Annotated in this window: 50 protein-coding genes and 1 riboswitch (1 of these 51 only partly in view); of the genes, 31 read left to right on the top strand and 19 right to left on the bottom strand. The window is 67.7% G+C overall.

The window, feature by feature from the left end; genetic code table 11:
- The 9 genes from ACFQ50_RS01265 to ACFQ50_RS01225 all read right to left on the bottom strand — a co-directional run.
- A protein-coding gene (locus ACFQ50_RS01265) for an FdhF/YdeP family oxidoreductase (RefSeq protein WP_377993712.1) crosses the window boundary here: on the bottom strand, positions 1-2,292 show its 5' portion. It extends 69 nt beyond the left edge of the window; only the first 2,292 of its 2,361 coding nucleotides appear in the window; it begins with the start codon at positions 2,290-2,292; its stop codon lies beyond the left edge, outside the window.
- 104 nt (positions 2,293-2,396) lie between these two features.
- Positions 2,397-3,017, bottom strand: a complete 621-nt coding sequence (locus ACFQ50_RS01260) for an MBL fold metallo-hydrolase (RefSeq protein WP_377993711.1) — start codon at positions 3,015-3,017, stop codon at positions 2,397-2,399.
- Positions 3,014-4,147 carry an S-(hydroxymethyl)mycothiol dehydrogenase gene (locus ACFQ50_RS01255; RefSeq protein WP_377993710.1) on the bottom strand — a complete coding sequence of 378 codons (1,134 nt, stop codon included), beginning with the start codon at positions 4,145-4,147 and terminating at the stop codon, positions 3,014-3,016. Before ACFQ50_RS01255 ends, ACFQ50_RS01260 begins: the two co-directional genes overlap by 4 nt.
- Before the next feature lie 58 nt (positions 4,148-4,205).
- A complete protein-coding gene (locus ACFQ50_RS01250; protein ID WP_377993709.1) occupies positions 4,206-5,846 on the bottom strand; it encodes an APC family permease in 1,641 nt (546 codons plus the stop codon).
- A gap of 164 nt (positions 5,847-6,010) precedes the next feature.
- Complete coding sequence (locus ACFQ50_RS01245; RefSeq protein WP_377993708.1) at positions 6,011-7,558, bottom strand: aldehyde dehydrogenase family protein; 1,548 nt, start codon at positions 7,556-7,558, stop codon at positions 6,011-6,013.
- 4 nt (positions 7,559-7,562) lie between these two features.
- Entirely contained in the window at positions 7,563-9,278 is a 1,716-nt protein-coding gene (betA, locus tag ACFQ50_RS01240; RefSeq protein ID WP_377993707.1) for a choline dehydrogenase, read from the bottom strand.
- Between the two features lie 314 nt (positions 9,279-9,592).
- A complete protein-coding gene (locus tag ACFQ50_RS01235; protein ID WP_377993706.1) occupies positions 9,593-10,177 on the bottom strand; it encodes a TetR/AcrR family transcriptional regulator in 585 nt (194 codons plus the stop codon).
- Between the two features lie 76 nt (positions 10,178-10,253).
- Positions 10,254-11,648, bottom strand: a complete 1,395-nt coding sequence (locus ACFQ50_RS01230) for an ATP-binding protein (protein ID WP_377993705.1) — start codon at positions 11,646-11,648, stop codon at positions 10,254-10,256.
- On the bottom strand, positions 11,645-12,328 hold the full coding sequence (locus ACFQ50_RS01225) for a response regulator transcription factor (protein WP_377993704.1): 684 nt from the start codon (positions 12,326-12,328) through the stop codon (positions 11,645-11,647). Before ACFQ50_RS01225 ends, ACFQ50_RS01230 begins: the two co-directional genes overlap by 4 nt.
- 366 nt (positions 12,329-12,694) lie before the next feature.
- Between ACFQ50_RS01225 and ACFQ50_RS01220 the strand changes: the two genes are divergently transcribed.
- Genes ACFQ50_RS01220 through ACFQ50_RS01205 form a run of 4 tightly spaced genes read left to right on the top strand, consistent with a single transcriptional unit; the run spans position 12,695 to position 16,521 of the window.
- Positions 12,695-13,834, top strand: a complete 1,140-nt coding sequence (locus ACFQ50_RS01220) for a PP2C family protein-serine/threonine phosphatase (protein WP_377993703.1) — start codon at positions 12,695-12,697, stop codon at positions 13,832-13,834.
- Positions 13,831-15,828: a glycosyltransferase family 2 protein gene (locus ACFQ50_RS01215; protein ID WP_377993702.1), complete on the top strand. Its 1,998-nt coding sequence runs from the start codon at positions 13,831-13,833 to the stop codon at positions 15,826-15,828. The genes ACFQ50_RS01220 and ACFQ50_RS01215 overlap by 4 nt, the downstream gene beginning before the upstream one ends.
- Positions 15,768-16,100, top strand: coding sequence for an STAS domain-containing protein (locus tag ACFQ50_RS01210; RefSeq protein ID WP_377993701.1), 333 nt, complete (start codon positions 15,768-15,770; stop codon positions 16,098-16,100). Before ACFQ50_RS01215 ends, ACFQ50_RS01210 begins: the two co-directional genes overlap by 61 nt.
- A complete protein-coding gene (locus ACFQ50_RS01205; RefSeq protein ID WP_377993700.1) occupies positions 16,093-16,521 on the top strand; it encodes an ATP-binding protein in 429 nt (142 codons plus the stop codon). Before ACFQ50_RS01210 ends, ACFQ50_RS01205 begins: the two co-directional genes overlap by 8 nt.
- Before the next feature lie 13 nt (positions 16,522-16,534).
- Here ACFQ50_RS01205 and opgC read toward each other — a convergent pair whose 3' ends face one another.
- Together opgC and ACFQ50_RS01195 are read right to left on the bottom strand one after the other, a co-directional pair.
- Positions 16,535-18,982 carry an OpgC domain-containing protein gene (gene opgC, locus ACFQ50_RS01200; RefSeq protein ID WP_377993790.1) on the bottom strand — a complete coding sequence of 816 codons (2,448 nt, stop codon included), beginning with the start codon at positions 18,980-18,982 and terminating at the stop codon, positions 16,535-16,537.
- Positions 18,983-19,017: 35 nt separating this feature from the next.
- The gene (locus tag ACFQ50_RS01195) at positions 19,018-20,289 is read right to left on the bottom strand and encodes an ATP-binding protein (protein WP_377993699.1); all 1,272 of its coding nucleotides are present in this window, start codon (positions 20,287-20,289) and stop codon (positions 19,018-19,020) included.
- A gap of 256 nt (positions 20,290-20,545) precedes the next feature.
- On the opposite strand from ACFQ50_RS01195, the gene uraD reads away from it, so the two are divergent.
- From uraD to purM, 6 genes are all read left to right on the top strand, one after another.
- Positions 20,546-21,043 carry a 2-oxo-4-hydroxy-4-carboxy-5-ureidoimidazoline decarboxylase gene (gene uraD / locus ACFQ50_RS01190; RefSeq protein ID WP_377993698.1) on the top strand — a complete coding sequence of 166 codons (498 nt, stop codon included), beginning with the start codon at positions 20,546-20,548 and terminating at the stop codon, positions 21,041-21,043.
- Complete coding sequence (gene uraH / locus ACFQ50_RS01185; RefSeq protein WP_377993697.1) at positions 21,040-21,378, top strand: hydroxyisourate hydrolase; 339 nt, start codon at positions 21,040-21,042, stop codon at positions 21,376-21,378. Before uraD ends, uraH begins: the two co-directional genes overlap by 4 nt.
- Positions 21,379-21,389: 11 nt before the next feature.
- Positions 21,390-22,247 (top strand): fumarylacetoacetate hydrolase family protein, encoded by an 858-nt coding sequence (locus tag ACFQ50_RS01180; RefSeq protein ID WP_377993696.1) that lies wholly within the window; start codon positions 21,390-21,392, stop codon positions 22,245-22,247.
- 62 nt (positions 22,248-22,309) lie between these two features.
- Positions 22,310-22,720, top strand: a complete 411-nt coding sequence (locus ACFQ50_RS01175) for a hypothetical protein (protein WP_377993695.1) — start codon at positions 22,310-22,312, stop codon at positions 22,718-22,720.
- 47 nt (positions 22,721-22,767) lie between these two features.
- The gene (gene purF / locus ACFQ50_RS01170; RefSeq protein WP_377993694.1) at positions 22,768-24,501 is read left to right on the top strand and encodes an amidophosphoribosyltransferase; all 1,734 of its coding nucleotides are present in this window, start codon (positions 22,768-22,770) and stop codon (positions 24,499-24,501) included.
- The gene (gene purM / locus ACFQ50_RS01165) at positions 24,501-25,664 is read left to right on the top strand and encodes a phosphoribosylformylglycinamidine cyclo-ligase (RefSeq protein WP_377993693.1); all 1,164 of its coding nucleotides are present in this window, start codon (positions 24,501-24,503) and stop codon (positions 25,662-25,664) included. The genes purF and purM overlap by 1 nt, the downstream gene beginning before the upstream one ends.
- A gap of 84 nt (positions 25,665-25,748) precedes the next feature.
- Here the strand turns inward: purM and ACFQ50_RS01160 are convergent, their stop codons facing one another.
- Positions 25,749-26,543 (bottom strand): VOC family protein, encoded by a 795-nt coding sequence (locus ACFQ50_RS01160; protein WP_377993692.1) that lies wholly within the window; start codon positions 26,541-26,543, stop codon positions 25,749-25,751.
- Positions 26,544-26,769: 226 nt separating this feature from the next.
- Positions 26,770-27,003, bottom strand: coding sequence for a DUF3073 domain-containing protein (locus ACFQ50_RS01155; protein ID WP_003803040.1), 234 nt, complete (start codon positions 27,001-27,003; stop codon positions 26,770-26,772).
- Between the two features lie 328 nt (positions 27,004-27,331).
- Here ACFQ50_RS01155 and ACFQ50_RS01150 point away from each other — a divergent pair, with 328 nt between their 5' ends.
- Complete coding sequence (locus tag ACFQ50_RS01150; RefSeq protein WP_377993691.1) at positions 27,332-28,006, top strand: septum formation family protein; 675 nt, start codon at positions 27,332-27,334, stop codon at positions 28,004-28,006.
- Here the strand turns inward: ACFQ50_RS01150 and clpB are convergent.
- The gene (gene clpB, locus ACFQ50_RS01145; protein WP_377993690.1) at positions 28,003-30,660 is read right to left on the bottom strand and encodes an ATP-dependent chaperone ClpB; all 2,658 of its coding nucleotides are present in this window, start codon (positions 30,658-30,660) and stop codon (positions 28,003-28,005) included. The two genes, ACFQ50_RS01150 and clpB, sit on opposite strands and share 4 nt — an antisense overlap.
- Positions 30,661-30,875: 215 nt before the next feature.
- Between clpB and ACFQ50_RS01140 the strand changes: the two genes are divergently transcribed.
- Entirely contained in the window at positions 30,876-31,211 is a 336-nt protein-coding gene (locus ACFQ50_RS01140) for a hypothetical protein (protein ID WP_306926337.1), read from the top strand.
- A 4-nt stretch (positions 31,212-31,215) separates the two neighbouring features.
- Here the strand turns inward: ACFQ50_RS01140 and ACFQ50_RS01135 are convergent, their stop codons facing one another.
- Complete coding sequence (locus ACFQ50_RS01135) at positions 31,216-32,013, bottom strand: S1 family peptidase (RefSeq protein WP_377993689.1); 798 nt, start codon at positions 32,011-32,013, stop codon at positions 31,216-31,218.
- 215 nt (positions 32,014-32,228) lie between these two features.
- On the opposite strand from ACFQ50_RS01135, the gene ACFQ50_RS01130 reads away from it, so the two are divergent.
- Entirely contained in the window at positions 32,229-33,398 is a 1,170-nt protein-coding gene (locus ACFQ50_RS01130; RefSeq protein WP_377993688.1) for a metallophosphoesterase, read from the top strand.
- A gap of 36 nt (positions 33,399-33,434) precedes the next feature.
- Here the strand turns inward: ACFQ50_RS01130 and ACFQ50_RS01125 are convergent, their stop codons facing one another.
- Positions 33,435-34,568, bottom strand: coding sequence for a glycoside hydrolase family 16 protein (locus ACFQ50_RS01125; RefSeq protein WP_377993687.1), 1,134 nt, complete (start codon positions 34,566-34,568; stop codon positions 33,435-33,437).
- Between the two features lie 222 nt (positions 34,569-34,790).
- Here ACFQ50_RS01125 and ACFQ50_RS01120 point away from each other — a divergent pair, with 222 nt between their 5' ends.
- The 8 genes from ACFQ50_RS01120 (at position 34,791) to ACFQ50_RS01085 (ending at position 44,394) form a co-directional block, all read left to right on the top strand.
- A complete protein-coding gene (locus ACFQ50_RS01120; protein WP_377993686.1) occupies positions 34,791-35,654 on the top strand; it encodes a glycosyltransferase family 2 protein in 864 nt (287 codons plus the stop codon).
- A gap of 1 nt (position 35,655) precedes the next feature.
- Complete coding sequence (locus ACFQ50_RS01115) at positions 35,656-36,654, top strand: glycosyltransferase (RefSeq protein ID WP_377993685.1); 999 nt, start codon at positions 35,656-35,658, stop codon at positions 36,652-36,654.
- Positions 36,655-36,724: 70 nt separating this feature from the next.
- Positions 36,725-37,825, top strand: a complete 1,101-nt coding sequence (locus ACFQ50_RS01110) for a hypothetical protein (RefSeq protein WP_377993684.1) — start codon at positions 36,725-36,727, stop codon at positions 37,823-37,825.
- 1 nt (position 37,826) lies between these two features.
- Positions 37,827-39,947, top strand: a complete 2,121-nt coding sequence (locus tag ACFQ50_RS01105) for a glycosyltransferase (RefSeq protein WP_377993683.1) — start codon at positions 37,827-37,829, stop codon at positions 39,945-39,947.
- Positions 39,944-41,974, top strand: a complete 2,031-nt coding sequence (locus ACFQ50_RS01100) for a hypothetical protein (RefSeq protein WP_377993682.1) — start codon at positions 39,944-39,946, stop codon at positions 41,972-41,974. Before ACFQ50_RS01105 ends, ACFQ50_RS01100 begins: the two co-directional genes overlap by 4 nt.
- Positions 41,964-42,380, top strand: coding sequence for a hypothetical protein (locus tag ACFQ50_RS01095; protein ID WP_377993681.1), 417 nt, complete (start codon positions 41,964-41,966; stop codon positions 42,378-42,380). The genes ACFQ50_RS01100 and ACFQ50_RS01095 overlap by 11 nt, the downstream gene beginning before the upstream one ends.
- Before the next feature lie 265 nt (positions 42,381-42,645).
- Positions 42,646-43,383: a hypothetical protein gene (locus ACFQ50_RS01090; RefSeq protein ID WP_377993680.1), complete on the top strand. Its 738-nt coding sequence runs from the start codon at positions 42,646-42,648 to the stop codon at positions 43,381-43,383.
- 141 nt (positions 43,384-43,524) lie between these two features.
- Positions 43,525-44,394: a DUF4031 domain-containing protein gene (locus ACFQ50_RS01085; RefSeq protein WP_377993679.1), complete on the top strand. Its 870-nt coding sequence runs from the start codon at positions 43,525-43,527 to the stop codon at positions 44,392-44,394.
- 38 nt (positions 44,395-44,432) lie between these two features.
- Here the strand turns inward: ACFQ50_RS01085 and ACFQ50_RS01080 are convergent, their stop codons facing one another.
- Both ACFQ50_RS01080 and ACFQ50_RS01075 read right to left on the bottom strand, forming a co-directional pair.
- The gene (locus tag ACFQ50_RS01080) at positions 44,433-44,834 is read right to left on the bottom strand and encodes a YccF domain-containing protein (RefSeq protein WP_377993678.1); all 402 of its coding nucleotides are present in this window, start codon (positions 44,832-44,834) and stop codon (positions 44,433-44,435) included.
- 114 nt (positions 44,835-44,948) lie between these two features.
- Positions 44,949-45,545, bottom strand: coding sequence for a phosphoribosylanthranilate isomerase (locus tag ACFQ50_RS01075; protein ID WP_377993677.1), 597 nt, complete (start codon positions 45,543-45,545; stop codon positions 44,949-44,951).
- Between the two features lie 105 nt (positions 45,546-45,650).
- Between ACFQ50_RS01075 and ACFQ50_RS01070 the strand changes: the two genes are divergently transcribed.
- The 5 genes from ACFQ50_RS01070 to ACFQ50_RS01050 all read left to right on the top strand — a co-directional run bounded on the left by ACFQ50_RS01070 (position 45,651) and on the right by ACFQ50_RS01050 (position 48,377).
- Positions 45,651-46,253 carry a HutD family protein gene (locus ACFQ50_RS01070; RefSeq protein ID WP_377993676.1) on the top strand — a complete coding sequence of 201 codons (603 nt, stop codon included), beginning with the start codon at positions 45,651-45,653 and terminating at the stop codon, positions 46,251-46,253.
- A 43-nt stretch (positions 46,254-46,296) separates the two neighbouring features.
- On the top strand, positions 46,297-46,827 hold the full coding sequence (locus tag ACFQ50_RS01065; RefSeq protein WP_377993675.1) for a ferritin: 531 nt from the start codon (positions 46,297-46,299) through the stop codon (positions 46,825-46,827).
- Positions 46,828-46,927: 100 nt separating this feature from the next.
- A riboswitch (guanidine-III (ykkC-III) riboswitch) is annotated at positions 46,928-46,995 on the top strand.
- 9 nt (positions 46,996-47,004) lie between these two features.
- Positions 47,005-47,328, top strand: a complete 324-nt coding sequence (locus ACFQ50_RS01060) for a DMT family transporter (RefSeq protein ID WP_377993674.1) — start codon at positions 47,005-47,007, stop codon at positions 47,326-47,328.
- Positions 47,328-47,699, top strand: coding sequence for a DMT family transporter (locus ACFQ50_RS01055; RefSeq protein WP_377993789.1), 372 nt, complete (start codon positions 47,328-47,330; stop codon positions 47,697-47,699). The genes ACFQ50_RS01060 and ACFQ50_RS01055 overlap by 1 nt, the downstream gene beginning before the upstream one ends.
- A gap of 27 nt (positions 47,700-47,726) precedes the next feature.
- A complete protein-coding gene (locus tag ACFQ50_RS01050; protein ID WP_377993673.1) occupies positions 47,727-48,377 on the top strand; it encodes an MBL fold metallo-hydrolase in 651 nt (216 codons plus the stop codon).
- Between the two features lie 125 nt (positions 48,378-48,502).
- Here the strand turns inward: ACFQ50_RS01050 and ACFQ50_RS01045 are convergent, their stop codons facing one another.
- Positions 48,503-50,389, bottom strand: coding sequence for a DEAD/DEAH box helicase (locus ACFQ50_RS01045; RefSeq protein WP_377993672.1), 1,887 nt, complete (start codon positions 50,387-50,389; stop codon positions 48,503-48,505).
- A 780-nt stretch (positions 50,390-51,169) separates the two neighbouring features.
- On the opposite strand from ACFQ50_RS01045, the gene cycA reads away from it, so the two are divergent.
- The 5 genes from cycA (at position 51,170) to ACFQ50_RS01020 (ending at position 56,851) form a co-directional block, all read left to right on the top strand.
- Entirely contained in the window at positions 51,170-52,654 is a 1,485-nt protein-coding gene (cycA, locus tag ACFQ50_RS01040) for a D-serine/D-alanine/glycine transporter (protein WP_377993671.1), read from the top strand.
- A gap of 234 nt (positions 52,655-52,888) precedes the next feature.
- Positions 52,889-53,236, top strand: coding sequence for a molybdopterin oxidoreductase (locus ACFQ50_RS01035; RefSeq protein WP_377993670.1), 348 nt, complete (start codon positions 52,889-52,891; stop codon positions 53,234-53,236).
- A complete protein-coding gene (gene nirB, locus ACFQ50_RS01030; RefSeq protein WP_377993669.1) occupies positions 53,236-55,749 on the top strand; it encodes a nitrite reductase large subunit NirB in 2,514 nt (837 codons plus the stop codon). Before ACFQ50_RS01035 ends, nirB begins: the two co-directional genes overlap by 1 nt.
- On the top strand, positions 55,746-56,090 hold the full coding sequence (locus ACFQ50_RS01025; protein ID WP_377993668.1) for a Rieske (2Fe-2S) protein: 345 nt from the start codon (positions 55,746-55,748) through the stop codon (positions 56,088-56,090). Before nirB ends, ACFQ50_RS01025 begins: the two co-directional genes overlap by 4 nt.
- Before the next feature lie 41 nt (positions 56,091-56,131).
- The gene (locus tag ACFQ50_RS01020; protein ID WP_377993667.1) at positions 56,132-56,851 is read left to right on the top strand and encodes an SAM-dependent methyltransferase; all 720 of its coding nucleotides are present in this window, start codon (positions 56,132-56,134) and stop codon (positions 56,849-56,851) included.
- Positions 56,852-56,992 lie beyond the last annotated feature (141 nt).

Here is a 56,992-nt window from a genome sequence, read left to right as displayed (position 1 = left end):
CGGTTCGAAGCGGACGAACATGGCCTTGAAGCCGGGGGTGTTGGAAACCCGGGCCACGTTTTCCTTGTGGACCAGGGCGTTGGCCTCGGGAAAGTACGCCGCGGCGCAGCCCTTGGCCGTCGGGTAGGCCACCAGGCGGAACTTCTCGGCCCGCCGGTCTGTCCCCTGGAAGGTGCTCACCACGTCCACGAGGTCGCGGTCCCGGAAGCCCTGCTCGGCGAGGTCCTCCGGGTGCACCAGGATCACGCGGCGGCCGTCTGAGATCCCGCGGTAGCGGTCGTCCAGGCCGTAGAACGTGGTGTTGTACTGGTCGTGGCTGCGGATGGTCTGCAGCACCAGGTGGCCGGCCGGCGGCGTGAGGTACTCCAGCGGGCTGACCGTGAAGCGGCCGCGGCCGATGTCCGTCGCGAAGGACCGGGTATCGCGCGGCGGGTTGGGCAGCACGAAGCCGTTCCTGGTCCGGACCCTGGCGTTGAAGTCCTCGAACCCGGGCAGGACCCGGGCAATGTGGTCGCGGACCACGTCGTAGTCCTCGGCCATGGACTTCCAGTCCACCGGGTGCCCGGGGCCGAACGTGGCCTCGGCCATCCGTGCCACGATGACCGGCTCGGCGAGCAGGTGCTCGGACACCGGCTGCAGCCTGCCCTGGGTGGAGTGGACCACTGACATGGAGTCCTCCACGGACAGGAACTGGGCGCCCTTGGGGTGCTTGTCGTCCTTGTCCGTCCGCCCCAGCGTGGGCAGGATCAGCGAAGTGCGGCCGTGCACGATGTGCGAGCGGTTGGGCTTGGTGGAGATGTGCACGGTGAGGCCGATCCGCTGCATCCCGGCTTCCAGGGTCTCCGTGTCCGAGCACGCCAGCGAGAAGTTCCCGCCCATGGACACGAAGACGTCCACCTCGTCGCGTTCGAAGGCATCCATGGACTCCACCGCGTCATGGCCGTGGTGCCGCGGCGACTGGATGCTGAACTCCTTGTCGAGGGCCTCCAGCAGCCATTCCTTCGGCTTCTCCCAGATCCCCATGGTCCGGTCGCCCTGGACATTGGAATGTCCGCGGACCGGGCACGCACCGGCGCCGGGCTTGCCGAAGTTCCCCTGCAGCAGCAGGACGTTGACCATTTCCTTGATGGTGTCCACCGAGTGCGGCTGTTGGGTAACGCCGAGCGCCCAGCAGAAGATGCTGGCCTTGGACGCCACCAACATGGCGGCCACGTCCTCGATCTGCTTCCGGCCCAGGCCGGTGGCGCGCTCCGTCTCTTCCCAGTCCAGGTCCTGGCGGGCTTCCCGGTACGCGTCGAAGCCGTCGGTCTGCGCCTCAATGAAGGAACGGTCGACGACGGTCCCCGGGTTTTGCTCCTCGGCCTGCAGCAGCAGGTGGCCGAGGGCCTGGAACAGTGCGAGGTCGCCGCCCACCTTGATCTGCAGGTATTCGTCGGCCAGCGGCGTGCCGCCGCCCACCACGCCGGAAAGGGTCTGCGGATCACGGAAGTTGAACAGGCCGGCCTCCGGCAGCGGGTTCACCGCCACCACCTTGCCGCCCTTGTCCTTGCACTCCTTCAGCGCGGACAGCATGCGGGGATGGTTGGTGCCGGGGTTCTGCCCCACGACGAAGATCAGCTCGGAATCGTGGATGTCATCCAGCGATACCGTGCCCTTGCCGATGCCGATGGTCGGGTTCAGCGCCGACCCGGAGGACTCGTGGCACATGTTGGAGCAGTCCGGCAGGTTGTTGGTGCCCAGGGAGCGGGCAAACAGCTGGTACATGAACGCCGTCTCGTTGGCCGTGCGGCCCGAGGTGTAAAAGACGCAGCGGTCAGGAGTGCTGGCCCGGATGTGCTCCCCGATCAGCTCGAACGCGTCCGCCCAGGAGATCGGCGAGTAGTGCGTTTCCCCTTCCCGGATGACCACCGGTTCGCTGAGCCGGCCCTGGTTGCCCAGCCAGTACTCGGTCTTTTCCGACAGCTCCGCGATGGAGTGCTTGGCCCAGAACTCGGCCCCCACGGTGCGCAGCGTGTTTTCCTCGGCCACGGCCTTGGCGCCGTTCTCGCAGAACTCGGCGGCCTTGCGTTTCTTGTCCGACTCCGGCCAGGCACAGCCCGGGCAGTCAAAGCCGCCGCGCTGGTTGAGCCGCAGCAGCGACTGCGCCGTGCGGGTCACACCGGCCTGCGCCACGGCGCGTTCCAGCGCCACCATCACGGCCTTGACGCCGGCGGCTTCGGTCTTCGGCTTGTGGACTTCCAGCTCGTCCTCGTTGATGTCCGCGACGGGGGCGGGCTGCTTTCCGAACTTCATTGTTCCAACTTCCTAACCGGCTGCTTTCGTGCCTGTTTTGATCGCCACGAAGGCGCGCCAGGCATTCCTGGCGCGCCTTAGGCGTGGAGATCCTGTCTTTCTTCTTACTGGGCTGCTTTGGCGAGGGTTTCGCGTTCGGCGGCGATGGTGGTGTTGTCCCCGTGGCCGGTCCTGACGATGGTGTCCGCGGGGAGGGTGAGGAGGCGTTCGCGGATGGAGGCCAGGATGGTGGGGTAGTCGCTGTAGGAGCGGCCGGTCGCGCCGGGTCCGCCGTTGAACAGGGTGTCCCCGGTGAACACGGTGTTCTCGGTTTCGAGGTGGAAGCAGGTGGAGCCGGGTGAGTGGCCGGGGGTGTGGATCGCCTTCAGCACCGCCCCGGCGACCTGGAACTCGTCCCCGTCCGTGATCTGGTGGTCGGGGGTGGTGCCGGGGTAGACCTGTTCCCAGAGGACCTGGTCCTCCGGGTTCAGCCAGATGGGGGCGCCGACGGCGTCGGCGAGTTCGCGGGCGGCGCCGATGTGGTCGTTGTGCGCGTGCGTGAGCAGGATGCCCAGGACCTTCCGGCCGCGGACCTGGTTGATGATCGCGGCGGCGTCGTGCGGGGAATCGATGATCACGCACTCGGTGTCATTGCCGACGATCCAGACGTTGTTGTCCACATCCCAGGTCCCCCCGTCCAGGGAGAACGTGCCCGAGGTGACCAGATTCTCGACCGTGACACTCATGCCGAAGCTCCCTGGGTTGTGGCGGGCTGGGTTGTGGTGGCGGGCTGGATTTCGACGACGGAGCGGAGGACCTTGCCCTCGTGCATTTTGTCGAAGGCTTCCTCGACCTGGTCGATGGTGATCCGTTCGGACACGAACGCGTCCAGGTCCAGGTTTCCCTGCTTGTAGTGGGAGACGAGCATCGGGAAGTCCCGGGACGGCAGGCAGTCCCCGTACCAGGAGGACTTCAGCGACCCGCCCCGGCCAAACACATCCAGCAGCGGGAGCTCCAGCTGCATCTCCGGCGTCGGGACACCCACCAGGACTACACGGCCGGCGAGGTCGCGGGCGTAGAACGCCTGCTTGTACGTCTCGGGACGCCCGACGGCCTCGATCACGACGTCGGCGCCGTTCCCGCCGGTCAGTGCCCGGATCGCCTCGACCGGATCACCGGCGCGGGAGTTCACCCCGTGCGTCGCACCGAGGGACTTGGCCATCTCGATCTTGTTGTCGTCAATGTCGACGGCGATGATCGTCGTCGCCCCCGCCAGCTTGGCGCCTGCGATCGCGGCGATGCCCACGCCGCCGCAGCCGATCACGGCCACCGACTCGCCGCGCTTGACCTCACCGGTGTTGATCGCCGCCCCGATCCCGGCCATCACACCACAGCCCAGCAAACCGACGGCGGCCGGGTCCGCGTCCTCGTCAACCCTGGTGCACTGGCCCGCAGCCACCAGGGTCTTCTCCGCGAACGCTCCGATGCCCAGAGCGGGGGACAGCTCGGTGCCGTCCTCCAGGGTCATCTTCTGCGTTGCGTTGGCCGTGTTGAAACAGTACTGCGGCTGGCCCTTCGCACACGCCCGGCACTGCCCGCACACCGCACGCCAGTTCAGGATCACCCGGTCGCCGGGGGCAACCTCGGTGACACCCTCGCCCACCGCAGCAACCACACCCGTGGCCTCATGGCCCAGCAGATACGGGAACTCATCCCCAATCCCGCCCAGCTTGTAATGCAGGTCCGTATGGCACACCCCGCACGTCAGAACATCAACCAAAGCCTCGCCGGGACCCGGATCCGGCACCAGAATCGTCTCCACCGACACCGGAGCATCCTTCGCCCTGACAACAACTGCCTTCACTTTATGAACCATGAGGTCACATTCCTTTCCTGAGCCCGGGGGCCCTTTGGCTGCGGCACCTCAGCCAAATCTAACCGACTTGCTGTGGTTCCAAATCCCCGTCCCGCGGACCGGACATTCCGCCCGCCGTGCTGCCGGTGTCGACGCGGGCGGGCAACTCCTGCGCAGGCGCCGGAAGCGGGGCAGCGTGCACTGCGGCGTGCTCGGCGAGGACGCCCGTCTGGTGCCTGATCTTCAGGCGGTAGAGCAGCGCCCCGCCGCCGGCGACGGCAGCGACGAAGAGGACCCCGCCCCACTGCAGGTACCACTCAAACGGCGGTACCGAGTTGTAGATTTCGGGCCGCGGCCAGATCAGGTTCACCGTCATGGCGCCGCCCCACAGGACCGCCAGGATGTTCACGGGCAGTCCCCACTTGCCCATGCTGAAACCGGGTTCGGAACGGTCGCCGAAGACCGGCCACTTCTTCACCAGCCGCTTGCGCAGCATGGGAACGGTGACCAGCAGGTAGGACAGGTAGATCAGGACGATGCTGATGCTGGACAGGATCGTGAAAATCGCGGGCTGCATGACGTTGACCAGCAGCGGGATGACAGCCAGGATGCCGATCACGATGGCCGCGACGGTGGGGGTCTTGCGGGCCGGGTCCACTTTGCTGAGCTGCCGGCTGAACGGCAGGTTGTTGTCCCGGGCCATGGCGAACATCATGCGGATGGCGGCGGCGTGGACAGCCAGGGTGCAGACCACCACGGCCACCACGATGCATGCCAGGAACGCCTTGCCGAAAGGCCCGCCCAGGACGGAGAGCACGATGTGCTGCAGGCCGCCGTCGGCAGCCCCGATCTTGGGGTCGGTGAGGTCCGGCGCGGCCAGGATGCCGAAGAGCAGGATCAGCCCGCCCAGCAGGAACGAGGCCGTGACGGCGCGCAGGATGGCCTTGGGGGCGGTGCGCTTCGGGTCCTTCGTTTCCTCGCCAAGGGAGCTGGCGGTGTCGAAGCCGTACATGACGTAGCCGGAGGCCATGGCGCCGATGAGGAACACGCCGAAGAAGCCGAGGTCGTGGCCTTCGCCGAAACCGGCGGTGTCGAAGAAGACCTCGGGGCCGCGCACCACATGCCAGCCCAGCGCCAGGATCAGCAGCACGGCCGCGACCAGCTCCACGAAGACGCCGATGCTGTTGATCCGGGTCATGAGCTTCACGCCGAACGCGTTGATGAGCGTGGAGATGGTGATCATGATGGTGGCCAGCACCACGCCGTTCATGGCGAAGTCGTAGGGGCCGGTGCCGTCACCGACAAACTGGAAGCCGGACCAGAGCTGCGGCAGGGTGATCTGCAGGGCCAGCGCCACGGACCCCAGCGCCATGATGGAGGACAGCAGCAGCAGCCAGCCTGCGAGCCAGGCCGAGGTTCCGGAGGCGAGCCGCTTGGCCCAGTTGTAGACCGAGCCGGCCACGGGGTAGCGGCCTGCCAGTTCGGCAAAGCACAGTGCCACCATCAGCTGGCCGACGAAAACGATGGGCCAGGACCACGCGTATGCGGGGCCGGCCATGGAGAAACCAAAGTAGAACAGTTGAAAAACGCCGGTGAGGATGGAGATGTAGCTGACGCCTGCGGCGAAGCTGGCGAACTTGCCGATGCTCCGGTCCAGGGTCTGGGCATAGCCGAACTCGTCCATGCCGCTTGAATCAGTACTCTTGCTGGGTTCCAACATCTGAACTCCTAAGTCAGAAAAGCACGATGGTGATGACCCGCGGCCGCCTTTGGACGCGGGTAACACTACACGCACGTGAAACCGAATGCAGTTGGAATCACGCAGGTGTATCGACGGCCGGGCCCTGCGCTGCAGCGCCCGGCCGTCTCCCCCAAAGTTGATGCCTAGCCGGCCGCGACCGCTCCCGTCACTCCGGGAGTTTCCCCGGGAGCTGAGCCAAACCATCCGCTCGGGGCGGGGGCGATGTTCTGCCAGATGTGCTTGGCTTCGCGGTACTCAGCCAGGCCTGCCTGGCCGAGCTCACGGCCGATCCCCGATTTGCCGAATCCGCCCCACTCCGCCTGGGGGACGTACGGGTGGTAGTCGTTGATCCACACCGTTCCGTGCCGGAGGGCGCCCGCGACGCGCTGCGCCTTCGACGCGTCCGACGTCCACACCGCGCCGGCCAGGCCGTACTCGGTGTCGTTCGCGATCGCGATGGCCTCGGCTTCGGTCCGGAACGTCTCGACAGTGAGCACCGGCCCGAACGATTCCTCCCGCAGCACGCTCATGCCCGGGCGGCAGCTGCCAAGCACGGTGGGCGGGTAGAAGAAGCCGCCGGCGAGCGGGCCGTCATCGGGGATGTAGCCACCGCACAACAGCTCTGCGCCTTCCGCGATCCCGGCCTGGACGTAGGCGTGGACCTGGTCGCGGTGCCTGGCGGAGATGAGCGGCCCGGTCTCGGCGTCGGGATCGAACGGTCCGCCCATCCGGATCTTCTTCGCCCGCCGGACCACCTCGGCCACAAAGCGCTCGGCAACCGTTTCCTCGACGACGAGCCGCGCCCCTGCAGAGCAGACCTGGCCGGAGTGCAGGAACACCGCGGTCAGGGCGTTGTCGACGGCGGCTTCCCAGTCCGCGTCCGCGAAGACGACGTTGGGGTTCTTACCGCCAAGTTCAAAGGCCACGCGCTTCACAGTGTCCGCGGCGGCGGCCATGATGGTCTGCCCCGTGGACAGGCTCCCGGTCAGGGAAACAAGGTCGACGCGCGGATCGGAGCTGAGCGGTCCGCCCACCTTCGACCCGCTTCCGGTGACGAGGTTCGCAACGCCGGCGGGAACGCCGGCCTCCGCGAGGGTCTCCATGAGCAGGATCGAGGTCGACGGCGTGAGCTCGCTGGGCTTGAGCACGAACGAGTTCCCCGCGACGAGTGCCGGAGCAACCTTCCACGCTGCCTGGAGGAGCGGATAGTTCCACGGCGCAATGAGCGCGCAGACCCCGAGCGGTTCGTACACCACCCGGCTGATGGCATCCGCCCGGCCCGTGTCGATGACCCGGCCGGCGTCGAGCCCGGCGACCTTGCCGTAGTACCGGAAGCACGCGGCGATATCGTCCATGTCGTACTCCGCCTCCACGAGCCGCTTGCCCGTGTCGAGCGCCTCGGCCCGCGCATAGGCGGCCTTGTCCCGCTCCAGGAGGTCCGCGACGCGGAGCATGACCGCACCGCGCTCGATGTCCGTGAGCCGGCGCCACGGGCCGTCGTCGAACGCGGCCCGTGCACTGGCGATCGCCCGCTCCGCGTCCTCCGCCGTCGACTTGGCGACCACAGCCACCTCCCGCCCGTCCGCCGGGCAGCGCACCACGGTGGTCCCGCCGTCGGACGGCTGTTGCCATTCGCCGTCGACGTACAGGCCCCGGGCGAGCTCCAGTTTGGTATCGATTGTCACGCTCATGCCCTTAGCCCCTCGCTGCCGCGGCGGCTGCTGCCGGCGTGGATCCGCCGCGTTCCAGCGGGCTCACACCGTGCCGGTAGAACTCGGCATGCTGGGGCGCGAGCGGCGCCTTGCCGGCGATCAGGTCAGCGGCCTTTTCGGCCAGCATCATCACCGGGGCGTAGATGTTGCCGTTGGTGACGTACGGCATGGCCGAGGCGTCCACCACGCGGAGGCCGCTGGTGCCGTGCACCGTCATGTCCAGCGGGTTCACCACGGCCATGGGATCGGAGTCCGGGCCCATCTTCGCGGTGCAGGACGGGTGCAGTGCCGTCTCGGCGTCGCGGGCCACCCAGTCGAGGATCTCCGCGTCTGTCTGAACGGCCCGGCCGGGCGACAGTTCGCCGCCGCTGAAGGGGCCCATGGCGGACTGGCCGAGGATGTCGCGGGCGACGTGGATCGCCTCGACCCACTCGCGGCGGTCCTGGTCAGTGGAGAGGTAGTTGAACAGCATGGACGGGTGCACCGTCGGATCGGTGGACTTGATTTTGAGGCTGCCGCGGGCGTCGGAGTACATGGGGCCGATGTGCACCTGGTAGCCGTGCTTGGCGTCCGCCTTCTGGCCGTCGTAACGGACGGCCACCGGGAGGAAGTGGAACATCAGGTTGGGGTAGGCCACGTCCTCGTTGGAGCGGACGAACCCGCCGCCCTCGAAGTGGTTGGTGGCGGCCGGACCCGTCCGTCCCAGCATCCACTGCAGCCCGATCAGCGGGTAGCGCCACAGGTCCAGGTTGGGCTGCATGGAGACCGGCTGGGTGCAGGCGTGCTGGATGTAAACCTCCAGGTGGTCCTGGAGGTTTTCGCCGACGCCGGGCAGGTTGACCACGGAGTTGATGCCCAGCGAGTTCAGGTGGGCTGCGTTGCCCACGCCGGAGAGCTGCAGCAGCTGGGGGGTGTTGATGGCGCCGCCGGCCAGGATCACTTCACCCGCGGTCACCTGGTGGGTCTTGCCGTTGCGGCGGTAGGTGACGCCGGTGGCCACGTTGCCCTTGAAGTTGACCTTGGTGACGAGGGCGCGGGTCAGGACGGTCAGGTTTTTCCGGCCGAGTTCCGGCCGCAGGTAGGCGCGGGAGGCCGAGAGCCGCTGGCCCTTGTGGACGTTCCGGTCGAACGCGGCGAACCCCTCCTGGCGGTAGCCGTTGACGTCGTCGGTCAGCGGGTAGCCGGCTTCCTGGGCGGCGGCAAAGAAGGCCTGGAACAGCGGGTTGGTGGCGGGCCCGCGCTCCAGCACCAGCGGGCCTGAATGACCGCGCAGTTCATCGTCGGGGTCCGCCGCCAGCGCGTTTTCCATCCGGTTAAAGTACGGGAGGCAGTGCGCGAAGTCCCACGATTCCATGCCGGCGTCGGCGCCCCAGCGCTCGTAGTCGAGTGGGTTTCCGCGCTGGAAGATCATCCCGTTGATGGAGCTCGATCCGCCCAGGACCTTGCCGCGGGCGTGCGCCACGCGCCGGCCGCCCATATGGGGCTCGGGATCGGACTCGTAGCGCCAGTCATAGAACGGGTTGCCGCTGGGGAAGGTCAGCGCGGCGGGCATCTGGATGAAAAGGTCCCAGGGGTAGTCGCTCCGTCCGGCCTCGAGGACCAGGACGCTGCTCTGGCCGCCGTCGCTCAGGCGGTTGGCGAGCACTGAGCCCGCGCTTCCGCCGCCGACGATGACGTAATCGTAATTGGTCCGTGTCATGCAAAATCTCCTTCTACCTGGTGCAGGTCACCTGCCGGGGGCGGATAGTCCTTCGTCCGGAAACTGGCGGTGGGGGTTGACGAGATGGTCAGTGAGTTGCGGCGGGTGGAGTTTTCCCTGAGCCGCAAACCGGAAGCCGCCGGTGAAACGCCGTTATTTCCGCGGGACCCCGTTTGTGTGGTGTAGGTCATACACAAGCAGATTAGTGCAGATTGAACAAGTGTTCAAGGTTAAAACTGAACTGATGTTCAAGAAATTTTGGGTACGGCTCTGCCAGGACCCGTTTGGTGTTGTTTTAGCTGGGCCGGTTACCGCTACGCGGCGAAGGCGATCTGCTCCGTGCGGGCGAGGCTCCGCTGGATGGATGCCTCGTCCACGCCGAGGAGGGCCGTGAGCCACATCCCGTTCTGCACGACGACGATGTCGGCCGCCCGCTCCTTGCATTCAGCGGCGGAAAGCCCGGGTTTGGCATTCCCAATCAGGGCCGCGAGCCCATCCAGATACCGGTCGAATGCTGCGGCATTGATCAGCGCAAAATCCTCAGAGGCCTGCGCAAGCGCCCAAAGATGGAGGCGCAGGGAGAGGTGCTGCGTGGTCAGCAGTTCCGGGTCCGCGACGCGCCGGAGGGCCTTTTGAAGCTGTTCGTCCGGGGACGATGCCGGGTCCGGCGCCACCAGCTCAAGGTCGCGTTCGTCAATCCGGTGCAGGGCTGCACGGATCAGGCTCGACTTGTCCTCGTAGTAGTAGTTGACGAGCCCGAGTGCGACCCCGGCTTCGCGGGCCACGGCGCGCATGTTCACGCCCGAGATGCCGTGGCGTGACAGCAGGTCCAGCGCCGCCTCGAGAATGCGCGCTTGCCTGTCAACCTGTTCGCCGGATTTCACGGTGCCTGTACCCACTGGGCCAGACTATGGTGAAACCCGCTATGGTGCATCTGCCGTCCACGAGCGGGGGGCAGCCAGGGGCGCCCTGCCGCTAGTGCGCGGCCTTGAATGTGACCCGGGCGTCCAGGCCCGGGGTGCCGGGCCTGGCTTCGAGGGTTGCCGCCGCGCCGCTGGCCTCGGCGAGCTGCTGGACAATGGCCAGGCCCAGGCCGCTGCCCTCGGACGTCGACTGGCCGCGCCAAAAACGGTTGAAGGCGCGGTGCCGGTCCTCCTCGGAAAGCCCGGGACCGTCGTCGAGCACGTGAAGCTCATATCCTCCCGAGGCACCGTCCGGCCGGACCACCAGGCGGATCTCCGAGTCCGGCGGCGCCACGGCCAGGGCGTTGTCGATAAGGTTGTCGATGATCTGTTCCGCCGCGCCGGGCATGGCCATCACCCTGGCCTCCGGAACCGCGTCCAGCACCGTCCGCACCCCGCTTTCCTCGGCCAGCGCCTCCCACTGCTCCACGCGGTTCCGGGCGATCTCGCTGAGATCCACCTCTTCCCGGTCCACATGCCGGCTGTCCGCCCGGCTCAGGACGAGCAGGCCGTCGATGATCCGCTGCAACCGGTACGTCTCCTCCAGCGAGTCGGCCACCATGACGCGCGCGCCGGCGGGATCGTTGCCAACGGCATCCACGGCGTTCTCCAGCCGCAGCCGCAGTCCTGTCAGCGGGGTGCGCAGCTGGTGCGATGCGTCGCTGGCAAATCCGCGCTGCTGCTGCAGCAGGTGCTCCAGCCGGTCCGCCATCTGGTTGAAGGACCGGGCCAGGGTGCGCAGCTCCGGCGGGCCCTGCTCCTCCTCGGTACGGGTGGCCAGATTGCCTTCCGCCAGCAGCTCCGTGGCCTTCTGCAGCCGTTGGATCCGCCTGGTCACGGCGCCGGCCATCAGGTAGGCCAGCAGGCCGGCAAGCAGCACGGTGGTGCCCGCTACCGCCCACATCACCCGGAGCTGGCCGGACACGCGGTCGTCCACCACGGAAGCCGGGTAGGTCAGGCGCACCGCGCCGGTGATGTTCTCGCCGCTGAGCACCGGAACCGTGACGTACACCAGGTCGAATCCCAGCGTGTCCGAGTGGCGCTGGCCGGAGGTGATCTGGCCGGCGAGTGCGGCGGAAATTTCGGGGCGCGAAAGGTAAGAGGCCCCGGTAGCCGACTGGTCGTCGTCGGACGTTGCCACGGCCGTACCGGCACGGTCCACCACCACCACGCGGGCCCCGCTGGCGCGGCCGTAGTCGCGGACGGCCGTGGCCACGGTCCCGGGCGCCGGACCGCCTGTCTCAAGCAGCTGCCGTGCCCGCCCGCTGAGCAGGAAGGCGTCGCGTTCAAGGGAAGTGGCCAGCCGGTCGCGTTCCACCCGGACGAGGTAGCTGCCCAGCGGAATGTCCTGTACCAGCACCACCAGGAGCGTGATGGCCATGAACGCGCCGATCAGCCGCCACCTCACCCGGGCACGTCCAGCCTGAATCCGACGCCGCGCACCGCCTCGATCCAGCGCGGGTCGCCGAGCTTCTTCCGGATTGCCGCCACGTGCGCGTCCAGGGTCTTGGTGGTTCCGTACCAGGTGCCGTCCCACACCGCGCGCAGGATGTCGCTGCGCTGGCACACGGCACCCGGGTCTTCGGCCAGGTAGTAGAGGAGCTCGAACTCCTTGGCGGTGAGGTGGATTTCCGTGCCGTCCACCAGCACCCTGCGCGAGCGCTGGTCGATGCTCAGCGTGCCGATCACGCGGGTACCGTCGGCCGGCGGAGGGCTATCGGACTGCGGGTCTGCCGTGCGGCGGGCCACGGCCCGGATCCGCGCGATGAGCTCGCGCATGCCGAACGGCTTCACCAGGTAATCGTCCGCCCCCAGCTCCAGAGCTAGCACACGGTCGATCTCCTCGTCGCGCGCGCTGACAACGATGATCGGTGTCATGGTCAGGGAGCGGATGGACCGGCAGACGTCCGTGCCGTCCATGTCCGGCAGCCCCAGGTCGAGGAGCACGAAATCAGGGCTGGAGGAACGGACCTCGGCGAGCGCCCCTGCCCCGTCGGCGACGTGCCGGGCCTGGAAACCGGCCCTGGTCAGGCCCTCCAGCACGCCGGCGGCCACCGATTCGTCGTCTTCAACCACCAGGATCTGCATATCCGATTATCTTCCGGCCGGAACGGTGCCGCGACGGATAGCCACGGTTTGATTAGCCTACGTCTCCAAGCTTTGACAATTCTTGGACCCTCGAGGGCCCCCAAACCACCCCTCCATCCGCCAACCCTTCCTCAGATCCTGCCGCCTTTCCCCAAACCCTTCCGCACTCGATTGCGGGAGGGTCAGCCCCGACCCGGCGAAAGGTGAGGACGCGTCCGGGTCGACCCGGCGAAACGTGAGGAAGCGCCGGGGGAAACCCAACGCAAAGTGAGGGAGCGTTGACACGCGGGTTCACGGAGCCCGAACCGGCTGGACACGATGCGCCTCCGGCGTGACAAGTATGTAAAGACAGTAGTTAATAGAGGCATGCCTTCAACCCCTGAGCCGCGCCGCGCCGTCGTGATCGAGGATGACCCGGACATCCGGGGGCTTCTGGTCCGGGTACTGGCCAAACAGGGCTTCGAAGTCACCGAAGCCGGCGCCGGTTTCCCGGGCATCGAGGCGGTGCGGAACACGAAGGCGGACCTGGTCACGCTGGACCTGAACCTTCCCGATCTGGACGGGCTGGAGGTCTGCAAACGGCTGCGTGAGTTCTCGGACGCGTTTATCATCATGCTCACCGCCAGGGTGGATGAGCTGGACAAGCTCACCGGCCTGGACAACGGGGCGGATGACTACATCAACAAGCCGTTCAGCCCCCGTGAGTTCCAGTCCCGGATCAACGCGCTGTTCCGCCGCTCCCGCACCCCGGCAGCGGACGAAGCCGCCCAGAACGACCTCCGCCGCGCCGCCGAGGTCCAGCAAAGCCTGCTCCCCCGCGAGGAGGTCCGGCTGGACGGCTACGAGGTGGCAGGCGTGTTCCGCCCCTCACGCAGCGTGGGCGGCGACTTCTATGACTGGTACCAGACTCCCGACGGGCTGCACCTGACGTTCGCCGACGCCATGGGCAAGGGCATGGGCGCCGCCCTCATCGCCGCCACCGCCCGGGCAGTCATGCGCTCGGTCCGCCACGAGCCGGACCTCGGCAACGCCTTCAGCCTGGCCAGCCGCTCGATCGCGTCGGACCTGGACATCTCCGGGTCCTTCGTCACGCTCTTCCACGCCCGGCTGGACGCCGGTTCCGGCAAAGTCAGCTACGTCGACGCCGGCCATGGCCTTGCGCTTCACCTGCTGGCCGACGGCGGTGCGCAGCGGCTTCCGTCCGCCGGCCCGCCCGTCGGGGCGTGGGGCGATGCCAGCTGGACCGAAGCGGACCTGGAGCTTGCCGCCGGTGACTCCCTCGTCGTCGTCAGCGACGGCGTCCTTGACGTGTTTGGCTCCGTCGCGGAGTTCACCGACGCCGTCCGCCGGGCGACGCACGGGCAGCCCACCGCAGAGGCTGCCTGCGCCGCCCTGCTCCGGCTGGCCCCGGCCGAGACCGCGGAGGACGACGTCACCGCGGTGGTGGTGCGGCGCCTGGCCGGGACACCGCACTGGGGCGAGCGGGCCGGAACGGCTGCGCAGTGACCCGTTTCTGGACGCGGTTAGTGGTGCTCCTGACGGTGCTCCTGGGGATCAACTACATCGCCTGGCGCTGGCTGGCCTCGCTGAACTGGGAGGCGTGGTGGATCGCGGTGCCGCTCGTGGCCGCGGAGACCTACAGCCTCATCGACGTCATGCTGTTCGGGATCACCGTGTGGCGCCTGAAAATCCGCAAGGCTGCGCCGCCGCCTCCCGCCGACGCCACCGTGGACGTCTTCATCACCACGTACAACGAGCCGCTGGACCTCGTGATGACCACGGCCCTCGCCGCCAAGCGCATCCGGCATCCGCACAGCACCTGGATCCTCGACGACGGCGCCCGCCCCGAGATGCGCCGCCTCGCCGAGGACCACGGGCTGGGGTACGTCACGCGCAGCGAGGACTGGAACAACATGCCCCGGCACGCGAAGGCCGGCAACCTCAACAACGCCCTGATGGTCACCGAGGGCGAGTTCCTGCTGATCCTCGATGCCGACCAGATCCCCGAGCCGGACATCCTCGACAAGACGCTGGGCTACTTCACCAACCCCAAGGTTGCGCTGGTGCAGACGCCACAGTACTTCAGCAACGTCCCGGCCTCCGATCCCCTGGGCAGCCAGGCGCCGCTGTTCTACGGGCCCATCCAGCAGGGCAAGGACGGCTGGAACGCGGCCTTCTTCTGCGGATCCAACGCCATCCTCCGCCGCGAGGCCCTCATGCAGCTGGGCCTGGTGGGGTACGTCAAGGAGACGGAAAAGAGTATCCGCCGCGCGCTGGCGGCGTCCCAGTCGGCCATCCGCAAGGCCCGAAAGTCGGCCGATTCGGACAACCTGCTCGTGGCGCAGATGCTGGACGAGGTGGAGGCTGCCACCACCGAAGCCCGCCGCAGGCTCGACGACGGCGAGTCGCTGAGCGAGATTACCTACCGGGTGCGCCGGAAGGTGGACCAGGCGGTCCAGGCCCTCGTCCAGGCCGATGTGTCCGCGCTGCAGGCAGACCTTGAGGAAATCGCGGCCATGGAACTGGCGCACGTGGGCGACTCCGGCGTCCCCGTGGTGGCCGACGACGCCGTGCAGCGCATGTCCGCCCGGGACTGGTCCCCGCTGGGTGCCATCGAATCGGTGCAGGCCGTGCTGGACGCACTCTCCGTGGAACGCACCGGCGAAGCCCAGCCCGTCATGCCGCTGGCCACCATTTCCGTGACCGAGGACATGGCCACCGCCATGCGCATCCACGGCATGGGATGGGAGAGCGTCTACCACCACGAGGTCCTCGCCTACGGCCTCGCCCCGGAGGACCTCGCCACCATGCTGACGCAGCGCCTGCGCTGGGCGCAGGGCACCATCCAGGTGATGCTCCGCGAAAACCCGCTGGTGCAGCGCGGCCTCAAGCTGGGCCAGCGGCTCATGTACTTCGCCACCATGTGGACCTACCTGAGCGGCTTCGCAGCGGTGATCTACTTTGCCGCCCCCATCGTCTACCTGCTGCTGGGGATACTCCCGGTCACCAGCCTCAGCGCCGACTTCTTCATCCGGTTCATTCCGTTCATGGTGGTCAACCAGCTGCTGTTTGCCATCGCCGGCCGCGGCATCCCCACCTGGCGCGGGCAGCAGTACAGCCTTGCGCTGTTTCCCACCTGGATCAAGGCATGTACGACGGCGGCCCGGAACGTCTGGTTCGGGCGTCCCCTGGGGTTCGCCGTCACCCCCAAGGACCGCCAGACCGGCGGCCCCAGCTGGAGCCTGATCCGGCCGCAGATTGTGGTGTCGGTGCTGCTGGCAGTTTCCTCGGTGGTGGGCATTGCGCGCCTTGCCGCCGGGATGTCCGAACCGATCGGTACGCTGGTCAACGTGGCCTGGGTGGTGTTCGACCTCGTGGTCATGAGCATCCTGGTCAGGGCGGTGCTGTACAAGGGTTTTGATCGAAGAGAGGAAGACGGATGGATCTTAGTTGCGAGGTCAAGGATTCGTACGCCGAAATCAAGGCCGCCGGACGCCTGAACATGGTGTCCGCGCCCAAGCTCAGGGAGTTCGTGGCCGACGTTGTTGCCTCCGGATCCAGCCGGATCGTGGTCAACCTGGAGGACACCGCCTTCATGGATTCCTCGGGGCTCGGAGCCCTCATCGGCTGCCTGAAGGCGGCCCGGCAGGCAGGCGGCGACCTCCGCATCGCCGCCGTCCAGCCGCAGGTGAAGATGGTCCTTGAACTGACCAGCATGGACCGCGTGCTGACGTCCTACGCCACCGCTGACGAGGCGTTCGGCAATGACTGAGGTCCTGGCCCGCCGGAAATTCCGGAGTGTGGCGACGCCAGAGTCCGTCGATGCTGTGCACGGCCAACTGGACGGCCTCTGGGAGGATGCCCCGTTCGTTCCCGACATGGACCGGATGACCTTCGCCACCGCAGTGATCGAGGCCGCCGCCAACGTGGTCCAGCATGCGGAACCGGAATCGTCGGATCCCGTGGAACTGGGCGTGGACATCTGCATCCGCAGGTCGAGCCTGCGGGCCGAGGTCAGCGCCTTCGGCGCCGCCAGCCCGGCCATCGACGACGCCGACCCCGCCATGCCCGGCGAGGATGCCGAGTCGGGACGCGGGCTGGCTCTGATCCGCGCGCTGGTCACCACCGTGACATTCACCCGGCAGGACGGGACGAACACCTGGATCCTGTCCAGGGACTCCACCGGCTCCTGACAATCGCGGCTAGTCAGGTGGGGATGATGCGGAACAGGAAACGGGTCCTGACCATGATCCAGAGCAGCGCCAGGATCACCGCGTAGGCGGCGGTGTTGAACAGTACCCGGCCCTCCTGCAGGGCCGGGATGTTGGCGATGACGGCGATCAGGGCCACGTGGATGATGAAGACGTACAGCGTGGCCCGGCCCAGCGGGACCAGGAACCAGCCCAGGGCCCGGTGGACCGGCTTCCAGTACGCCGTCAGCAGCGCGTAGGCGGCCACCACCAGCACCAGGACGTTCAGCAGCCGGCCCACGCCGAGGTAGGTCCGGCCGAAGTAGGCATCGTAGAGTGCCCGGTAGCCTGTGTCCGGCAGGATGGCCACGCGGACGTCGAAGCTGTTGGCCAGGTACGGATTGCCCCAGGCCAGGAACGCGAGGCCCGCGGCCAGCACGGTGCACGCCACCACCACCCACGAATGGGCGGCCAGCCAGGCGATGATCCGGCGCCGGTGGTAGCCCGCCACCATGCCGACAATGAACAGCACCTGCCACACCAGCAGCGGGAAGGAATCCTCGAACTCGGACGGCAGGAGCCGGATCCGGAACATGGCCCCGGCCGCATACAGGGCCGTGGTGGCGGCCAGCACCCACACCACCTTTCCGCGCGACAGGGCCCAGAGGACCAGCGGGCTGGCCAGGAGCAAGATCACATACAGGCCCATGACGTTGAACTGCCAGGGGCCGAACTGCAGCAGCAGGATGCCCGGAATGACCTCCGGCGCCACAGGGAAGTGCAGCAGCGAATCCATTCCGGCGTACAGGTCGTAGGAGCGGCCGGCTCCTACGCGTCCGGCCGCCCCCGTACCCTGGTCCACGAAGGACGTCAGGGTGTCTGCGTTGATGGCGGGCACCAGCGAGATCAGGAATACCCCGACCAGCACGACGAGCGCGGTGGCATACAGCTTCCCGGCGCGTTTGGTGGTGTGGTCCACCACGTCACCGAAGTTGTCCTTGACCCGGGGACCGAACACCATGCCCAGGACCAGTCCTGAAAAAAGCACGAAGAGCTCCGCGCCGGACACAAAGCCCACTGCTTCCTGCGTGACCAGCTGGAAGAGCGATGTCATGCCCACGTGGTTCACCACCACAAACACGATGGCGAGGCCGCGCAGGAAGTCCACGCGGGAATCACGCGAGGAGGGGTCGCCGTAGGCCCAGCCGGACGCCCGGGGAAGAAAGCGCGGAAGCAGCCAAAGCAAGCCGACGACGGCGGCCAGGACACCCGCCGTCGTCCACGCACCGATTCCGCGCAGGACCTTGCCTACGCCCGTTGATTCGTCGGCGGCCAGCCCGCCGCTGGCCGTCACCGGCCCGGTGACCACGGCCGATTCCGCCAGCCGCGCGCCGGCGGCCGTGGCAACGCCGGGTTGTCCCGTCAGCCGCCAGTCGATCGCTGCCACCCCGGTGTCCCGGGTGCTGGTCCGTTCGTCCCAGACCACGGCGCCAATGTTCCCGAACCGTGCGGACGAGGCGACATCGAGCACCTGGTTCCACCATGCCAGCTTGATCTCCGGCTCTGCCGGGCCGCCCGTGGTGGAGCTGAAGAATGCGGCCGTCTGCAGCATCAGCGGCTTGCTGCGGCCCTGCACGTAGTCCGCATAGAAGTCGCCGTAGCCGCCGCGGCCATCGCTGCCGGTCAGCATGCCGGCCAGTTCGCCGTCCGCCGGAAGTGTGTTGACGGCGGAGGCCCCGCCGGTGTCGTCATGGTAGGCGTCCAGGCCGGACCACTCGACGGCGTCGTCACCGGGGTAGTACGGGGCGTAGGCGTCGTCGGTGCGGTCCCAGCGCCCGTCGCCGTTCGTGTCGAGCAGCGTGAAACCGTCCGACCCCGGGGCCGGGGCGTTGCGGTTCCGCGCGAAGGGGTAGTCGCGGCCCAGGAAGGGCTGCCACACCATGACGGTGCCCGCGTCGTCCTGGGTTTTGAAGGCTGTGGCCACGGCCCGGAATGCGTTCCTGTAGGCCTCCGGCTGCTGGCCCCAGGGGACCCAGCTGGTGTTCATGTCCGGCGCGAACCTGATGTACAACTTGCCCCGGAATCCGGTGCTGAGCTGTGCCACCGTCCGGGCAAAAGCTGCTGCGTCCCCCGCGGACACCTGGTCCAGGGACCGCGAGGGCTTGACCGTCAGCAGGGCATGGGCTCCTTGCGAGTCGCTCTGCCGGAAGAATTCGCGGATGTGGACCGTCTCGGATTCCTGCAGCGGGAAGGCGATGTCGTGGCCGAAGATGGCCGGCGTGGCGCCCAGGCGTTCCGCGAAACCGGCGGCGCTGTCCTTGCCCCATTCCAGGGCGGCGCCGAAAAGCGGCCCCTCCGCAGCGCCGGCAGTGTTCCCCGTGCCCGCCGGCGCTGGACTGGCCTCAGCCACCCCTGCCGGCAACAGGGCTGCCGGCAACAGGACGAGCAGGAGCACCAGCACCATTGCGGCGGCCCTGCCGCGGCGGCCCACGGCGCCGCTCACGGGGCGGCGGGGAACGTCAGCACCACGGTGGTTCCGCCGCCGAGGCTCTCCGTCAGCGTCAGGTCACCCCCGTGTGCCTGCGCGATCCGCCTGCAGGTGGCCAGGCCAAGCCCGGATCCCGGGCCGTCCCCGTCCCGGTGCAGTCGGACCAGCGGCTCCAGCACGCGCTGCCTGTCCTCCGGCCTGATTCCCTTGCCGTTGTCCGCAACCAGGACCGCGGTCCCGTGATAGTTGGAGACCGCCGTGATCCGGATTTCCAGGGGACGTTCCGGGCTGCGGTAGTTCAGCGAGTTGGCGAGCAGATTCTGCAGCAGTGCGCGCAGCTGGAGCGGATCGGCGTGCAGCTGCGCGTCGTCGGAGTCCAGCGTGGCTCCGGCTCCGAACGGGATGCCAAGGTCCCGCGCGACGTCCGCGGCGGCCCCGCGCAAAGAGACGGGCTGCGGATGGAGGGCACCGCCCACCTTCGAATAGTCCAGAACATCCTCGAGCATGGCCAGCATGCGCCGCCCGCTGGCGCCGATGAGCTGGACGTACTCGGCGGCCGGATGCTCCGGCGGCATGTCCGGATCGTCCTCGCTCAGTTCCACATAGCCGAGGATCGTGGTCAGCGGAATGCGCAGGTCGTGGCTGACGCGGCCCGCGAACTCGCCCAGTTTGGCGTTGCTCCGCCGCACTTCATCCAGCGCCACGTTCAGCTGCAGCGTCCTGTGCTGGAGTTCGAGCAGCTCCACGGTCTGCTGGGCGAGGAGCTCCAGCATGTGGATCTGCTCCGGCCCGGGGTTTGCGGGTGCATCGGAGAAAACGCACAGCGAGCCCAACACGAAGCCCGAGGCGGTTTCCAGCGGCACCGAGGCGTAAAAACGGACGCGCGCGATCTCGCCGGTCACAAACGGATTGTTCGCGAAGCGCGGGTCCGTGGACGCGTCGCTGACGACGGTGGTTTCCCGGGTCAGGAAGACGCGGGCGCACATCGAGTCTTCACGGGAACAGATGCCCGGTTCGACGCCCGACGCCGCGATCTGGCGCTGCTGGTCCGCGGTAATCACATTCACCACACTGAAGGGCACGTGGCACAGCTTGGCCGCCAGGTCCACGAGGTTGTCCAGGGCGCTGCGGGCAGCGTCGGTGCGGGCGGTGCCATAGTGGGAGGGGCCGCCGACGGGTGGGAGGGCGCTGACTTCCCTGTCGCCCAGCAGCCCGTACGCCTGGAGCGCGGCCTGCCGGTCACCGTCCTGCTCCGGGAGCGTCCGAGCGCTGGTGCCTTTCATCCGTCCCCTAACCCCATGCGGGACTCCGACCCAGCGTCAAGTCCCCCCGACGCCGATACTATCCGGCCAAGCTCACCCCCTGCTGTAGTCTCTTGACACCGGCGGACCTGCTCGGCTTCACTATTACGTATGCTGAAATAACAGTTCCATGATGCGGAACTCGCCCTCCCGGATGGGGGTGGCGATCGCCGGGAGAGTATCCGGCCCTCCGCATAGCCGTCACCATGGATGCCAGCATCTGCCTGAGGATCACAACGTGAAGCTTGCCGAATTCAATGCCGCGGACAGGGACGCTGCGAACGCAGTCCTGCGTCCCTGCATCGACGTCCCGCGCTGGGTGGACCAGATCGCCGCTGCGCGCCCGTTCGCCTCCCGCCAGGAGCTCTTCGACGGAGCCCGTGCCGCCGCGGCGCCCTTCACTCCGGATGAGGTCGAAGGCGCCATGGCACACCATCCGAGGATCGGCGAACGCCCCGCCGCGCAGACCACCGAGGCCGCCATGTCCCGGTCCGAGCAGGCAGGCGTGGACCCTGCCGACGCCGGGGTGGCCGACGCCCTGGCCCGCGGCAACCGCGCGTACGAGGAAAAATTCGGCCGGGTCTTCCTGATCCGCGCCGCCGGACGCACCGCCCCCGAAATCCTGGCAGCGCTGAACGGGCGCCTGGCCAACACCCCGGCGCAGGAAGACGCCATCGTCGCGCAGCAGCTGCGGGAAATCGCGCTGCTCCGCCTGGAGGGAGTGATCAGCGAATGAGCGTTTCCCACGTGACAACCCACGTCCTGGACACCGGCGCCGGACGCCCGGCGGCGGGTATCGCCGTCGTGCTTTACGCGAACGACGGCGGCAGCTGGACAAAGCTGGGCGGCGGCACCACCGATTCGGACGGCCGCGCGAAGGACCTGGGACCGGAGGTCCTGGCGCCCGGGAACTACCGGCTCAACTTCGCCATCGGCGACTACTACGCCCGGCAGGGCGGCACGACGTTCTTCCCGGAGGTGGACCTGGTCTTCGAGGTCACCGGCACCGAGCACTACCATGTGCCGCTGCTGCTGAGCCCGTTCGCCTACTCCACCTACCGCGGCAGCTGAAAGGAGACAGAATGCGGCTGATGCGCATTGGCCCCGCGGGCAACGAGGTCCCGGTAATCATCGACGACGAGGGCCAGGCCTACGACCTGCGGCCGGTCACCCAGGACATTGACGGGAACTTCCTGCAGGCCTGGGCCGGCCAGCTGCCGGACCTGGACCTGAGCGGGCTTCCCCGGGTGAGCGTCGACGGCAAACGGATCGGCGCGCCGATCGCCAGGCCCGGCGCCGTGATCGGCGTGGGGCTGAACTACGCCGCGCACGCCGCGGAATCCGGCCTGCCCGTGCCGGAGCGGCCCATCATCTTCTTCAAACATCCCAACACCGTGGTGGGCCCCGACGACGACGTCGTCATCCCGCCCGGGGCGCAGCGGGTGGACTGGGAGGTGGAGTTGGGCGTGGTCATCGGCCGGCGTGCCAGCTACCTGTCGTCCGACGCCGAAGCTGCAGGGTGCATCGCGGGTTACGTCCTGTCCAACGATGTCTCCGAGCGCGAGTACCAGCTGGAGCACTCCGGGCCGCAGTGGTCGCTGGGCAAGTCCTGCCCCACCTTCAACCCGGTGGGGCCGTGGCTGGTGCCCGCCGCAGCAGTTCAGCCCGACGATATCCGTCTGTCTTCCTGGGTCAACGACGAGGTCCGCCAGGACAGCTCGACGGCGGACATGGTGTTCGGGCCCGCCGAACTGGTCCGCCGGCTGTCGCAGTACATGGTCCTGGAACCCGGGGACCTCATCACCACCGGCACCCCGGAAGGCGTGGCACTGTCCGGCCGCTTCCCGTACCTGCAGGCCGGGGACGTCATGCGGATGTCCGGCGGGAACCTCCTGGGTGAACAGCGGCAGCGGCTGGTGCCGGCGGGGCCGCAGGCCTGAACGGTGTTGGCCTGAAGCCGCGGGGGCGGGCCGGCAGCGTGGATGACAGTAGGCTAGATGGCATGTCTTCCGACCAGCCCACCCCCGAACAGCGCGAAATTCCTGAACGGCGCGAGATCACCGTCCGGCGCGCCCCCAAGTATGTTCCCTTCCTGATCCTGGGCGGGCTGGTGGGCTTCGCCGCGGCGGCGGTCATTGCGTACGCACTGCCCGGCGATGCCAGCTACGACCGAGGCGCCGTGTACGGCTTCTTCATGGTGCCGTGCGCCGCGGCCGGTGTGATTCTCGGCGCAATTGCCGCCCTGGTGCTGGACCGGGCCAGCGTGCGCCGCGCCCGCCGCGGCGTCGTCGAAGCAGTGCCCGAAGCGGAACATCCCGCCCCCGGCACGGAACATCCCGCCCCGGGCACCGAATCCGGCACTGCGCCGGAGCGGACCACGGACGACGGCGGCGGGCCCGGCCCGCGGTCATAATCCGGCGGCCGGAATTTCCCTACCCCATGACGTGAGATAATCGACCAGTGGCACGCGGCGATGGAAAACTTTCTCATGATCTTCTCCCTGGCGAAAAAGGCCCGATGGACGCTTGCGGCGTCTTCGGCGTCTGGGCACCAGGTGAAGAAGTAGCAAAACTTACCTACTACGGGCTGTACGCGCTGCAGCACCGCGGTCAGGAGTCGGCTGGTATAGCCACCAGCGACGGCAAGCGGATCAACGTCTACAAGGACATGGGCCTCGTGTCCCAGGTCTTCGACGAGACCACGCTTAACACCCTGACCGGGCACCTGGCCGTCGGCCACTGCCGCTACTCCACCACCGGCGCCAGCCACTGGGCAAACGCGCAGCCCACGCTCGGCGCCACCGCCACCGGCACGGTGGCCCTGGCGCACAACGGCAACCTCACCAACACGGCCGAACTGAACGCCATGATCCAGGAGCGCAACGGCGGCCAGCTCAGCGGCGAAATGAAGCAGGGCAACACCTCGGACACCGCCCTGGTGACAGCACTGCTGGAAGGCGAAGAGGGCAAGACCCTCGAGGAGACCGCCGTCGAACTCCTTCCCAAGATCCGCGGCGGCTTCTGCTTCGTATTCATGGACGAGGGCACGCTCTACGCAGCCCGCGACACCTTCGGCATCCGCCCGCTCTGCCTGGGCAGGCTGGAACGCGGCTGGGTGGTGGCCTCCGAGCAGTCCGCCCTCGCCACCGTCGGCGCGAGCTTCATCCGGGAGATCGAGCCCGGCGAGTTCATCGCCATCGACGAGCAGGGCGTGCGGTCCCAGCGCTTCGCGGACCCGACGCCAGCGGGCTGCGTTTTCGAATACGTCTACCTCGCGCGCCCCGACGCCGCGATCGCCGGGCGGTCCGTGTACGAATCCCGCGTGGAGATGGGCCGCCAGCTGGCCCGCGAAAACACCCAGGAAGCGGACATCGTCATTCCCGTCCCCGAGTCCGGCACCCCCGCGGCGGTGGGCTACGCCGAGGAATCCGGCATCCCCTTCGCCCACGGCTTCGTCAAGAACTCGTACGTGGGCCGCACGTTCATCCAGCCCTCGCAGACGCTGCGCCAGCTGGGCATCAGGCTCAAGCTCAACGCCCTCGAGTCCGTGATCCGCGGCAAGCGCGTTGTAGTGGTGGACGACTCGATCGTCCGCGGCAACACCCAGCGCGCCATCGTCCGGATGCTCCGCGAAGCCGGCGCCGCATCCGTGCACGTGAAGATCTCCTCCCCGCCCGTGCAGTGGCCCTGCTTCTACGGCATCGACTTCGCCTCCCGCGCGGAGCTGATCGCCAACGGCGCCACCATCGAGGAAATCTCCCAGGCCATCGGCGCCGACTCGCTGGCCTACATTTCCGAGGACGGCATGATCAACGCCACCCGGCAGCCGCGCGAACGGCTCTGCACTGCCTGCTTTACCGGCAAATACCCCATCGAGCTCCCCGGCGCGGACAAGCTCGGTAAGAACCTGCTGGAGCGCACGGACCTGGGCGGACTGCCCGCCGTGTCCGGCGCCGCCCCCGCCGCCGCCTCGGATGCGGACGCCGCCGCTGAAGCCGCCATCGAACCGGCTGCTGCCACCCCGGGCAACCCGGACAGCATCCCGGTGACCGAGGATCCCGCGGAAAAGCCGGGTGCCACCGGCTGTGACCCGGGGCCGGATTCCGAGCTCGAGAACCTGCTCACCGACGCCGACCGCGTGCCCGATCTCCACCACGACGCTGCGACCGTCGGCGCTGACAAGAAAGAGTCCTGATGACTTCCGCTTCCTCCACTGCTGACATGAATGCTGCCCAGAACAACACCGGCATCACCTATGCGGCCGCCGGTGTGGACGTCGAGGCCGGCGACCGCGCCGTCGAACTCATGAAGGACGCCGTCAAGGCGACCCACAACACGTCGGTGATCGGCGGCGTCGGCGGTTTTGCAGGCCTGTATGACGTCTCCAGGCTCCTGACCTACAAGAAGCCCCTGCTCGCCACGTCCACCGACGGCGTGGGCACCAAGGTGGCCATCGCGCAGGCCATGGACATCCACGACACCATCGGCTACGACCTTGTGGGCATGGTGGTTGACGACATCGTGGTGGTGGGCGCAGAGCCGCTGTACATGACCGACTACATCGCCTGCGGCAAGGTTGTACCGGAGCGCATCGCGGACATCGTCCGCGGCATCGCTGCCGCCTGCTCCGTGGCCGGCACCGCGCTGGTGGGCGGCGAAACCGCCGAGCACCCCGGCCTGCTGGGCGAGCACGAGTACGACGTCGCCGGTGCCGCCACCGGCGTTGTGGAAGCTGACGCGCTGCTCGGACCGGACCGCGTCCGCGCCGGCGACGTAGTGATCGGCATGGCCTCCTCCGGCCTGCACTCCAACGGCTACTCGCTGGTCCGCCGCGTCATCAACCACGCCGGCTGGGCCCTGGACCGCCAGGTCTCCGAACTCGGCCGCACGCTGGGCGAGGAACTCCTGGAACCCACCCGCGTCTACGCCGCCGACTGCCTGGACCTGGCGCGGGCCTTCCCTGTCACGGCGGACAAGGCCGTGCACGGTTTCAGCCACGTCACCGGCGGCGGCCTGGCCGCCAACCTGGCCCGCGTCCTCCCGCAGGGCCTTGTGGCCACCGTTGACCGCTCCACCTGGGAGCTGCCCGCCATCTTCAAGCTGGTCTCCGAACTGGGCCGCGTGCCGCTGCCCGACCTGGAGCGCACGCTGAACCTCGGCGTCGGCATGGTGGCAGTGGTTTCCGCCGAAGCCGCAGACGCTGCCGTGGCCCGCCTGAACGAGCGCGGCCTGCCGTCCTGGATCATGGGCTCCGTCAGCGCCGATTCCGATGATGTGGTCAAGACCGGCCCGGACTACGTCCAGGGCGCCAAGGGCGTGGACGGCGGCGCAGTCCAGCTGGTCAACGCCTACGCGTAACTATCCCATCGAGTGCTCCGTAACTGCCGTTTAGAACCCTCATAAGGGCAGTTACGGAGCATTCGGCGTTTAAGAGTGCTGCTGTTAGACCTCCAGGACGCTGAATACGCCGCCCTGCGGGTCCTTCAGGGTGGCGATGGTGCCGCCGTCGTCGTCGAATTCCGGCTCCACCAGCACCTCGGCTCCGGCACAGACGGCCGACAGCACCGCTTCCTTGACGCTGGAGACGCCGAAGTAGACCTGCCAGCCGCGGCTTCCGGGCTCGCCGTCATCGTCGTCCCCGTCCTCTTCCAGAGCAGGGGCGATGCCAGCCACCTCCGCGCCGTTCACCATCAGCGTGGTGTAGGTTCCGCCGTCGTCCTGCGGGTATTCGGTTACCTCGTGCCCGAACAGCTGCTGGAAGAATCCGACGGCGGCCTGCGGCTCGGGCGTGATCAGTTCCGCCCAGGTGAACGCGCCTGGCTCGTTGTGCCGCCCGCTGCCCGGGTGGGTACCGGCCTGCCATACACCGGTGGCGCCGCCGCCCGGCGGCTCCACAAACACCATGGTGCCGGTGTCCCCGATGTCCTCCGGTCCGAACTGCACCGTGCCGCCGGCGGGGGCGGTTTCCTCCGCGGTGGACCGGGCGTCATCCGTGGCGAAGTAGACGTTCCACTGCGCGGGCCGCTTTGTTTCGCCCTGCTGCGGCTGCGGTGCCACCGTGGCCACGAGGTCGTCATCCAGGAAGGCCTTGGCGTAGCTGCGGCCGTCCGGAGTCGGCAGGTCTTCGTAGCGCCACCCGAAAACAGCGGCGTAGAACGCCTTGGCGGCAGCCACATCCGGCGTCTGGACGTCCGCCCAACAGAGCTCTCCGAGGGTGTACCCGCTGCGCTGAACCATGCGTCCGTACCTTTCGTTGGCTGAGTTTCCTCCAGCCTAAGTCCTTGAGGGCACGGCTGCATGAAGAACGCAAAAGGCCCGTTGGGCACGCCAAAGACTGGCGTGCCCAACGGGCCTGATAATTTTTGCGACACCTTGGAGCGGGCAACCCGAATGCGGGAAATACCCAGGAGGTGTACGACGGCGCCGTGCAGAAAACTGCCTGACGGCAGTTCAGCGGGAACGACTAACCGATACGACGGCTGTCTACCTCGTCGTCGTCTTCATCCAAATCGTCCGCGTACTTATCCACGTAGGCTGAATAGTCCGGCTCGACCGGTTCATTCGCGAAATGGCTCGTGGCACGACTTCCCGGACCCGTGAGCTCACGCTGTAGGGCCGAATAATCGGTGTTCGGGGAGTAGTACTTGATGTCCCGAGCCTGCTTGGTAGCTTTTGCCTTTTGACGGCCGCGCCCCATGGCGTGACCCCCTTTTGTACTTGGACCGGAGGTGGTCACCTTTGGCGATCGGTGAGGCCCCGGAATGTTTGGTCAATTTGTCGTATCCCTAGATTACATGCTTTCGGCGGCATCTGCTTGCCACGCGGGCCGCCGGAGGCCGCCGCAGCCCGCTTCTCCGCGGCAATCCGGGGCTCGCGCAGTTTTTTTGTTCGATAGAGTCTCCTGAACGACTGAAATTAAGCGAGCGGGGGAATCCGGTTACCGGCCGCACGGGCCACACCGCGGAAACGCAATATTTGCCGGATGCCCGACGCCGAGCGACCGCCTGGAAGGGGTGCCGCCCCATATGAATGACAACGATCCCAGTCACGACGGGGAACGCGGGCCGGCCCGCGTTATCACCGTGCAGCCCGACCCGGGTACACGCGGACCGGCAGAACCCAAAAGCCTCACCGGGTCGATCCGCTCCCGGCTCGCGCGGCCCGAGGTCCGGCAAACCCTACTCAAAGCCGGCTTTGTGGCTGCGCTGCTGGTGGCCGGCGGCCTGCTCGTATGGCTCCTGACGTCACTCCTCGCCACTGCCACCATGCAGGCGGCCAACCGGCCCGAAGCGGCAGCGGCGGAGCCCTCCCCCGCCCCGCCGGCCGCGTCTCCCCGCCCCAGCCTGCCGTTGGCCAGCGTGGGTCCGCTGGACTTCCGGGTAGGCGACTGCTTCAGGGACTTCGACCCCGAGGCATCCAAGTCCACGATCGTTGCGTGCACCACCGATCATTCCGCCCAACTGGTGGCGGTCACCCACTACGCCGGCAGTGACGGGTACCCGGGCCGTGACGCCCTGAAGACCAGGGCCAGGGAGACGTGCCAGACGGCGGCCCTGACAGAGAAGTCCAACGCCTACAACCTGAACTACCGGCTCGCTTACCCGAGCACGGCCAGCTGGGGCAAGGGCGACCGCCGCGTGGACTGCTACGTCACCGCATCCGGCAACATCATCAAGGCAAGCCTGCTCCCGTCCCGCTAGTCCCGGCGGCGGACGGTGAGTCCGCTGCCCATGGGAGGGCCGCCGTCGAGACCTGAGAGTGCCTCCAGGCCCTCCACGGTGAGTTCCCCGAGGTCCGCGGCAGTGTCCACCAGCACGGTGTCGCCGTCGGAGATTTCACCGGCCAGGATGGCTTTCGCCAGCCGGTCGCCGATTTCGCGCTGCACGAGGCGGCGCAGCGGCCGGGCACCGTACGCAGCATCGAAGCCGGACATCGCCAGCCACGAGCGGGCACCTTCGGTGACCTCCAGCGCGAGCCGCCGCTCATGCAGGCGCTTGGCCAGCTCCGCCACCTGCAGCTCGACGATCCGGGCCAGTTCATCGACGGACAGCGGATCGAACAGCACCACCTCGTCCAGCCGGTTCAGGAACTCCGGCTTGAAGGAGGCGTTCACCGTGGCCATCACCGCGTTGCGCTTGGCGTTCGCATCGAGCGTCGGGTCCACGAGGAACTGGCTGCCCAGGTTTGAGGTGAGCACCAGGATCACGTTGCGGAAGTCCACCGTGCGGCCCTGGCCGTCGGTGAGGCGGCCGTCGTCGAGCACCTGCAGCAGGATGTCGAACACCTCGGGATGGGCCTTTTCCACCTCGTCCAGCAGCACCACCGAGTACGGCCGGCGTCGGACGGCCTCGGTGAGCTGGCCGCCCTCCTCGTAGCCGACGTAGCCGGGAGGCGCACCGACGAGGCGCGCCACGGAGTGCTTCTCGCTGTACTCGGACATGTCGATCCGCACCATGGCGCGTTCGTCGTCGAACAGGAAGTCCGCGAGCGCCTTGGCGAGCTCGGTTTTGCCGACGCCGGTAGGACCCAGGAACAGGAAGGAACCGGTGGGCCTGTTGGGGTCGCTGATGCCGGCCCGGGCGCGGCGCACGGCGTCGGATACGGCGGTAACGGCCTTGGACTGGCCGATCAGCCGCCTGCCGAGCTCCTCCTCCATGTGCAGCAGCTTCTGGCTTTCGCCCTGCAGCATGCGGCCGGCCGGAATGCCGGTCCACGCGGCGATGACCTCGGCGATGTCGGTGGCGGTGACCTCTTCAGCCACCATCAGGGCGGACTTGTCCGCGACGGCGGCCTCGGCCTCGGCGGCGTCGCTCAGCTCGCGCTCCAGGGCCGGAATTTCGCCGTAAAGGATCCGGGACGCCGTCTCCAGGTCACCCTCGCGCTGTGCCTTGTCCGCCGTGGACCGCAGCTCATCCAGCTTTGCCTTCAGGTCGCCCACGCGGTTCAGGCCGGCCTTCTCGGCTTCCCAACGGGCGTTGAGGCCGGCCAGTTGCTCCTTCTTGTCCGCCATGTCGGCCCGCAGGGCAGCAAGCCGCTCCACGGACGCAGCGTCGGTCTCGCCCTGCAGGGCGAGTTCCTCCATCGTGAGCCGGTCGACGGCGCGCCGCAGCTGGTCGATCTCCTCCGGGGCGGAGTCGATCTCCATGCGCAGCCGGGAGGCGGCCTCGTCGACGAGGTCGATCGCCTTGTCCGGCAGCTGCCGGCCGGAAATGTAGCGGTTGGAGAGCGTCGCGGCAGCCACCAGCGCGGAGTCGGCGATGGCAACCTTGTGGTGGGCCTCGTACCGCTCCTTCAGTCCGCGGAGGATGCCGATGGTGTCGTCCACGCTGGGCTCCCCGACGTACACCTGCTGGAAGCGCCGCTCCAGGGCAGGGTCCTTCTCGATGTTCTCGCGGTATTCGTCGAGCGTGGTGGCGCCGATCAGCCGCAGCTCACCGCGGGCCAGCATGGGCTTGAGCATGTTGCCGGCGTCCATGGCGCTTTCGCCGCTGGCACCGGCACCCACCACGGTGTGCAGCTCATCGATGAACGTCACGATCCGGCCGTCGGAGTTCTTGATCTCCTCAAGGACGGCCTTGAGCCGCTCCTCAAACTCGCCGCGGTACTTGGCGCCGGCAACCATGGAGGCCAGGTCCAGGGAGATCAGGGTCTTGCCCCGAAGGCTCTCCGGCACGTCGCCCGCGACCATCCGCTGGGCCAGGCCCTCGACGACGGCGGTCTTGCCGACGCCCGGTTCGCCGATCAGCACGGGGTTGTTCTTGGTCCGGCGGCTGAGCACCTGCACCACGCGGCGGATTTCGCTGTCACGGCCGATGACCGGATCGAGCTTCCCGGAACGCGCCACGGCGGTGAGGTCAGTGCCGAATTTTTCCAGGGCCTGGAAGGTGTTCTCGGGGTCGGGCGAACTGACCTTGCGGTCGCCGCGGACACTTGGCAGGGCGGCCGCCAGCGCCTCATGGGACGCGCCGGCGTCGCGCAGCAGCCTGCCCACGCCATCGCTTCCGGCCGAAAGACCCAGCAGCAGGTGCTCGGTGGAGACGAAGGAATCACCAAGCTTGTCGGCCTCGTTCTGGGCGTTCTGGATCGCCTGCAGGGAAGGCCGGGAGAGCTGGGCCTGCTGGACCGAGCTTCCCGACGTGGCGGGCAGGGCCTTGATGGCGGTACTGGACTGCACGCTGACGGCGTCCGGATCGGCTCCGGTGGCGCGGAGGAGCGCCACGGCGACACCCTCCCGCTGATCCATCAGCGCCTTGAGCAGGTGTGCGGGTTCCACCTGCGGGTTCCCTGCCGTGGAGGCATTCATGGCGGCAGCCGAAAGAGCCTCCTGGCTCTTGGTGGTGAATTTGACGTCCAAAGAGAGCTCCTTTCGAAGACGGTTTAGATGAGTTGAGTCTACTACGCTCAACTTTGCTTTTTCAGGTCCTCACGGCCAGGTTTTCCCACAGCGAAATGCACCTCTTGCGGACGGGCGAATTTTCCGTGAACGGTGGCCCTTGAACTGTATCGCCGCCGGCCGAATCCCCCTAGGATCAACCTGTGGCTGCCACTACCCCAGAGACAGGACCGGCAATGAAGAAGTTTGTAGTTCTTTACAACGCACCGCAGTCGGCACAATCCCAGATGGCGGAGAGTTCCCCCGAGGCCGCCCAGGAAGGCATGAAGGCGTGGATGGAGTGGGCATCCCGGGCCGGCAGCGGCATCGTGGACATGGGCCAACCCCTGGGCGCAGGCAAGGAGGTCAGCCAGTCGGGCACCTCGGACACGAACACCAGCGTGGGCGGCTACGGCATTCTGCAGGCCGAGGACATGGACGGCGCCTTGGCCCTGCTCGAGGGGCACCCGCACCTCATGATGCCCGGCGCCAGCATCCAGGTGTACGAGACCCTCGACCTGCCCGGAATGTAACCCGCTAGGAGCCCCGGACCCCCGAGACGCTGGTGATCCAGGCGAGGTTGCGCACCACGGAGGCGTGGTCGTTGTAGTAGCCGGTGTAACTCGAAGGGTTCGGGGCCGGCAGGATGTCCGATGTGGACAGGACGCCTGCAAGCTTGCCGTTCACGACCAGCGGGCCGCCGGAGTCGCCGTCGAGCGTGTGGCCGCTTTCCGACCTCGTCCGGACAGACGGGCCGCCATAGTTGTCCACACCCTGCCACACCACCGAGACGTCCGCCGCCTTGAGGTAGTAGGACATGGCACCGGATCCCTCGGACTGATACCCCCAGCCATACACTCTGGCGGTGGTTCCGGTGGCGGGAAAGGAACCGGACAGGCCCACGTAGGAGCCGTAGTACGGCGTGGCCAGCTTCAGCAGCAGGACATCGCCGGCAGGTGCGGGGTAGCGCCCGGCGACCGTACGGACCACACCCCCGGCTCCGAGGTAGCTGGTACCCAGCCGGACCGACCTCAGGCTCGTGGAGTTGCAGTGCTTGGCCGTGATGACCCAGCTGGCAGCGATCAGACTGCCGGTGCACTGCACATTGGTGCCTGCGGCGTCGAAGGAAACTTGCGCCGCGAAGGGGGCGGCTGAAACTGTGGTGGTACCGCCACCGGCTATATCCCTGCTGAAGGTGCCGCCATCATGGGGCGCCGGCACCTCTTTGACGGGCACGCCTTGGGCCGCGGTGGCCTGGGCCGGCAGGGCGCAGAGAACGGGAGCCAGCAGCGCCGCACCGGCCGCGGCCGCAGCCAGGATTTTTGCGATCTTCAATGTGGGGCTCCTTAGCGTTGGGTGCGAGAGGTCCGGCTGCGAGCGTACGTGCAGTGACAGAATTTGTCATATTCATTACGAAGCCTGTCACTGCCATCCGGGCCGGGACCGGTGTCTGGCACGGCGGTATTGCGGGCACTACCCTGAGGCCTAGCAGTACTTCCTGTTCCCCAGCCTGCAGCGGCAACAGGCTCAGTTCCGTGATGTGAGGGACCATGACCGGACCGTCGAAACAGCGTGGATGGGCTGGCCTGATACGGGCCGCCGTTCTCGGGCTGGCGCTGCTGCTCACCGGATGCCAGCCGGGCCCGCCCGCGCCCCCGCCGTCGTCCGGGGGGCCGGTTTCACCCGGCACGTCCCGGCCGCCGGCAACGGCAGAGCCTTCCAGCCCGGCGGTTCCCTCCCCGCCAGGGACGTCCTCCCCCACGCGGCCTTCCCCGGCTGAGCCCCCTGCCTCCCCCGAGCCAGGGTCTGTCCACTTCACGGCCCAGGGCGATATCGGGCTGAGCACGGGGGCAAGGGACGTTCTGGACACGATTCGCGGCCTTCGTCCTGAGCTGAACCTGGCCCTGGGCGACTTCTCCTACGAGGCAGGGCGCGAGCAGGACTTCTGTGACATGGTCACCGGAAAGCTGGGCGGTGGCTTTCCTTACCAGGTTGTCACGGGAAACCACGAGAGCGACGGCCACGACGGCGACATCGCCAACATCGTGAACTGCCTGCCCAACAGACTCTCCGGACTTCAGGGGGAGTACGGAATCCAGTGGTACGCGGACTACCCGGAACGGAATCCGCTGGTGCGTTTCATCATGGTGTCCCCCGGCATCGAATTCCACGACGGAAACACCCTGGACTACTCCAGGGGAAGCGAGCGCTGGCAGTGGACCGCGGCCGCGCTTGACGGCGCGAAGTCCAAGCACATCCCGTGGACTGTCGTGGGCATGCACACCCCGTGCCTCAGCGTGGGCAAATACGGCTGCCAGGCCGGGCGCGACTTCACCAACCTGCTCATCGACAAGAAGGCTGACCTGGTGCTGACGGGGCACGACCACATTTACCAGCGAAGCCACCAACTGGGTGCCGGCCAGGGTTGCCCGGCGCTGGTGCCGGACACGTTCTCCGGCGGCTGCCTCGCCGACTCGAACGGCCCCATGGTCCAGGGCGCCGGAACCGTCTTCGCCACTGTGGGCACCGGCGGTGTGGGGCTCTACGAGGTGCACGACCAGGATCCCGAAGCCCCCTACTTCGCCACCTGGTCAGGGAAAAACCGGGACGCCGCCCTCGGCACCCTGGATGTGACGGCCACCGCGGACCGGCTCTCAGCACGGTTCGTTCCGGCGGCAGGCTACTCCTTTACGGACACGTTCGAGATCGGACGGAAGTAGCCGGCCCGGAGACTGCCGGGCCGGCGGACCGGCCCCCTAGGCCCGTTTCCAGATGGCGATCCAGTCCAGGTAGACGTGCCCCGCCGTCTCCGGCTTCGGGCAGCCGAACAGGCAGGCCTCGGTCTGCAGAATGTAGTGCATGGGGATGTTGGGGGTCAGTGAGGTTCCCGCCCCGAGCGAGCGGCCGTCGAGGAAAAACTCGACCTTGCCCGGGCTCCACTCCATCGTGGCCACGTGCCACTGCGTGAAGGTGGTGTCTGAGTAGATGATGTCCGTGGCGTAGGGGTCGTTCCCCATCTTGTGCACGGCGCCGTAGAACTTCGTTGAGAGGTCCCCCTCGGGGTAGTCGAGTTCGCCGTCACGGGGCCAGATCCCGCTGTCCGGCCACAGCAGCCAGGCCGTCTTGAAGCCGCGCAGCGGATCGGCCTTGAACCGTACCGAGAACCTCCCGTAGAGGAGGCTGTTGTCCCGGTGCGGGTTGGTGCTGCTGTTCGGAATTTTCGGGGTGGGTGCGGCCCCCATCGAAACACCGTCCTCCGTGTGCAGGTACCAGTCCAGCATGCCGTTCTGCACGCTGAGCACCTTGGAGGGGTAGTAGCCGGACTTCGCACCCCGCTGACCGGCTGTGTCCGGCGTGCCGTCCACATAGCCGGCGCTCCACTTCGCGGCGTAGGCAGGTCCCGGAAATCCGCCAACGGGCACGTCCCCCTGGTTGAAGTCCTCCCGGAACACCTGTTTCCACCCGGGCAGGTCGCCCGTGGGCAGTTCCTGCAGCAACGGGTCAACTGCGGGCACCTTCGCGGTCAGTGGTTTGGGTGCGGGCGGTGCCACCGGGGCGGCGGTTGAGGGCGGCGCGGCGACCGATGGGCCAGTTGCCCGGGCCGCGGCCCGGGAAGGCGCCGGCCTGGATGGCGACGGCGGGGCGGGCTTGGCAGCGCCCGTTTCCGTTCCCTGAGGTGCAGACGCAGTGGATCCGGCCGCTGACGCCGCAGTCGGATCGGTGGCCGATGGTTCTGCTGCTGCAGGCCGGTCCGCCTGGAGCCGCTGCGCTTCAGTGGCCACCGTCCCGTAAACCGTCAGCGCCGCGACCGCCGCGAGCACAGCCAGCCGCCCGGCGGGTCCGGGCAAAGTGCGGCGCCCACGGTGCCTGCCGTGGGCTGAGTTAACCATGGGGCAAGTGTGGCACCCGTGACTGCTGCATCCAAGGATTCTGCGACCCCTAAAACTGGGGTTACTTCAAGCGATCCCAAGCTTTTTACAAGTTGGCGGGCCGAACATGTTCCGAGGGGGAGTGCAAGCAAAGTTGCCAGTACCGCAGCAGCAGGCGCTTCTATTTCCCGTATCCAGCCGGGGAGGCTGCTCGGGAGGGGCATAGGCATACGACTCCGATGAGTGGTGAGGCTAGTGACCATCCCTATACAAGTTTCATCTGTTCGTGCACCAAATGTGATACCGGTTCCCCTGGCCTCCATCAGCGTGGTAATCCCCACCCTCAATGAAGCCTTTAACCTCCCATGGGTCCTTCGACGCATGCCCTCGTATGTGGACGAAGTGGTGATTGTCGACGGCCGTTCCCTGGACAGCACCGTCGACGTGGCCCGCGCGCTGCGCCTGGACGTCGTGGTGGTCTCCGAGCCCCAGGCAGGCAAAGGCTTCGCCGTCCGGGCCGGGCTGTCTGCGGCATCCGGGGACATCATTGTCATGCTGGACGCCGACGGAAGCATGGATCCGCAGGAAATTGGCTGGTTCATTTCACCTCTCCAGCATGAGTTCGACTTCGTCAAGGGCTCCCGGTATGTCACAGGCGGCGGTTCCGAGGACATCACACTGCTCCGCAGCGCCGGCAACCGGACCCTGACCCGGCTGGCCAACCTTGTCCTGCACAGCAATTACTCGGATCTTTGCTACGGCTACATCGCCATGCGGCGGGAGTGCCTGCAGATCCTTGAACTGAAATCGGAAGGGTTCGAAATTGAAACCGAGCTGATCGTCCGTGCCTCCAGGGCAGGCCTGCGGATCGCCGAGGTGCCCAGCAACGAACTGAACCGGATCTCCGGCAACTCCAATCTTCATACTTTCCGCGACGGATGGCGGGTACTGCGGACCCTGGCCCGTGAATGCGTGGGCTGGGAAGCACCCACGGCCGGTGCCCGGCCCGAGTCGCTCAGGCGCGTGAAATACAGGTACCCCAGCTTGACCCTCCCCCACATTCCGACGGATCCGGCAACCGTCCTTGGCCTGATAGCGGGTGATTAAGGTGAACCATGCTGAAGGGCTCCCGGCCGTTTCGGTGGTGATCTGCTCCTACACGGAAGACCGGTGGGACCGGCTGATGGCCGCCGTCGAATCCGTCCGCGCCCAAACCGTCCCGCCGCAGCAGACGATCCTGGTGGTGGACTACAACGTGGACCTCTACAAACGGCTCATCTTTACGGTCGATGATGTGGTGATCCTGGAGAACACCGGCCCCAAAGGCCTCTCCGGAGCTCGGAACACAGGCGCCGCGGCGGCGACGGCCGGCGTCGTTGCCTTCCTTGATGACGACGCGGTGGCGGCCCCGGACTGGCTGCAGCGGCTGACGGCCCTCTACGACGACCCCGATGTGCTGGCCGTGGGCGGACGCGTCCTGCCGGATTGGGAAACAAGCCGGCCGGACTATTTCGGCGAGGAGCTGGACTGGATCATCGGCTGCACGCACCGCGGCCTGCCCAAGGTGGCGGCCGAAGTGCGCAACGTCATCGGCGCCAACATGTCCTTCCGTTCCCAGGTTCTGCAGGTGGTGGGAGGATTCAACACTGCGCTGGGCCGGCAGAATTCGCTGCCCCTGGGCTGCGAGGAGACGGAGATCTGCATCCGGGCGGTCATCGGTTCGCCCGGAGGCCGGGTGGTGTACGAGCCGGCCGCGCTGGTGAACCACTATGTTCCCGCCCAGCGGGGCACGCTCAGCTACATGCTGCGGCGGGCCTGGTCCGAGGGGATATCAAAAGCCATGGTCAGCAAGATCGTCGGCCACAAGCGCGCCCTGGGGCCCGAGCGCCGGTACGTCCGCAGCGTGCTGCCGCGTGCCGTCGCATCGGGCATAGCGGGCAGGATCCGGGGAACGGATTCCGCCGGCCTGCGCCGGGCAGCGGCCATGGTCGCAGTGCTGGCCGTCACAACCTGCGGGTACATCCGGGGACGCCGCATGCCCCTCGATCCGGCGAACGCGGGACTCGCGCCGCACGAGCCACACGTCAGCTGGAGGGAAGTCAAATGATCCGGATGTACCCGCAGTACACCCCTGCCCAGATGGCCGGGACCAACGAGACCGCTGGAGGCCACGGGGCATGAGTCAGTCCGAAAAAGAATTCCTGCGGGATTCGCTCCCGTCCACTGGCACCAGCTTCGATGTCCACGGCCTCGTGGGCATCGACGTGGCCCCCGGCACCCCCGGCGAAGCACAGCTGCGGGACATGCTCGCACCGTTCCTGGGTCCGTCCCGGGCACCGCTCCGGCTGCATGTTAGCGCCGATACGGCGGAGGTAGCGGACCAGTCGCACGCCGAGGATGCCTACCGGTTCACGGCGGAGTCGCTCTACATCCCGGCTGACCGCGTCCAGGTCCAGGAAACCCGCGACGGTTACTCGGTGCGGGGCCGCGGCGAGCTGCTGACCGCCGTCATTCCCTTGCTGGACCGGCTGTGCATCCGGGAGAACGCCGCCATGATCCACGCTGCCGTGGTCGACTTCCGCGGTTCGGGGGTCCTCCTTCCGGCGTGGGGCGGCGTGGGCAAGACCAGCACGGTCGCGAAACTTGTAGCCATGCCCGGCGTGCGCTTCATGGCCGATGACTGGGCGTTCCTGGATGCCGACGGCATGCTCATGGGCTACGCGAAGCCGATGTTCCTCAAGCCGCACCATCGCAGGATCTACCCCGAGGTCTTCAGCGGCGCCCGCAAGCCCCTCGCACCGGGCTGGCTCACTAATACGGTGGCCCACCTCGCCACGGCCGTCCATCCGGTGATCGTCCGCTATCCGAAGACCGCCGCCTTCACGCGCCGCTGGTCCCCGGAGCACCGCATGGTCCATCCGGAGCTGGTCTTCGGGCAGGACGGCATCTCCTCGGCGGCGCTCACCCGGCTGGCCATTTTCCTTGAACGGTATGACGGTTCCGAAGCCCGCCTGGAGACCCGCAGCCAGGAATGGATGACCTCCCGCATCGTCGGGAACTTCCATTCGGAGCTCCCGGTCGTGTCACGGCGGCTGATCGAGGCCCTCGGCGCGACAGGGCTGGTGCCGCTGGAGGAATTCTTCAGCCAGAAGGCAGCCGTGGTGCGCCGGGCACTGGACGACGTGCCCTGTTCCCTGCTCCGGATCCCCGCCTCGTGGTCCGCCGACCGGACGTCCGACTACGTTGCCGGCCTGATCAGCTCCAAGCTGGAGGAGTAACATGGGCGCCCACGTGAGCGACCTCGAGGTGTCCGTGGTGGTTCCCGCGCGGAACGCAGCCCACTGGCTCGGCGAATGCCTGGAATCCATCCGCGCCGAAAAACCGCGCGAGATCATCGTGGTGGACGGCTGCTCCACGGACAACACGGTGGAGATCGCACGCTCCATGGGCGCCCGGGTCATCTCCGACGAGGGCCGCGGGCTGCCGGCAGCGCGGATGCTCGGCGTCGAGAACGCCTGCTCCGACCTCGTTGCGCTGATCGATGCCGACGTCGTCCTGCCGCCAGGTGCCCTCGGCGGGCTCCTGGACGAGTTCAAGGCCTGCGGCTACGACGGCCTGCAGTTCGACCTGGTCAGCGAAGCGGACGGTCCAGGGTACTGGGGTGCCGCCCTGGCCTGGCACCACATCCACAGCAGGGTCCGCTCATGGTTCGGCGTGTGCGCCACCCTCATGCGCCGGAAGGTCCTGCTGTCCGTGCCATTCGACGACACCTTCCGCTCCGGCGAGGACATCGAGCTCAGGATCCGGCTTGAAGACGCCGGCTACCGGGTAGGCGTTTCCAGCACCACAGCGGTGCGGCACCGGTTTATGGACTCCTTCGACGCCGCGCGCGACCAGTGGCTCCAGGACGGAGCCGGACTGGCCCGCACCATCCGCAAGCACCCGGGCCGCGGCGGCTGGCTGTTGGTGCTGCCGCTGCTGGCCACGATCCGGGGAGTCGGCCTGTCGCTGCTGCATGCGCCCCGTTTCCTCGCCTACTGGGTCTGCTTCCTGCTCTACAACTACAGATCGATGTTCGGCGAACTGCTGCGCCCGCCCGGCACGGGCCTCTCCGTGGGCGGGAACGCAGCCTGGCTGACGGCCGCGCGTGTGGCACCGATGGTCACCGGGTTCCTGTTCTGGGCATTGGCGGCGATCATGTTGCCTCCAGAGCAGCTCGGCATGGGATCCGCCGTGGTGGCCGCAGCGCTCCTGACGGTGCAACTGGGAATGCTTGGGGTAGGGCAAGCAACGCTCACCCTGCTTCCCGAACAGTCCGACGGCGGCCGGCGGCTGATTGCCAGCAGCCTCCTCAGCGTCGGGGTTTCCACAGTGGTTGTGTCCGGCGCGCTAGTTGCCGTGACCCATGCCCTGGGGTCCGGCCTGGGGCTGGCCTGGAATGATCCGCTCGTGACGGGGTTGTTCGCCGCCACTGCCTTGTTTGCCGCGACCGCGTACCAGCTGGATCATGTGGGCGTGGCACAGGAACGCTCCGACCGCGCCCTGGTCAGGAGCCTTGCCCAGAGTGTGGTTCAGCTGGCCGTACTGGGTATTGCGCTGGCCACCGGAATCCGGGAAGAAGCCGTTGTGGTCGGAGCTGTTGGCGCCGGCGCCATGGCCAGTGTGGTCCTCGGGCTGCGCCAGCTCAACCGTGCGGGGGTGTCGCCGGACTGGAAGCACGGACTCAGGCCCCGGCCGGCCCTGCGCCTGCTGAAGCCCGGCCTCCCGAACCATGCCCTGATGCTCGCCGACCGTGCCCCCGGCTACCTCCTTCCGCTGATCGTCGCCGCCGTCCTCGGCCCCGCCGCAACGGCGGCCTGGTACATGTTGTGGATGATGGCGTCCGCGGTGTTCTTTGTGCCGCAGTCGGCAGGGCTCTCGCTGCAGACCGCACTGGCCGGCGGCAGGTCCCGGCCCGGACTTGTCTCCTCGGCGCTCAAGACCAGCCTCGGCCTCACACTGGCAGCCGGTCTGCTGCTGCTGGCAGCCGGCCCCTACCTTCTTCGTTTCCTTGGGCCGGAGTACGCTGTGGCTGCCATCCTGCTCCCCATGCTGGTGCCCGCCCTGCTGCTGGGCTGCGTCACCCAGGTCTACTTCGGCGTGTGCCGGGCCGAGGGACGGCTTGCCGAAGCCACGGCCGTGGCGGTGTCAGCCGCTGTCCTCATCGTGGCCCCGGCCGCCTTCACCGCCCAACAGTTCGGCCTCACCGGCGTCTCGGCCCTCTGGGCCGCCGCCCAGGCCGCAGCAGCCCTGATGGCCGCCTGGCGCCTCAGGAGGCTGACCCACCCCATGCCCGCCGCTGAACCGGTCAAGGTTGCACCAGCGGCCCTCCGCCAGCCGACCGGAAGTGAGAAGCCATGACACCCGAACCGACGTCCACGGCACCGGCGGCTCCACCGCCGCCGGCTCCACCAACGCCCGCGCCTCCCTCGCACGCCCCGCACCGGCACGCAGAACCCAAACACGGGGAAACGCAGCACGGCAACGGCCACCACGACCCCCGGCATAGCGAAGCCAAGCACGGGGAAACCAAGCACGGCGAGCACGCCGAAACCAAGCACAGTGGTGCCAGGCACGGCGGGACGGAACCGCCCGCCGTCGTACATCATGGCCCCACGCCGCCCTGGAAGCTGATCACGCTGGCCGCATTGGCGGCGGCGGCGCTTACCCTCGGGATCTGGAGTCTGCTCGCCGTCGATCCTGCACGGATCGGCGGGACCGGGCTCGTGGAGGCGGTGCCGCCGGCCTTCTTCGTTGCCATCTTCCTGAGCCTGACCGGGTTCGTAGCCACACTGAACCTGCGCCGGCACACCCCCGTGCTGCTGGCCACGCAGGTACTGGTGCTCGTGGTGATCCTGCATTCCGCCGATCCGATCATTCACGGCCTGCCTCGCCTGCAAGCCAGCTACCGGCACCTTGGCATCGCCGACTACATCGCACAGTCCGGCCGGCTGGACACCAACCTGGACGCCTACTTTAACTGGCCCGGGTTCTTCGACCTGCTGGTCCAGCTGTCCGGCGCCACCGGCGTCAGTGACCTGATGGGCCTCGCCACCTGGGCGCCCCTGGGAATGAATCTGCTGCTGCTGGCACCGCTCCTGGCCCTGGCCCGGCGACTGACCTCGCAGCCGCGGCAGGCATGGGCGGGCGTCTGGCTCTTCTACCTGACCAGTTGGGTGGGGCAGGACTACCTCGCGCCCCAGGCGTACGCCTTCCTGCTCCTGGTCACCCTGCTGGCATGCCTGCTGAGCGCCTTCAGCGGCTGGGCCTGGCCGACAGGCAGCAACCGGCTTACCCAGTTCCTGGCACGGAGTGCCACCCGCCTGGATCCCACCGTGCCCCACCAGGGCATGTCCAGCCCGCCGCCAGTGGACACGGCCATCCTGCTGGTCATCAGCGCGGGACTCCTCGTGGCCATTACGGCGTCCCACCAGCTCACGCCGTTCGCCGCCATCCCGATCCTGGCTCTGTTCCTCCTGAGCGGCCGGCTCCGGATGCCGTCGCTGCCGATCCTCGCCGTGGTACTGCCTGTCGGATGGCTGGTATTCGTGGCAAAGGACTTCTTTGATGGCCATCTGACCCAACTGTTCGGCTCGTTCGGCGATGTCGAGGCGCATACGCTTGGCGCGCTGTCCGAGCGGGTAGTCGGCAGCGATTCGCACGTGCTGGTGGTCTACATGCGGCTGGCCGAAGTCGCGCTGGTGTGGCTCCTCGCCGCCCTTGGGGCGTTCCTGGCGCACCGGCGGCGTGCCGCCTGGCTCACCGCCGCGCTCGGCGCCCTGGCCCCGCTGCTTCTGATCCCCGGCCAGCCCTACGGGGGCGAGCTGATGATGCGCCTCTACCTGTTCAGCCTGCCGTTCGCTGCCTGCCTGGCCGTGCTGACGCTCATGCCGGACCGCCGGGGCGGCCCCGGCTGGCGGCGCGCGCTGGCCCTGCTGGCCATGGGGTCTGTCCTGGCGTCCATCACCATGGTCACGCGGTACGGCAACGACAGCATGGAGAAGTTCACGCCCGATGAAATCGCGCTGGTCAAGCAGCTCTACGCGACGGCCCCCGACGGCTCGATCCTCATCGAGGCGGTCCACAACACTCCGTGGCAGTTCCAGAAGTACGCCGACTACGACTACCGGGCCCTGACCATGGCCCAGCCGAAGCCGGGCGCGGAACCGCTGACCTGCGATGCAGCCGACAGGATCGCCCAGAAGGCCGGCGCGTACCTGATCGTCACCACAAGCCAGAAGGAGGCCGCGGACCTTCTCGAAACAACGCCTTCGGGGGATCTTGACCGCTTCATCGCCACCTGCGGCAGTTCGCCCGGCTGGTCAAAGCTGTTCGAGAACGCCGGTGGCGTGGTCTTCCACATCCAAGGAGCAGGCAATGGCAATTGATCGCAGATACATCGCATGGGTCGTGGCGGCCTTCGCCGTCGCCGCGGTGCCGCTGTCGTTTTTCGGTCCGGAGGCACTGCGGCTGGTGGTCATCGGCCTCCTGATGCTCGCCGGCCCGGGAACAGCCCTGGTTCTCTACCTCCGGTTCGGCTCCGCAGATCCGGAAGCCGAGGGAGACGCCGACGGAGCCGGCGCCCACCGCTCGGCCGCGCAGAGCACCCTCCCGCTGACCATCTCCATCGCCGTGGCGTCAAGCCTGGCCCTGTCCACGATCGTGTCGACGGCCATGGTGTTCGCCCAAATGTGGTCCCCGCCCGTGGCGGTGCTGGTGCTGTCGTTGGTCACCCTCCTCCTGCTGGTCCTCGGCGCCAAGAGGTCCCGGGCAGCCCTGGCAGGTGCGTCATGATCGTCTTTTTGGCTGGCTTTGCCACTGTGGTGGCAGTGCTCACGTGTGATGCCTTGCGCATAGTTCGGCCGGATGCCCCCCTGCCGAAAGCTGCGGTGTACACCGCAGCGGCTCTCCTTTCCCTAATCTGCGTTTCGCTTCTGACCAGGCTCATTCAACTGCTTTGACGGCGTTTCGCTCCTGGCGCGGCCTGCCGGCTGCCGGACCGGGACCGGCACCCGGTGCCGGCGACCTCCGAACCGAAAATGATAGTGAGGATTACCAAATGAGCAAGCTGAAAAAACTGGGCACCCTGGGCACCATCGGCGTCCTGATGACGGGCGGGCTGATCCTCGGCTCATCGCCGGCCAACGCGGTGACCTGCAGCAACTCCAGCGTCAAGCCAACAAACTCGCTGACCGGAACCACGGTGGCCGCCACGAGCTTCGAGACGGCGTCATTCACCCCGTTCACCCCCTCCACAGCCACCACCGGAACCGCAACCATCAGCACCTCGCAGCGGCGGACGGGCACCTGCTCCGCGAAGCTGCACGTAACCAATGACTCCGGTTCGGTAGCCAAGATGTCGGTCGCACTGGGTTCCACCGCCGTCAAGACGGCCAACGCCGACGGCTGGTTCAACATCACCACGGCCGGCGTCGCCGGGAACGACGTCCCCTACCTGCGGTTCTTCGCGAACGGCACGCGGATCGCGGACATCTACCGCTACAACAGCAACGGCCAGCTGTGGCTGCGCGTTACGGCACCCAATGGCACTTTCTCCTACACCAAGCTGAAGTCCTCCAGCATCCCGCTGAGCACGTGGCACCGCGCCCAGATGGAGGTCACGGCCAACGGCAGCTCCTCCACCATCAAGGTCTGGTTTGACGGAGCCCTGGAGTTCTCCAGCAGCGCGGTGAATCTCGGCGTCTCAAGCCTGACGCATGTGCAGCTTGGAGCGGAGCACTCCCGCCAGTTGGGCGACGAGTACATCGACGACGTCATCGTCAAGAAGACGCCATAACTGCGGCAGGTTCGCCGTATCACGGCACGGCAGGCGGTGGCCGGTAGTACGCCTGCCGTGCCGTGCTGTGCTGTGCGGGCCCGGTCCGCGCCGGGCCCGGCCCCGGGCCGGCCCTGTTCAGGCGCGGACTAGACTCTCCCCATGGCCGTCTACCTCGATCCGCCGCTCTGGCCTGCCCACGAGACACTGTTTTCACACCTGATTTCGGACACCTCCCTGGCGGAACTCCACGCGTTTGCCGCCGCGGCGGGCATCCCGGAACGGGCTTTCGACGGCGACCACTACGACGTCCCGCAGCGGCGCTATGACGGCCTGGTCGCCGCCGGTGCCATTCCGGTGGAGGCGCGGGTCCTGGTCCGGAAACTCATCGCCAGCGGACTCCGGATCCCCGCCCGCAGCCGCACGAAGTCCCTCAAGACTCCCCTGCTCAACCGCTGGAACACGGTAATGCCGGGCCATGATGCCCTGTTCCTGGACCTGCTGGACCGCTGGAGCGAGAGCCACCGCAGGTACCACGGCTGCACCCACCTCCTCGCTGTGCTGGAAGCCCTGGACCTGCTCACACAACCGGCCCGGGCGCCGCGCACTGTGCTTCTGGCGGCCTGGTTCCACGACGCCGTCTACCGGGGAGCCGCCGGCGAGGACGAGGAGGAATCCGCCCGGCTCGCCGAGCTCAGGCTCGGCCAGGCCGGACTTCCGGAAGCCGAAGTCGACGAGGTGGCGCGGCTGGTCCGGCTTACCTCGGATCACCGGCCGGAGGCAGGGGACGACGACGGCGCCCTCCTGTGCGACGCCGACCTGTCCGTTCTGGGCGGGGAACCGGTGCCCTATGCCCGGTATGTGGCCGCCGTCCGGGAAGATTATGCGCACATCGGCGACGCCGATTTCGCGGCCGGAAGGGCCGCCGTCGTCCGCCAGTTGCTGGCGCTGGACCCGCTCTTCCATACCGAGCGGGCCCGGAATTTGTGGCTGGACGCCGCCCGGCGTAACCTGCAGGGCGAACTGGCCTGACAGGCCCTGACAGGCCCTGACCGGACGTTGCGTGACCGTCAGCGGTAGGCGGTGATGAACGGCCTGTCCGTGGGCACGATCTGCTTGCCCAGCGGCATCAGCGACACCGGGATCAGTTTCAGGTTGGCGATGGCCAGCGGGATGCCGATGATGGTGAGCGCCATGGCGACTGCCGTGACCACGTGCCCGATCGCGATCCAGATACCGGCCACCAGCAGCCAGATCACGTTGCCGAGCAGCGCGAACACGCCGTTTCCGCCCGGCTTATCCACCACCATCCGCCCGAACGGCCACAGGGTGTAGGACGCAATCCGGAAGGAGGCAATGCCCCAGGGGATGGTCACGATGAGCAGGCAGCAGATGATGCCGGCGGCGAAGTAACCAAGTGCCAGCCAGAAACCGCCGAAAACCAGCCAGATGATGTTCAGGAGTGTCTTCATCCGTCCATTCTGCCGGTCGCGAAGCCCCAAGCGCCTCGGGATCTGCCCTGATTTAACCCTTACCCAGCAGCCTGCGGACTTCCGCCCGGGCGGACATCCCAGTCACGGGGACGGTCAGCCCTTGGCTGCCGCCACGAACGCCCTGATCTTGGCCAGGTCCTTCACTCCCCTGCTTTGTTCGACACCCGAGGAAACGTCCACGCCCCATGCGCCGGCATCGCGGGCGGCGTGGGACACGTTGGCGGGGTCAAGGCCGCCGGCCAGGAGCCACTGCCGTCCTTCCAGGCCCCTGGCGCGCACGGAACCGTAGTCCCAGGCCTCGCCGGAACCGGGAACTGCGGCGTCGATGAGCAGCAGCTCCTCGCCCCAATCGGCAAACGCGTCCGGTTCGGCACCCATGGTGACGGCGCGGATGACCTTCATGCCGGCGTCGTGCACTGTTTTTACGTCCTCCGGTGTGCGCTCACCATGAAGCTGGATCCAGCTCAGCCCGGCAGCGCGGGCGATGGCCACCGCATCGGCGGCCGGTTCCGTACGGAAGACGCCGACGGCGGCCACGCCGTCGGGCACAGCCTTCACGAGTTGGGTGACCTGTGCGGGCGACACCACCCGGGGGCTGGCCGTCAGGACAAAGCCGACGGCGTCCGCCCCGGCTTCCACGGCCTCCCGGACTGATTCAGGCGTGCTCAGGCCGCAGACTTTGACGAACATTCACCGGCTCCTTGTTGTTGACAGCGTCGCCCTCGACCGCAGCGATCCGTCGCCGACTTTACGCGGGGAGGCAGGGGGCGGGCAACGCGCGGATAGGCTGGGCTGATGCAGATCATCCGCTTCGCCGACCTCAAACCCCAGCCCTGGCGCAACGGCGGCGGGGTCACCCGTGAGCTTGCAGCCGGCGCCGCTTCATCCGGGTCCGCCTCACCTGAAGCCACGTCATCCGACGCAGGGGCGTGGGACTGGCGGATCAGCATCGCCGACGTCACCCGCGCCGGAGAGTACTCCCCCTTTCCGGGGATGGAACGGGTGCTTACCGTCGTCGAGGGCGAACTGCTGTTGCTGGCCGTGGACGGGACCGAGCACCCGCTCGAAAAGTACCGGCCCTTCCGCTTCCCCGGCGGCGCGGCCTCCTCCTCGGCCCTGCCCACCGGGGATGTCCGCAACCTGAACGTCATCGCCCGGGAAGGCGCCTTCAAGGCGTACACCTCGATCATCGAACTGTCCAAGAAGCGTGCCCATCCCGTCTTCGAGGGCCAGCTGGGCGTCCTGCTGCAGGGACAGGCGACGGCCAGCCCCGGACAGGACAGCGCGCCCGTCCCGCTCGGCCGCTACGACGCGGTGGTGGGCTCCGACACCCAAACGCCGGAAATCCTGGGCCGCGGGTTCCTGGCAGTGGTATCCCTCGATCCGGTGACCGGCTAGCGGCTCTGGTACGCGCGAGGTGCCGGAACCTAGACTCGGTGCCATGACCAAGTCAAAATTCAGTGATCTCCTGCTGCTGCAGATAGGCAATGAATTCGCGGCCTCACAGCAGTACATTGCCGTGGCGGTCTGGTTCGCCAACCAGGACCTCCCGCAACTGGCCAGGTACTTCTACCGGCAGTCGGTGGAGGAACGCAACCACGCCATGATGATGGTCCAGTACATGGTGGACCGCGGTGTTGCCGTCACCATCCCCGGTGTGCCCGCCGTACGCAACGACTTTGCCTCGGTAACAGACCCGCTGGCACTCGCGCTCCGGCAGGAGAAGGAAGTCACCAGCAGCATCGAAAGCCTGTTCCGCGCGGCCCGGGCCGAAGATGACGCCCTGGGCGAGCAGTTCATGCTCTGGTTCCTCAAGGAGCAGGTGGAGGAGGTCGCCTCAATGACCACCCTTCTGAACATCGCCGAACGGGCAGAGAACACCTTCGACATCGAGAACTTCGTTGCCCGTGAAACCATCGGCGACGGCGGCCGTGACGCCTCGGCGCCCGAAGCGGCCGGCGGCGCCCTCTGATCTGCCCCCGCTGACGGCGGTGCCCGCTAACCCGAGCGCACGGCGGCGGTGAGGTTTGCCACCACCGGTGGCCACCGCCGTCGGGCGTTGCTAGGGTAAAGCCAAGGTCCCCTTCCCCGGACCTCCGGACGACGGTTCAGTACCCGGTGCGCGACAAGACTGGCCAAAGGATCTGTCATGTCGTGGTTCGTCCTCATTTTTTCCGGCGCGCTCGAGGCGGTGTGGGCGGCAGCGCTGCACCGCGCGTCCCAGTCCTCGGGCCGGCGCCGGGTCGCGGCCGGCGCGCTCTTCGTCGTCGCCGTCGTGGCCAGCACCGCGGGCCTCGGCTTCGCGATGCAGTCCATTCCCACCGGCACCGCCTACGCTGTGTGGGTCGGCGTGGGTGTGGTGCTGACGTCCGCCTACGCGATCGTGGCCAGAGTTGAACGGCCGACCGCGGCGCGGCTGCTGCTGCTCGCGGGTATCGCCGCGTGCGTGGTTGGCCTGAAGGCGGTGGCGTGATGCTCGCGAAGCCTGCCACGGCCTGGATTATCCTGCTCGCCTCGGCCGTCCTGGAAGCTGTCTGGGCCACGGCGCTGGGTCTGTCCGACGGCCTGACCCGCCCCGTGCCTGCCATTGTCTTCGTCGTGACGGCCGCGCTCAGCATGCAGGGGCTGGGCATGGCCGTGAAGCACATCCCGCTCGGCACCGCCTACGCCGTCTGGGTGGGGATCGGCGCGGCGCTGACGGTCGGCTGGGCCATGGCCACCGGCGTCGAGCCCTTCAGCCTGCTCAAGGTGCTGTTCATCGCAGGCATTGTGGGATGCGCGGCCGGGCTCAAGATGCTGCCGGCGGGGCCTTCCCGCCGGCGCGGGGCTGATCCGGCTCCCTAGCCTGGGCGTCCTCCCTAGACTGGGCTCATGGACACGCTCATTCATTCACTTCGGGACATCACCATCCGCCGGATATCGGTCAGCGAGATGGACAACAACGTGTATCTGCTGACGGCCAAGGAGTCCGGGGCGCAGCTGCTGATCGACGCGGCGGATGACCTGCCGGCGATTCAGGGCCTGCTGGCGGACGCCGCCGCGGACACGTCCGGGCCACCGACGCTGGCACTGATCGCCACGACGCACCAGCACTGGGATCACGTTCGGGCGCTGCCGGGCCTCGTCGAAGCCACCGGAGCCAAGACGGCGGCCGGCACCGACGACGCCCCGGAACTTCCCGTGAAGGTGGATGTGCTGCTGGAGCACGGTGACGTGGGGAACTTTGACGGGTTCGACGTCTCGGCCGTCCATCTGCGCGGCCACACGCCCGGTTCGGTGGCACTGGTGTATCAGGATCCGGAGGGACCGGCCCACATCTTCTCCGGCGATTCGCTGTTTCCGGGCGGCGTGGGCAACACCCAGAAGGATCCCGATCGGTTCAACCAGCTGCTCACTGACGTCACCGAGCGGATCTTCGGCGTTTATCCGGACGACACTGTGGTGCACCCGGGCCACGGCAAGCCCACGACGCTCGGCGCCGAACGGCCGCACCTTGACGAGTGGCGCGCCCGCGGCTGGTAGCGTGCGCTGCGTTTAGTGGCCTGCGCTACGCATAGTGGCCTGCGCTACGCAAAATGCCGGCCGCTACGGGAATTCCCGTAGCGGACGGCATTTTGCGTGTCGCCAGAAACCTGGCGCGTCGCCAGCTACCTGGCGCGGCGCTCGTTCGACGCCGGAGCCGACGCGCGGCGGGGGGCCTTCCGGGCGGGACGGCCGTCACCGGAGCGGCCGCTGCCGCCCGAGGAGGAACCGCCCGAGTACGAGCCGCCCGACGTGCCTCCGGTGGTGGAGGACCAGACCGGAGCGTTGCCGCCGGACTTGCCGCCGGCAGCTGCCCTCTGGCCGGTGGCGCGCTGGCCGGTGGCCGGACGTCCGCTGCGCTGGCCTCCGGTGCTCGGGCGACCGGTGCCGCCACGAGGGGCTTCGCTGCGGGTAAAGCGGGAATCGCCCCGGCCCTCCGCCGCACGCCCATCCGAACCGCGGCCGGCCGACGAGCGGCCGCCGGCCGCAGGGACGTCGTTGCGGTGCGTGCTGGCGGCAGTGCCGCGGCCGCGGGCGTTGCGGCGGGCCGCAGCTGCCGCGGTGGCCCGGTCCTCGTTCTGCTCAGCGGCGCGATCGAATGCCGCACGGGCTTCGGTGCGGCCCTCAAACGCCGCGGCGCGGCGTTCAGCGCGGGGCAGGTCCGTGCGCGGAGCCTCTGCGGAAACCCGTCCGCGGCCGCCGCGGCCTCCCCGGCCGCCGGCCGTGGGTGATGCCTGGCGGCGGGCGCGCTTGCGCTCGGCGTTGGCACCGGTGGACTTGCCGCCACCCTGCTGCGGAGCCTTGGCGGCGAGCAGCGCGGCGCGGGTGCGGGGATCAACCTTGTCGGCAATCTCGCCGACCAGCTCGGCAACAACCGGCGAGGTGGCGGTTACCCGCTCGAAGGTGACCTCGACACCGGCAGCCTTCATGAGCTTCCTGACGTCAGTCTGCTGCTCGGGCAGGGTCAGCGTGACCACGGTGCCGTCGGAGCCGGCACGGGCGGTACGGCCGGAGCGGTGCAGGTAAGCCTTGTGCTCGGTGGGCGGGTCGACGTGGATGACCAGTTCGACGTCGTCGACGTGCACACCGCGGGCGGCAACGTCGGTGGCCACCAGGACGCGGACGTCACCGGAGGAGAACTCCGCAAGGTTGCGGTCACGGGCGTTCTGCGACAGGTTGCCGTGCAGGTCGACGGCGGGGATCCCGGCGTCGGTCAGGGTCTTGGCCAGCTTGCGGGCATGGTGCTTGGTCCGCATGAACAGCACGCGGCGGCCGGCGCCGGAGGCCAGTTCAACAATCAGCTGCTTCTTGACGGTCTGGTCGTTGACCACCAGCACGTGGTGCTCCATGGTGGTCACCGCGGCCTGCGGATCGTCCACGGAGTGGGTCAGTGGGTTGGACAGGTAGCGCTGGACGATCTTGTCCACGCCGTTGTCCAGCGTGGCGGAGAACAGCAGGCGCTGGCCCTGGCTCGGGGTCATGTCCATGAGCTTCTTGACCACGGGCAGGAAGCCGAGGTCGGCCATGTGGTCGGCCTCATCCAGCACCGTCACCTCGACGGCCTCGAGGGTCAGGATGCGCTGGCGGATCAGGTCCTCCAGCCGGCCCGGGCAGGCGATGACGATGTCGACGCCGGCGCGCAGCGCCTTCTCCTGGCGGGCCTGGGAAATGCCGCCGTAGATCACGGTGGTGTTCAGGCCCATGGCCTTGGCCAGCGGCTCGATCGTTGCGTTGATCTGGGTGGCCAGCTCACGGGTCGGTGCGAGGACCAGGCCCATGGGGCGGCCGGGCTTGCGGAAGTAGGCGGCTTCGCGCTCGGCGAGGCGGGCCACGAGGGGGATGGCGAAGGCGATGGTTTTACCCGAGCCGGTGCGGCCACGGCCCAGCACGTCGCGGCCGGCCAGGGTGTCCGGCAGGGTCTTGACCTGGATGGGGAACGGGGAATCGATACCCTGGGCGGCCAGGGTATCGGCGAGTGCCTTGGGCGTTCCGAGGGCAGCAAAAGTAGTCATATGCGTTTATCAGGGTCTTTCAGGCGGTATCCAGCGGATATCGGCCCCCGAAGCCGGTTGGCCCAGGGGGTCGCCGAAGAAAAGTCAGGTGGTCAACCGGGCTGCTGCCAGTGTTCAAACAGCGGCCGCCGGGACCAATAGCGTTCATCGACGCAGGATGTGCCTCTCACATGAAAAAAGCCCGCTCTCCAAAATTCAGAGCAAAGCGGGCATCACTGCACATCAAGTCCCACCAGTCTACCATCCGGGCGCCCCGGACCCTTTCCCGCCCGCTGCACGTGCCCTTTCCTGGACCCTTTCCACCCGTTGCACGGCCCCTTCCCCGGCCCATTTCCGGCCCCTGCGCGCCCCCCTGCGCGGCCCCTGGACGGCTTCGGACGGGCACGCCGGCCGGGAGCATGCAGCCCTTCGCGGCGCGCCTGATAGTGCGTGACGCAACTCACGGACAACAATGGACGACATTTGGGACTGGCATGCTGGACATATGTCGAAGACTATTGCGGCGTTCCGCGCTCACAGCGAATTTCCTGCTGGCGGGCCGGATTTCCCGGCTGGACTGCGGAAACGCGCTTTCCGGCCGCGCCACCCCGCCCGGCGCGCGGGCATTCTGCCTGCCCATTGCCGGGCGCCGCGGCCGGGTGGAACGCAGATGCGGCGTTCCGCCGCTCATAGTCTTAACACCATCCCAATTGTTAGTTCCGTCACATTTGCGGCGGATCAACGCGGCCGGTACGGCACGCTCGCGCACGTGCCGGCGCCTGTGACAAGGAAGAAGACTTGATGTCTGAACGCACCACCAGCATTTCCGTTCAACCCACCACAGAACGTGCTGAACCCGGCCAGAGCAGGGAACCGCACCTCGCCCGCGGGCTTGGCAACCGCCACATCCAACTCCTGGCCATCGGCGGCGCCATCGGCACCGGCCTGTTCATGGGCTCCGGCAAGACCATCTCCCTTGCCGGCCCGTCCGTCATCTTCGTGTACATGATCATCGGCTTCATGCTGTTCTTCGTCATGCGGGCCATGGGCGAGATTCTGCTCTCCAACCTGAACTACAAGTCCTTCAGCGACTTCGCCGGGGACATTCTTGGCCCGTGGGCAGGCTTCTTCACCGGCTGGTCCTACTGGTTCTTCTGGGTGGTGACGGGCGTGGCCGACATCGTGGCCATCGCCGGCTACGTGGACAAGCTCGCTCCGGGCACACCCCTGTGGATCCCGGCTCTGATCACGCCCGTGGTCCTCATCCTGCTGAACCTTCCCACGGTCAAGGCCTTCGGCGAAGCGGAATTCTGGTTCGCCATCATCAAGGTGGTCGCCATCCTGGCGCTGATTGCCACCGGCGTGGTCATGATCGCCACCAACTTCACCTCGCCGAGCGGCGCAGTGGCCAATCTGGCGAACATGTGGAACGACGGCGGCATGTTCCCGCACGGCCTGTTCGGCTTCATCCTCGGCTTCCAGATCGCGATCTTCGCCTTCGCTGGCATCGAGCTCGTGGGCACGGCGGCCGCCGAAACCAAGGACCCGGAAAAGAACCTCCCCCGGGCCATCAACTCGATCCCGATCCGCGTCCTGCTCTTCTACGTTGGCGCCCTGGTGGTTATCATGGCCGTCAACCCGTGGCGCAGCATCGACCCCGCAAGCAGCCCGTTCATCGGCATGTTCACCCTCGCCGGCCTCGGCATCGCCGCCGTCGTGATCAACCTCGTGGTCCTCACCTCGGCCGCCTCCAGCGCCAACTCCGGCATCTACTCAACCTCGCGTATGGTCTACGGCCTCGCGCAGGACGGCAACGCCCCGAAGGCCTTCGGCAAGCTGAGCGTCCGCAAGGTTCCGCAGAACGCACTGCTGTTCTCCTGCATCTTCCTGCTGGCCGGCCTGGTCCTGCTGTATGCGGGCGACTCCGTGATCGGCGCCTTCACCATCGTCACCTCCCTGGCATCGGTGCTGACCATGTTCGTCTGGTCGATGATTCTCATCAGCTACATCGTGTTCCGCCGCCGCCGGCCGCAACTCCACGAGGCGTCCACCTTCAAGATGCCGGGTTCGGCCTTCATGCCCTACGTGGTCCTGGCCTTCTTCGCGTTCATGCTCGTGGCACTGGCCCAGGCCGAGGACACCCGCCTCGCGCTGGTGGTTGCCCCGGTGTGGTTCCTGCTGCTGGGTGCGGCCTGGTACTTCAACCGCCAGACGCCGCTGCAGCAGGCACGGATCGAGGAGTGGAAGGCCGAGGGCACCAGCGTCCCCGCTGCCGCCGACGCTTAATCCCTCAGACAAGAAAAACCGCGCTGCTGCCACCCCGGTGGTCCGCAGCGCGGTTTTTCTTTGCCTGGTCCGGGTCACGGATCGGGCGCCGGGTCACGCCCTGTAGACGGTGAGAAAGGTGTTAAACGGAAATTACACAAGCTGCCGGGCGCTGTAACACGTGCGGCGAAGGATGGACTCATGCCGGGCCGATGGCAGCGGCCGCAGCGTCCCCTCCGCCGAAAGGATCCGACCGTGATCTTGAAGAACATCTTCCTTCAGGGCATTTTTCCGTTCGACGGTGCGGGGCTCGAAAAGGCGGTGCCCATCCACAGCCAGCTTTCCCACTTCGTCCCCGACGGCGTCATCAACCAGACCCTGTATTTCCGTGGCGGGAACTCTTCCGCGGAACTGGTCACGGTGGTGCTGATGCGGGACGGCGTGCCCATGCGGTACTTCCCGATAGCTGCCAAGGGCGACGTGCACGTCCCGCTTCGCGTGGTGGAAGACATCGACGGCGGCTCCCTGATCGAGCTGAGGCTGCTGGCGGACACGGGGGTCAGTGGATCCGTCGTGGTCGACATGGGCATGGTGGAGCACTGATGACCGCCCTCGCCAGCCGCTCCGGCCGGGGCACGCCGGGTGATAGCCGGCGCAGGCTCGTGGTGATCGGCAACGGGATGGCCGGCGCCCGCGCCGTCGAGGAAATCCTGGCCCGCGGCGGCGCCGTTCAGCACCGGATCACCATGTTCGGCGACGAGCCCTACGGCAACTACAACCGGATCATGCTCAGCCATGTCCTCTCCGGCGAGGAAGACGCCGGCGGCATTTTCCTGAATTCGCTGGACTGGTACCGGGAGAACAACATCACGCTGCATGCTGGCGTCCGGGTGGAAAAGATCGACCGCTTCGCCAAACTGGTGTTCTCCGACGACGGCAGGGCCACTCCGTACGACATCCTCATCATCGCCACCGGCAGCCGCTCGTTCATGCCCGCCGTGGGGGGCCTGTACACGCCGGGCGGCCGACTGCTGCCCGGCGTCTTCGCGTTCCGCACCATCGATGACACCCGGGGCATGGTGTCGTACGCCCAGCAGGACCACCACCGGCGCGCCGTCGTAATCGGCGGCGGACTGCTGGGGCTGGAAGCCGCACGCGGCCTGCAAAGCCATGGCATCGGCGTCGACGTCGTCCATTCCGGCGGGCACCTGATGAACGCACAGATGGGCCCGGACGGAGGTGCGGTGCTGCGCCGGAGTGTCGAGGCGCTCGGCATCAGGGTCCACACCAGCAGCCGCACCACCGCCATCCTGGGCCAGGACAGGGTGCGCGGCGTCCAGCTGCGGGACGCGCCTGATATCGAATGCGACATGGTGGTGGTGGCCGCCGGAATCCGCCCCAACGTGGAGGTGGCGGTGACCAGCGGCCTGCCCGTGGAGCGGGCCATCGTGGTGGATGACCACATGCGCGTCCCGGACGAGGACGAGATCTACGCCGTCGGTGAATGCGTCCAGCACCGCGGCGAGGTGTACGGCCTGGTGGCGCCGCTGTGGGAGCAGGCCGCCGTGCTGGCCGACCATGTCACCGGGGCCAATCCGAAGGCAACTTACCTGGGCTCTCGCACCGCCACCAAACTCAAGGTGGCCGGCGTCGACGTCGCATCCATGGGGCTGCAGGCCCCGGAACGGGACACCGACGAGCACGTGGTGTTTTCCGAACCGAGCCGCGGCGTCTTCAAGTCCATCGTGATCCGGGACAGCAAGATCGTCGGCGCAACGCTGCTTGGGGACAGCCGCAAGGTGGCCTACCTGACGCAGGCGTTCGACCGCGGGCTGCCGCTGCCCGAGGAACGGGTCTCGCTGCTGTTCGACCTCGGCGGGCCCGGCGGCGAAACCGGCGTGGCCGAACTCGACGGCGATGCCCAGGTCTGCAACTGCAACGGCGTCAGCAAGCAGGCCATCGCGGACACCGTGAAGGGCGGCTGCACCACGCTGTCCGGCGTCATGGACGCCACCCGGGCCGGCAAGGGGTGCGGTTCCTGCAAGCTGCTGGTCCGGCAGGTGGTGGAATGGGTAGCCGGCGGCGCCGTGGCGGAGGACCCTGCCGCGGCGTACTACGTTCCCGGCGTGCCGCTGCAGAAGACCGCGCTGATGGCCGCAATCCGGGAGCAGGGCCTGCGGTCCGTGTCCGCCGTGTTCGCGGCGCTGGCACCGGACGGGGCGGAGGACGCAAAGTCGAAGATGGGTCTGGCGTCCCTGCTGAAAATGATGTGGGCCGGGGAGTACATCGACGAACGCGATGCACGGTTCGTCAATGACCGCGTCCACGCCAACATCCAGCGCGACGGCACGTTTTCGGTGGTGCCGCAGATGAAGGGCGGCGTGACCTCCCCGGAGCAACTCCGCCGGATCGCTGATGTGGCGGACAAGTACGGCATCCCGATGGTGAAGCTGACGGGCGGCCAGCGGATCGACCTGCTCGGTGTTCCCAAGGAGGACCTGCCGAGGGTCTGGGCAGACCTGGACATGCCCTCCGGCTACGCGTACGGCAAGAGCTTCCGAACGGTCAAGACGTGTGTGGGGCAGGAGTTCTGCCGCTTCGGCACGGGTGATTCGACGAAGCTGGGCATCGAGATCGAATCGCGGTTCCAGGGCATCGAGTCCCCGGCGAAACTGAAGCTCGCCGTCTCCGGCTGCCCGCGGAACTGCGCCGAATCACTGGTCAAGGATGTTGGGGTGGTGGCGGTCGACGGCGGACGCTGGGAAATCTACGTCGGCGGCGCCGCGGGTGCCCACATCCGCAAGGGGGACTTGCTGGCCACCGTGGACGATCGCGAAACCGTGACACTGCTGGCGGGGCGTTTCATGCAGTACTACCGCGAGCGCGCCAACTGGCTCGAACGCACGTATACCTTCGTGCCGCGCGTCGGGATCGAGCACCTCCGCGCGGTGATCGTGGACGACGCTGAAGGCCTGGCCGCGCAGCTTGATGCTGCGATGCAGGCGTCGGTGGAGGCCTACGCAGACCCGTGGGCTGAGCGCAACGACCCCTTCACCCCCGGCCAGTTCCGCACCTCGCTCCCGCTTGAGGTGCTCCCCCAGGTGCCGGTCCGATGAGTGCCGGTCCGATGAGCGCCGGGCTACACGCCGACGGGCTGCATGTCCTCGGCCCGGTGGCCCAGGTCCCCGTGGGCGAGGGCCGCGCGTACGCCGTAGCCGGCGAACAGATCGCCGTGTTCCGGCTCCGGAACGGTTCCCTCCGTGCGGTCTCGGCCGTCTGCCCGCACAAGGGCGGCCCGATCGCCGACGGCACCATCGACCGGGCCGTGGTGATGTGTCCGCTGCACCAGCACGCGTTTGAGCTGGAAACAGGCTGCTCCACCACCGGGGCAGCCCCTTTGCGCAGCTACCCGGTGTTCGCGGACGGGGAACAGAACATCATCGTCAGGCTGCCCTGACGCGCTAGATGGGCGGACGTTTCTGTGGCAGGGTGTTGGCCATGGACCACGAGGGGCACGACGGCGCCGCGCGCCATTGCGACGAAATGTACCGGAGCAGGGCGCGCGTCTGGAGCGGCCGGCCCAACCCGCAGCTGGTGGCCGAAGCGGCAGGGCTGGAGCCCGGCACTGCCCTGGACCTGGGGTGCGGCGAGGGCGCCGACGCCCTGTGGCTTGCCGAGCAGGGCTGGACGGTGACCGCGGTGGACGTCTCCGCCGTCGCACTGGACCGCGCCGCGCAGCACGCCGCCGGCTCCCCGGCCGGGAAGCGCATCACGTGGCTGCAGCGTGACCTTGACGCGTGGGCTCCCGGGGAGCAGTTCGATCTCGTGTCCGCGCAGTTCCTGCACTCCACCGAAGCCCCGTGGCAGCGGCCGCACCGCGTGGCTGCCGATGCGGTCCGCCCCGGTGGCACGCTGCTGATCGTCGGCCACCATCCCGACGGCCTGCCGCCCTGGCGGAGCCAGGCTGACGAGAACGCCAACTCGAATGACAGCGGGCACGCTGACGGGCACCCTGGCGGGCACAGCGGCGGCCACGCGAGTCCGGGGATGTTCTTCACGGCGGAGCAGGCCGCAGCCGAGCTCGGCATCGCAGCGCCGGGCTGGCGCGTGGAGGTTGCAGCCAGCCGCGAACGGGAGGCCACAGGCCCGGACGGGCAGTCGGCCCTGCTCGCCGACGCCGTCCTGCGCGCCACCCGCTTGCAGCCGCCACCCACGTAGCCCCGAGCATCTCACCCGGTTTCATTAGAGTTTTTGTCCACGTATCGCGACTTCGGGGGGGGTTTTTTTTGGGTTGGGGGGGGAAAAAAAAAACAAGGGGGGGGGCGCGGGGGGGTGGGGGCCGCCGCGGGGGGGGGGGCC

Source organism: Arthrobacter sp. NPDC056493 (genome assembly GCF_042795115.1).
In the GTDB taxonomy this organism is placed as follows: domain Bacteria; phylum Actinomycetota; class Actinomycetes; order Actinomycetales; family Micrococcaceae; genus Arthrobacter.
The sequence above is the reverse complement of the archived record's forward strand: the minus strand, read 5'-3'. Positions and strand labels throughout refer to the sequence as shown.

Bases quoted from the DNA above. Each gene is read 5' to 3' on its own strand.
- ACFQ50_RS01095 (WP_377993681.1), top strand. From the start codon at position 41,964: ATGGCAATTGATCGCAGATACATCGCATGGGTCGTGGCGGCCTTCGCC.
- ACFQ50_RS01130 (WP_377993688.1), top strand. From the start codon at position 32,229: ATGACCGGACCGTCGAAACAGCGTGGATGGGCTGGCCTGATACGGGCC.
- ACFQ50_RS01140 (WP_306926337.1), top strand. From the start codon at position 30,876: ATGAAGAAGTTTGTAGTTCTTTACAACGCACCGCAGTCGGCACAATCC.
- ACFQ50_RS01080 (WP_377993678.1), bottom strand. From the start codon at position 44,834: ATGAAGACACTCCTGAACATCATCTGGCTGGTTTTCGGCGGTTTCTGG.
- ACFQ50_RS01175 (WP_377993695.1), top strand. From the start codon at position 22,310: ATGTCTTCCGACCAGCCCACCCCCGAACAGCGCGAAATTCCTGAACGG.
- ACFQ50_RS01260 (WP_377993711.1), bottom strand. From the start codon at position 3,017: ATGAGTGTCACGGTCGAGAATCTGGTCACCTCGGGCACGTTCTCCCTG.
- ACFQ50_RS01205 (WP_377993700.1), top strand. From the start codon at position 16,093: ATGACTGAGGTCCTGGCCCGCCGGAAATTCCGGAGTGTGGCGACGCCA.
- ACFQ50_RS01125 (WP_377993687.1), bottom strand. From the start codon at position 34,568: ATGGTTAACTCAGCCCACGGCAGGCACCGTGGGCGCCGCACTTTGCCC.
- ACFQ50_RS01210 (WP_377993701.1), top strand. From the start codon at position 15,768: ATGGATCTTAGTTGCGAGGTCAAGGATTCGTACGCCGAAATCAAGGCC.
- nirB (WP_377993669.1), top strand. From the start codon at position 53,236: ATGACCGCCCTCGCCAGCCGCTCCGGCCGGGGCACGCCGGGTGATAGC.
- opgC (WP_377993790.1), bottom strand. From the start codon at position 18,982: ATGGTGCTGGTGCTCCTGCTCGTCCTGTTGCCGGCAGCCCTGTTGCCG.
- uraH (WP_377993697.1), top strand. From the start codon at position 21,040: ATGAGCGTTTCCCACGTGACAACCCACGTCCTGGACACCGGCGCCGGA.
- ACFQ50_RS01045 (WP_377993672.1), bottom strand. From the start codon at position 50,389: ATGACTACTTTTGCTGCCCTCGGAACGCCCAAGGCACTCGCCGATACC.
- purM (WP_377993693.1), top strand. From the start codon at position 24,501: ATGACTTCCGCTTCCTCCACTGCTGACATGAATGCTGCCCAGAACAAC.
- ACFQ50_RS01055 (WP_377993789.1), top strand. From the start codon at position 47,328: ATGCTCGCGAAGCCTGCCACGGCCTGGATTATCCTGCTCGCCTCGGCC.
- ACFQ50_RS01105 (WP_377993683.1), top strand. From the start codon at position 37,827: ATGGGCGCCCACGTGAGCGACCTCGAGGTGTCCGTGGTGGTTCCCGCG.
- ACFQ50_RS01060 (WP_377993674.1), top strand. From the start codon at position 47,005: ATGTCGTGGTTCGTCCTCATTTTTTCCGGCGCGCTCGAGGCGGTGTGG.
- ACFQ50_RS01065 (WP_377993675.1), top strand. From the start codon at position 46,297: ATGACCAAGTCAAAATTCAGTGATCTCCTGCTGCTGCAGATAGGCAAT.
- ACFQ50_RS01020 (WP_377993667.1), top strand. From the start codon at position 56,132: ATGGACCACGAGGGGCACGACGGCGCCGCGCGCCATTGCGACGAAATG.
- ACFQ50_RS01090 (WP_377993680.1), top strand. From the start codon at position 42,646: ATGAGCAAGCTGAAAAAACTGGGCACCCTGGGCACCATCGGCGTCCTG.
- ACFQ50_RS01110 (WP_377993684.1), top strand. From the start codon at position 36,725: ATGAGTCAGTCCGAAAAAGAATTCCTGCGGGATTCGCTCCCGTCCACT.
- ACFQ50_RS01220 (WP_377993703.1), top strand. From the start codon at position 12,695: ATGCCTTCAACCCCTGAGCCGCGCCGCGCCGTCGTGATCGAGGATGAC.
- ACFQ50_RS01085 (WP_377993679.1), top strand. From the start codon at position 43,525: ATGGCCGTCTACCTCGATCCGCCGCTCTGGCCTGCCCACGAGACACTG.
- ACFQ50_RS01180 (WP_377993696.1), top strand. From the start codon at position 21,390: ATGCGGCTGATGCGCATTGGCCCCGCGGGCAACGAGGTCCCGGTAATC.
- ACFQ50_RS01250 (WP_377993709.1), bottom strand. From the start codon at position 5,846: ATGTTGGAACCCAGCAAGAGTACTGATTCAAGCGGCATGGACGAGTTC.
- ACFQ50_RS01160 (WP_377993692.1), bottom strand. From the start codon at position 26,543: ATGGTTCAGCGCAGCGGGTACACCCTCGGAGAGCTCTGTTGGGCGGAC.
- ACFQ50_RS01225 (WP_377993704.1), bottom strand. From the start codon at position 12,328: ATGCAGATCCTGGTGGTTGAAGACGACGAATCGGTGGCCGCCGGCGTG.
- ACFQ50_RS01255 (WP_377993710.1), bottom strand. From the start codon at position 4,147: ATGGTTCATAAAGTGAAGGCAGTTGTTGTCAGGGCGAAGGATGCTCCG.
- ACFQ50_RS01150 (WP_377993691.1), top strand. From the start codon at position 27,332: ATGAATGACAACGATCCCAGTCACGACGGGGAACGCGGGCCGGCCCGC.
- ACFQ50_RS01155 (WP_003803040.1), bottom strand. From the start codon at position 27,003: ATGGGGCGCGGCCGTCAAAAGGCAAAAGCTACCAAGCAGGCTCGGGAC.
- betA (WP_377993707.1), bottom strand. From the start codon at position 9,278: ATGACACGGACCAATTACGATTACGTCATCGTCGGCGGCGGAAGCGCG.
- ACFQ50_RS01100 (WP_377993682.1), top strand. From the start codon at position 39,944: ATGACACCCGAACCGACGTCCACGGCACCGGCGGCTCCACCGCCGCCG.
- ACFQ50_RS01195 (WP_377993699.1), bottom strand. From the start codon at position 20,289: ATGAAAGGCACCAGCGCTCGGACGCTCCCGGAGCAGGACGGTGACCGG.
- ACFQ50_RS01025 (WP_377993668.1), top strand. From the start codon at position 55,746: ATGAGTGCCGGTCCGATGAGCGCCGGGCTACACGCCGACGGGCTGCAT.
- ACFQ50_RS01245 (WP_377993708.1), bottom strand. From the start codon at position 7,558: ATGAGCGTGACAATCGATACCAAACTGGAGCTCGCCCGGGGCCTGTAC.
- ACFQ50_RS01075 (WP_377993677.1), bottom strand. From the start codon at position 45,545: ATGTTCGTCAAAGTCTGCGGCCTGAGCACGCCTGAATCAGTCCGGGAG.
- cycA (WP_377993671.1), top strand. From the start codon at position 51,170: ATGTCTGAACGCACCACCAGCATTTCCGTTCAACCCACCACAGAACGT.
- ACFQ50_RS01070 (WP_377993676.1), top strand. From the start codon at position 45,651: ATGCAGATCATCCGCTTCGCCGACCTCAAACCCCAGCCCTGGCGCAAC.
- ACFQ50_RS01050 (WP_377993673.1), top strand. From the start codon at position 47,727: ATGGACACGCTCATTCATTCACTTCGGGACATCACCATCCGCCGGATA.